Here is a 57671-nt window from a genome sequence, read left to right as displayed (position 1 = left end):
GGTTTGCGGTGCCTCGGGGTGGCTGAGGTCGTGCTGGATCTGCGGCAGGTGCGTCATGAACTCGCCGTTGCTGTCGTCGATGCAATAGCCACCTTCGGTGATGGTCAGCGAGACGATACGGATCTCTGCCGAGGCGAGTTTGTCGATCAGCGCCTGGCGGTTGTCCTCGGCCAGCAGCATATCGCTGATGGCGCCGATCACCCGGACCTCAGTGTCGTCGCCGTCGCCCAGCTCAAACAAGGTGAAGAGGTAGTCCTGGCCGGCCAGGTCATCCCGGGCGCGACGGTCTTCGTTACGCAGACCGACCCCGCAAATGGCCCAGTCCAGGCCCTCGCCGGTGTTCATCAGGGCGTCGGTGTAATAAGCCTGGTGGGCGCGGTGGAAGCCGCCGACGCCGATATGGGCGATGCCCTGGCGGATATCGGCCAGGCTGTAGAGGGGCAGGCGGACTTCCGGCGCCAGCCGGTGCAGATTCTGTTTGTTCAGGTTCATGGCTAGGGCTCTCGACAATCAGGCGGCAGCGCGCAGCGGACGGGCGACGGCCAGACCGTTGGCATCGAACAAATGGCAGTGGCTGCTATCCAGGTGCAGATTGAGGGTTTCACCGTACTGGCTGGCCATATCGCCGCGGATGCGCATGGTCAAGGCTTCGCCGGAGGCGGTGCGCACGTGGCAGAAGGTATCGCTGCCCAGGCGCTCACCGACGTCAGCGGTGACTTTCAAGGTGCAGTCGCCGGGTTTGGCGAGCTCCAGGTGTTCCGGGCGAATGCCCAGGGTCACCGGACTGCCGACCCGGAGGCCGGCATCGCTCAGCGGCAGGCTGACACGGGTGCCGGCATCCAGTTCAACTTCACAGCCCTGGCCGTCCAGACGGCTGACCTTGCCCTTGAGAAAGCCCATTTTCGGCGTGCCGAGAAAGCCGGCAACGAACAGGTTGGCCGGCGCATGATAGAGCTCCAGAGGCGAGCCCACCTGCTCGACGCGCCCGCCGTTGAGTACCACCACCTTGTCGGCCAGGGTCATGGCTTCGACCTGGTCGTGGGTCACGTAGATCATGGTGGCCTGCAATTCTTTGTGCAGGCGCGCCAGTTCCAGGCGCATCTGTACCCGCAGGGCGGCGTCGAGGTTGGACAGCGGTTCGTCGAACAGGAAGATCTTCGGATTACGCACAATGGCGCGGCCGATGGCGACCCGCTGGCGCTGACCACCGGACAACTGCTTGGGCTTGCGCTCCAGCAGCGGGCCGAGTTCGAGGATCCGCGCGGCTTCATTGACCTTGCGCTCCACCTCGGTCTTGGCCTCGCCGGCCAGGTCGAGGGCAAAGGACATGTTCTTGCGTACGCTCATGTGCGGGTACAGGGCGTAGGTCTGGAAGACCATGGCCAGGTCGCGCTTGGCCGGGCTGACTTCGGTGATATCGCGACCATCCAGCTCGATGGTGCCGGAGCTGACCTCCTCGAGGCCCGCGATCAGTCGCAGCAGGGTCGATTTACCGCAGCCGGACGGACCGACGAAGACCACGAACTCGCGGTCGTTCACTTGCAGGTCGATGCCCTTGATGATGGACAGGCCTTCGAAACCTTTTTGCAGATTCTTGATTTTCAGGTTAGCCATGGTGAGGCTCCTTTTGAAGTTCGCTGAGAACCCTGTGGGAGCCGGCTTGCCGGCGATGGCGTCCGGATGGGCGCCGCAAGGCTCGAGGGCCTCATCGCCGGCAAGCCGGCTCCTACAGGTTCTGTTGTGTTCAAAAAATCGCTGATCTATTTCACGGCGCCGAAGGACAGGCCGCGTACCAACTGCTTCTGGCTGATCCAGCCGAAGATCAGGATCGGTGCACAGGCCAGGGTCGAGACGGCCGACAACTTGGCCCAGAACAGACCCTCGGGGCTGGAGTAGGAAGCGATCAGCGCGGTCAGCGGCGCGGCATGCGAGGAGGTCAGGTTCAACGACCAGAAAGCCTCGTTCCAGCACAGGATCAGTGACAGCAGCAGAGTCGAAGCCAGCCCGCCCTTGCTGATCGGCAGCAGCACCCGGACCATTTCCTGCCACAGGGTCGCGCCGTCGAGGCGGGCCGCTTCGAGGATGTCCTTGGGGATGTCCTTGAAGTAGGTGTAAATCATCCAGACCACGATCGGCAGGTTGATCAGGGTGTAGATCACGATCAGCGCCAGGCGTGTATCGAGCAGTCCGAAGGACTTGGCCAGCAGGTAGATCGGCATCAGCACGCCCACCGGCGGCAGCATCTTGGTGGAGAGCATCCACAGCAGGGTGCGCTTGGTCCGTTGGGTTTCATAGAACGCCATGGAGTAGGCCGCCGGCACCGCGATCAGCATGCACAGCAAGGTGGCGCTGAAGGAGATCACCACTGAGTTCCAGGCGAAGTGGAAGTAATCGCTGCGCTCCTGGATATGCAGGTAGTTCTCCAGCGTCGGGGTGAAGAAGAACTGCGGCGGCGTGGCGAACGCGTCGATCTCGGTCTTGAAGCTGGTCAGCACCATCCAGAAGATCGGGAAGAAGATCAGGATCGCAATGGCCCAGGCCAGGATGCCGAGCAGGACGCTTTGCAGGCGTCGGGATTGTTTGAGTGTGAGGGTCATGGCGCGGGCCTCAAGGCTTGTCTGTCAGGTTTTTGCCGATCATCCGCACCAGGATGATCGCGGCGATATTGGCGATGACCACGGCGATCAAGCCGCCGGCCGACGCCATGCCGACATCGAACTGCACCAGGGCCTGGTTGTAGATCAGGTAGGCCAGGTTGGTCGAGGCGTAGCCCGGACCACCGTTGGTGGTGGTGAAGATTTCCGCGAACACCGAAAGCAGGAAGATGGTCTCGATCATTACCACCACGGCAATCGGCCGGGCCAGGTGCGGCAGGGTCAGGTGCCAGAAGATCGCCACCGGACCGGCACCGTCCAGGCGCGCGGCTTCCTTCTGTTCCTGGTCGAGGGACTGCATGGCGGTCATCAGGATCAGGATGGCGAAGGGCAGCCACTGCCAGGAGACAATGATGATGATCGACAGCAGTGGGTAGTGGGCCAGCCAGTCCACCGGCTGTGCTCCGAACACTCGCCATAGTGCGGCGAGAATCCCCGAGACCGGGTGGAAAATCAGGTTTTTCCAGATCAGCGCACCGACGGTGGGCATGATGAAGAAGGGCGAGATCAACAGGACCCGGACGATGCCACGACCGAAGAACTCACTGGCTTCCAGCAGCGCCGAGATCAGCACGCCGAACACCACGCTGATCAGCAACACGCTGCCGACCAGCAACAGGGTGTTGGTGGCGCCGGGGAGAAAGCCCGAATCGGTCAGGAAGTAGGTGAAGTTTTCCAGGCCGACGAACTGGTTTTCGCCCGGGTAGAGCAGGTTGTAGCGGATCAGCGAAAAGTAGACGGTCATGCCCAGGGGCACGATCATCCACAGCAGTAGCAGGCCGACCGATGGTGAGACCAGAAACCAGCCGGGGTTGCGCAGACGGCTTTTGCGCAACGGCTGGGGTATATCCATATGGACTTTGGCAGTGGAGGTATTCATGGTGATCGGAACCAATTGGGAACAGGAGCAGACACGACTTGGCCTCTGTAGGAGCGAGCTTGCTCGCGATGGTCGTTAACGATGACGGGTGTTCAGCAGGTAAACACGGCGCTCTTGAGTCCATCGCCGGCAAGCCGGCTCCTACAGGGATTCGAGGTTACTTGGGGTAACCCGCGCGTTTCATTTCCCGTTCGGTGAAGGTCTGCGCATCGGCCAGGGCCTTGTCGACCGTGGTCTGGCCGGTCAGCGCGGCGGAGAACTGCTTGCCGACCTGGGTGCCGACCGCCTGGAACTCAGGAATGGTCACCAACTGGATCCCGACATAAGGCACGGGCTTGGCGCTCGGGTCTTTCGGGTTGGCGGCCTTGAGCGATTCCAGGGTGATCTTGGCGAACGGCGCGGCCTTCATGTAGGCGTCGCTATAGGTCGAGGCGCGAGTGCCTGGCGGTACATTGGCAATGCCGTCTTCCTTGGCGACCAGGGCTCCATACTCCTTGGAGGTGGCCCAGCTGCTGAAGACTTTCGCCGCGTCCTTGGCCTTGGAACTGGTCGGGATCGCCAGCGCCCAGGAGTAGAGCCAGGCCGAGCCTTTCTCGGTGACCTGGTGCGGTGCGTAGGTAAAGCCGACGTGGTCGCTGACCTTGCTCTGGGTCTTGTCGGTGACAAAGGAGCCGGCCACGCTGGCATCGACCCACATGGCACACTTGCCGCTGTTGAACAGCGCCAGGTTTTCGTTGAAGCCGTTACTCGAGGCGCCCGGCGGGCCAGCCTTCTTCATGGTCTCGACGTAGAAGTTCAGGGCGTTCTTCCACTCGGGGCCGGTGAATTCCGGCTGCCACTTTTCATCGAACCAGCGCGCGCCGTAGGCATTGGCCACGGTGGTGATCAGGGCCATGTTCTCGCCCCAACCGGCCTTGCCCCGCAGGCAGATACCGTATTGCTCCTTGTCGGGATGGTTGAGTTTGCTGGCGAATTCGCCGATCTGCTCCCAGGTCGGGCGCTCGGGCATGCTCAGACCGGCGTCCTTGAACAGGTCGGTGCGGTAGTAGGTCATGGAGCTTTCGGCGTAGAACGGCAGGGCGAACAGGGTGCCCTTGACGGAAAGGCCGTCGCGCACCGACGGGAATACATCGTCGATATCGTAGGCGGCGGGCAGGTTGTTCATCGGTTCCAGCCAGCCTTTGGCGCCCCACAGTGCAGCTTCGTACATGCCGATGGTCAGCACGTCGAACTGGCCGCCCTGGGTGGCAATGTCAGTGGTCAGGCGTTGGCGCAGGACGTTTTCTTCCAGTACCACCCAGTTCAGTTTGATGTCCGGGTGCTCGGCTTCGAAGGTTTTCGACAGCTTCTGCATGCGGATCATGTCGCTGTTGTTGACGGTGGCGATGGTCAGGGTCTGGGCGGCAAGGCTGACGCCGCTGAGGGTGAGGCCGGTGGTGACAAGCAGTGCGCTGGCAATGGCTTTCATCGAACACTCCTCTTCATTACGCACTGAGGCGCTGAAGGTCAGTTTATTGTTGTTGTGTCTTCCGGTGCCCTGGAAGAATCTGGCATTGATTACAGCCTTCAAACGCCGTCCTGACAAATCCTTGACGACACTTTGTTCGGTACTTTTTTGCACTGGGGCAGAATGTCGCAGGTCGGCGAAATGGCTGATCGAGATAGGGAGGGGTGGATTGGCAGGGCGATGAGGGGGTGAATCCGTACAGATTTGGCGCGCCACGGTCTTGCTGCGGGGCGTGGTGATGGTGGTGCACGTTAGGCCGCCATCGCTGGCAAGCCAGCTCCTACAGGTCGGTGTTCCAACACAAAAATATCGCCGAGCCGGTCTTCTGTGGGAGTCGGCTTGCCGGCGATGACGTCGGCAAGATCAATACAAGACTTACTGAACTCATTGCTGGCAGGGCTATTGGGGGGAGCCTAGCTCTTTCATCGCCGCTTCGGTTTCAGCCAGTTTAAGCTCAAGCGCTTGAACCAACCCCTGCCGATCAGCCGCCGCAAGCCTGAGCGCCTCGGCATCCTCCTGCGCCACCCGCAGGCGCTCCTGAAGCAGGGTGCCGGCATTCTCCAGTGCTCGTGCCTGTTGGAGCTGCTGCTCCATGCGCTGCTGCTCTTTATCCAACTGCTCCTGCGCCAGTTTGAGCGCCTTCGCGCTTCCCCGGCTTTCCGCCAACAGCCGTTCATTATCACGGTGCAACTGGGTGATTTCGTCCTGGCGTACCAGCGCACTCTGCTGGGCCTGGCGTAACTCCATCTGCACTTGCTGGATCTGCGTCTCATGTCGACGCTGTTCCTGGTCGCGCTGGTCGCGGGCGGCACTGCGGAAGTGCTCCAGTGCTTCACGGGCGTGCTGATGCTTGTCCTCCAGCGAACTAATCTGCTGATCCTTGTCCTTGAGGCGCAATTCGTAGTCGCTGCAGGCCTGGCTCAGCCCGGCGTTGCGGGTCTGTTCGGTTTGCAGCATCGAGCGGGTGGTTTGCAGGTTGCGCGATTCATCGGCCAGGGCCACGGCCTGGATCTCGAACTGCCGCTGCTGTTGTTCCAACTGCTGGACTATCTCGGTCAATTGCGCCTGCCATTCGGCTTTTTCCGTCACCAGTTGTGCCCGCGCCTGCTCGACAGGTTCCCGAGCCTGTTCCTGGAGACGTTGCGCCAGCCGCGAAACCAGTTCGCCCAGCTCTTCGTCGAGTGACTCCACGGGCGCCATACGGCGTAGATCACCGTCATCCAGTTCCTTGAGATAGCGGTGGATGGTGGTCTTGGAGCCGGTATTGCCCATTTCGATACGTACCGCATCGATGCTTGGGTGCTCGCCGCGGGCGAGGATCGCCAAGCGTGCCGTTTGTACTACCGCCTTGTTTACGCCGCCGCGAGCCATGTTCTCTCCTACGATTTCGTACCGTGGTACGTACCATGTATTTACATAGCATATAGATAAAAGAAAGAAGCTGATATTTGAAATTTTTAACACGGGATATACTGGTATTACCCCGTGTGATGAGTCGTTTTGGCGTTTTGCCCCGGGGGAGTCAGTACGGATGCCGGGAATCGAGGCCATGAACGAGCTGGACCGCTACCTGCAAGCGGCGACGCGGGAGAACACCCGTCGCAGCTATCAGGCCGCCATAGAACATTTCGAAGTGAGTTGGGGCGGTTTCCTGCCGGCCACCAGCGATAGCGTGGTGCGCTACCTGATGGCCCATGCCGGCGTGTTGTCGATCAATACGCTGAAGCTGCGGCTATCGGCCCTGGCGCAATGGCATAACAGCCAGGGTTTTGCCGATCCGACCAAGGCACCACTGGTACGCAAGGTGTTCAAGGGCATTCGAGCCTTGCACCCGGCGCGGGAGAAGCAGGCCGAGCCGCTGCAGTTGCAGCACCTTGAGCAGGTTGTCGTCAGTCTTGATGCGCAGGCGACCCTGGCCTTGGCCGCCGATGATCGGCCGACGCTGCTACGTGCCCGGCGTGACAAGGCGCTGATCCTGCTGGGCTTCTGGCGAGGCTTTCGCAGTGACGAGCTCTGTCGCCTGGAGATCAAGCATGTCCGTGCCGTCGCAGGCTCCGGCATGACACTGTATTTACCGCGCAGCAAAAGTGACCGCGACAACCTCGGTCAGACCTACCAGGCTCCGGCCTTGCAGCGCCTGTGTCCGGTGCAAGCCTATATCGACTGGATCAACAGCGCCGCACTGGCACGTGGCCCGGTATTTCGCGCCATTGATCGCTGGGGGCATCTGCGGGAGGAGGGCTTGCACGCTAGCAGCATCATCCCCTTGCTGCGCCAGGCCCTGGAGCGCGCCGGGATTGCCGCCGAGCACTACACCAGCCATTCCTTGCGCCGCGGCTTCGCCACCTGGGCTCATCGCAGTGGTTGGGATCTGAAGTCGCTGATGAGTTATGTCGGCTGGAAGGACATGAAGTCGGCCATGCGCTATATAGAAGCCAGCCCGTTTCCAGGCATGGGACTGATCGTCGAAAAGCCAGTGGGTCAGGGAGCATAAGATTTCTTCTATTAATAGTGTCTGCTCATAGCGAAAACCAATCGCGAGCATCAGCTTTGCCAATGAGCCAGAACGCAAAAGAATGGCTAGGATTCTCCCCATCAACTTCTTAACCCCTGACGGAGAGTCAACGATGCCTATCATCAACAGCCAAGTTAAACCGTTCAAAGCAACCGCTTTCAAAAACGGCGCATTCGTCGAAGTCTCGGACGCTGACCTGAAAGGCAAATGGTCGGTGGTGTTCTTCTACCCAGCTGACTTCACCTTCGTTTGCCCAACCGAACTGGAAGACCTGGCCGACAACTACGCTGAGTTCCAGAAACTAGGCGTGGAAATCTACAGCGTGTCGACTGACACCCACTTTGCCCACGCGGCCTGGCACAACACTTCGCCAGCCATCGGCAAAATCCAGTACACCATGATCGGCGACCCGACCCTGACCATCTCCCGCAACTTCGACGTCCTGATCGAAGAAGCTGGCTTGGCCGACCGCGGTACTTTCGTGATCAACCCGCAAGGCCAGATCAAGATCGTTGAACTCAACGATGGCGGTGTAGGCCGTGACGCTTCCGAGCTGCTGCGCAAGATCAAGGCCGCTCAGTACGTTGCTTCCCACCCAGGCGAAGTTTGCCCAGCCAAGTGGAAAGAAGGCGAGGCTACTCTGGCTCCGTCCCTGGACCTGGTCGGCAAGATCTAAGTCCGTGAGTGATTCAAGGGCGGTCATCCGCACCTCATAAGTCAGCCGCACCGCCCCATAACGCCCGGGTGGTAATCACCTGGGCGTTGTTATTTCTACAGTACTGAAAAAGGGAAATCGCCCGCATGTTGGACGCCAATCTTAAAGCCCAGTTGAAGTCGTACCTGGAACGGGTTACACAACCGATCGAGATCGTCGCCTCCCTTGATGACGGCGCGAAATCTCAGGAAATGCTCGCACTGCTCAAAGAAGTCGCCAGTCTTTCTACCCAGATCACCTTGTTGGACAATGGTAGCGATGCGCGCAAGCCATCGTTCTCGTTGAATCGCCCGGGAGCCGATATCAGCCTGCGCTTCGCCGGTATCCCCATGGGCCACGAATTCACTTCGTTGGTGCTGGCCCTGCTGCAAGTCGGCGGCCACCCTTCGAAAGCCAGTGTCGAAGTTATCGAACAGATCCGCTCGCTCAAGGGTGAGTTCAACTTCGAGACTTATTTCTCGCTGTCTTGCCAGAACTGCCCGGACGTGGTCCAGGCACTGAACCTGATGGCGGTACTGAATCCGAACATCCGCCACGTCGCCATCGACGGCGCGCTGTTCCAGGACGAAGTCAACGATCGCAAGATCATGGCCGTACCGAGCGTCTATCTCAATGGCGTGAACTTCGGCCAGGGCCGCATGGGCCTCGAGGAAATCCTCGGCAAGCTCGATACCGGCGCCATCGAGAAACAAGCGGAAAAAATCAGCGCCAAGGACGCCTTCGATGTCCTGGTGGTCGGCGGCGGCCCCGCCGGTGCGGCGGCGGCGATCTATGCGGCACGCAAAGGCATTCGTACCGGTGTTGCGGCGGAGCGTTTTGGTGGCCAGGTGCTGGACACCATGGCGATCGAGAATTTTATCTCGGTCCAGGAAACCGAAGGGCCGAAACTGGCCAGCGCCCTGGAAGAGCATGTTCGCCAGTACGACGTCGATATCATGAACCTGCAGCGCGCCAGCGCCCTGGTGCCGGCCAAGACTGTCGGCGGGCTGCACGAAGTGCGTTTTGAAAGCGGTGCCAGCCTCAAGGCCAAGACCGTGATCCTCGCCACTGGCGCGCGCTGGCGTGAAATGGGTGTGCCGGGCGAGCAGGAATACAAGGCCAAGGGTGTGTGCTTCTGCCCGCACTGTGACGGCCCACTGTTCAAGGGCAAGCGTGTCGCGGTGATCGGTGGTGGTAACTCCGGTGTCGAGGCGGCCATCGACCTGGCCGGTATCGTCAGCCACGTGACACTGCTGGAGTTCGACAGCAAGCTGCGCGCCGATGCCGTGCTGCAACGCAAGCTGTACAGCCTACCGAACGTCAAGGTCGTGACCAGCGCGCTGACCAGCGAGGTCAAGGGTGACGGGCAGAAGGTCACCGGCCTGGTCTACAAGGACCGCGATTCGGGTGAATTCCATACCGTCGACCTGGAGGGCATCTTTGTGCAGATCGGTTTGTTGCCCAACACCGACTGGCTCAAGGGCAGCGTCGAACTGTCGCCGCGCGGCGAGATCATCGTCGATGCCCGTGGCGAGACCTCGTTGCCCGGCATTTTCGCCGCCGGTGACGTCACTACGGTACCGTACAAGCAGATCGTGATCGCGGTGGGCGAGGGCGCCAAGGCTTCTCTGAGTGCCTTTGACCATCTGATCCGCACTTCTGCACCGGCCTGAAATGTGGGAGCGGTGCTTGCCCGCGAAGCTTTTAGCGGCCTCAAGGGCCTCTTCGCGGGCAAGCTCCGCTCCCACAGGTTCGGTAGTGCCTGAAGTTTGTATGGAAAAAAGCCCCATGAATCGAGGATTCATGGGGCTTTTTCTTTACCCGGCGTTATCAGGCATCTTGCAGCGGCGTTGGCTGGATGATTTCAACCCAGTAGGCGTCTGGATCCTTGACGAAGGCCAGGCTTTTCATGCGACCGTCGCTCAGACGTTTCTGAAATTCGACGCCCAGGGCTTCGAAACGCGCGCAGGCCGCACGAATATCCGGCACCGAGATGCAGATGTGGCCGAAGCCCCGTGGGTCGGTGTTGCCGTTGTGGTAGGCAAAATCCGGGTCGTTTTCAGTACCGTGGTTGTGGGTCAGTTCCAGGATGCCGGGAATCGACTTCATCCACTGGGTCCGCTCGGCGGCGTCAGCCGGGATCTGCGCCTTGTCCACCAGGGCAAGGAAATACAGACTGAATTCGGCTTCCGGGAAATCACGCTTCTCCACCAGGGAGAAACCCAGTACGCGGGTGTAGAAGTCCAGGGACCGAGTGGCATCCTTGACCCGCAGCATAGTGTGGTTGAACACGAAGCCCTGGGTGGCGGTGTCGGGTTGGGCGGTAACGCCGGGGAAGGTGTTCAGGTCTTGCAGGCTCATGGGCTCTCCGCACGGCAGATAAAAAAAGCGGGCAATCATGGACGCGGCAGGCTGACTCGCCGGTTCCGATCCTGTGGGGCTGGATCATACTGAAGCGGGGCGCAGGCGCCAAATTCGGACGGATGGATTTTAGCCCCGAGCACAGCTGCGCCGGGTAATAGCGGGCTATATCGGTTTTGTCAGGAAGTTATAGCGAAGTGTATAAAACTTGCCGAAGAGGCATAAAGAAGCCCGCCGAAGCGGGCATTGGGGCGCTAATCCTTTAGCAGCCTTCATCCTGTAAGAATGCATGTGAAAAATGTGTGAAGCGCGTGAGCAGATTGTTTTTCATCCGACAGACGTAATAGACATGACGCATTCTCTCGGGCGACTGTGAGAAATTTTTTACATGCAACAAAAACCGTCGAGACGCCCGGGTTACGGTTAGTAACGGGTACTGTGTCGTTTTTGAGTTCTATATTCCCGACGCTCGTCGCCGGGCGGGAACTCTTGTCTGAAAAACTTGTCGTCGATATGCGCGTTATTATCACCGTCGAGACGCCGGTCAGTATGATCCTGGGCGACAAAAAAAGCCCTGCTTGGGCAGGGCTTTTGCGTTCAAGCGTTAAAGTCAGCCGCGCAACCAGGAGTCGACGGTCGCGGCACCGTATTGTTCTTTCCAGGCTTTCAGGCCGCGGTGATTGCCGCCCTTGGTCTCGATCAGCTCACCGGTGTGAGGGTTCTGGTAAACCTTGACCACGCGGGCACGTCGCTGCTTGGGCGCGGCGGTGCCGAGTCGGCTCGGGTTTGGATCGAGGATCGCGATGATGTCGCGCAGGCTCTTGTCGTAGGCCCGCATCAGGCTCTTGAGTTTTTCTTCAAACTCGATCTCCTTTTTGAGTCCAGCGTCGTTCTTCAAGGCTTCCAGCTGGGCGAGTTGCTCTTTAAGGGCTATTTCTGCGGCACGAAATTGGGCGAGTTTTGACAAGGTATTTATCTCCACGAGTTGTATTCGGCTGCCATCTACCTAAAACAAAACGACAAGCCAATGCTTGCAACGGCTTTCGTTACGCGTGTGCACCTGGGTGTGGCAGTGCGGAAAGTTACTTAATAAGCCTGAGGGCGTCCTATCAATTTACTGCTGGCAAGAAAAAGTGTAGTAGTTATCAGGCCAAGAGTAAATAACGCGCGTTAGACGTTGAAGCAATACCGATAGGCAAGTGTCGCTGACTTATTCTGACAGCGCGACTTTATCTTCATGCACGCTGAGCTGCCGTTTGAAATTGTTAAGAAAATTCTCCGCCAGCAGTGGTTTGCCAAACAAGTAGCCCTGGAGAAAGCCCACACCCCGGGATGCCAGCTAGTCGCGCGGTACTGGCGTTTAGACACCCTCGGCGACGATGCCCAGTTCCAGCTTGCTGCTCAGTTCGATAACGCTGTCCAGAATATGCCCGGACAAGGCGTCGGCGCCGATCATGGCGAAGAAACTCTGGCCGATTTTCAGGTAATCGACATTGAACTGGCGTAAAAAGCCGAGCCTTGAATGCCCGGTGCCGAAGTCGTCAATGGCAATCATCACACCCATGTCGCACAACTGGGCGAACAGGCCAAGTCGATAAAGGCCTGGGTCGCCGGGGAGACCTGGCGCCGGTCGAGCACGGCGAGAGCGATCTGGCGCTTGACCCGTGGCGACAACGGTCGACTGACATAACCCGGGGCCGGGTGGTCCGGCAGGGATTGCTCGGCCACTATCGTGACGCCTTCGCCACGGGCCACGGTGGCCAGGGTGCTGAGCAGTTGCGCGGTGCGGTAGCGGATGTCCGGGACCAGTCGCTGGGCGGCGAACAGTTGGGCGACCAACTCCCCGGAACCGGCGCCGGTGAGGATGAACGGGTCTTGGCACAACGCCTTGAGTTCAATCGCCGACTGCTCGCACAACGGGTGGCCGACAGGGAGCAGGGCGACCATCTGGTCTTCCACCAGGGCAAAGGTGTCGAGGCGCTCCTGCGGCAGCACCACGAAACCCACGTCGATCCGCCGCTCCTCCAGCCATTGCAGCACCTGGCGATCAGGGCCTTCGTCGACTTGCACCTGGATACCCGGGTGTGCCAGCCGGTAACGGGCCAGGAGCGCCGGCAACAGTTTGGTCGAGGAGGTGGGGCCAAAGGAGCCGATGCGCAGAGTCCCGCGTTTCATGCCTCGGGCATCGGCGGCTTCCTGGCGCAAGGTGTCCGCCAGGCCGAGCATGGCCCGCGCCCGTTGCAGCAATTGCGCGCCGATATCCGTCAGCTCCACCTGGCCCTGGTGCCGGCGCAGCAACTCGACACCCAATTCCTGCTCCAGCCCCTTGAGGGCATGGGAAACCGCCGACTGGCTGATCCCCAGGCGCAGGGCCGCACTGGTAAAGCCGCGCAGTTCGGCGACCTGGGAAAATACTTCTAGTTGAGTCAGGGTCATGAGCTTTTACTCATTTTACGATGAGTCGACATAAATAAAATAATGCGGACAGTTTGACAACCGTCCGTTTCGATCCGCAGGAAAAAACATGCACACACAGGTATCCACCTTCACCGCCGGCAGCGACCTGCGGGTCTACTTCAAACTCGCCGGGGTCTCGATGATCTGGGGCGGGACCTTTGTCGCCGGGCGCTTTCTGTCCAGCGATATCGCGCCATTGCTGTTGGCCAGCCTGCGCTTCCTGCTGGCCAGCGTAATCCTGCTGGTGTTTATCGGGATGATGCGCGTGCCGCTGGTACTGCCGGACAAGAAGCAATTCGTGCAATTGCTGCTGTTGGGCTTTTTCGGCATCTTTTTCTATAACCTCTGCTTCTTTTACGGCCTGCACTACATCAATGCCTCGCGGGCTTCGTTGATCGTCGTGCTGAACCCGGCGGTGTTCGGGCTGGCATCGTGGCTGTTCTTCAAGGAACGTCTGAGCACCGCGAAAGTCCTCGGTATCCTGGTCTGTATGGGCGGTGCCGGGCTGGTGATCATCAGCGGCAACCGGAGCTTGTTCGAAGGCAGCGCCCAGACCTGGGTCGGCGACCTGTTGATTTTTGGCTGCGTACTGTCCTGGGCGGTCTACTCGCTGTTTTCCCGCAACCTGACGCGAGCGCTGGGCCCGCTGACCACCGTGACCTATTCCATTTGGCTCGGTACGGCCATGCTCTGGCTGGCGACCTGGCTGCGCGGGGAGGTGAGCCTCGCGGTGATCGACGCCTTGAGTCCGCCGCAGTTATTGAGCCTGGTCTACCTCGGCGGGCTGGGCTCGGCGCTGGCCTATATCTGGTATTACGATGGTATCCAGCGTATCGGCGCGACGCGGGCGGGGGTGTTTATCGGCCTCAACCCGCTGACCGCGGTGATCCTCGGCGCGCTATTGCTGGGCGAGCAGTTGACACTGATCATGTGCCTGGGCGGCGGGCTGATCCTGGCGGGGATCTACCTGTGTAACCGGCCGGCCTTTCAGTTGCCCGGGAGGAAATGAAAAGGGATACGGACAAAACGGGTTACGCCATGTAGAATCTGGTTACGCATATAAGAATAACGTCTTCTGGCAGCAGAAGCCTCGCCCTGAGAGACTGGGTCGACATGAAGATACTTGGGTTCCAACTGATCTACGGCGATTTCCTTGCCCGCAGCGTGCGGGGCATCTCCTGCGCGCCACCCGCCAACGTCCGCATTGATAGCAACTAACTGACCGTTACTTGATAAAAATGATGAGGCGTCACCATGACCGATATCTTCGAAAACCCGATGGGCCTGATGGGCTTCGAGTTCATTGAATTCGCATCGCCGACCCCGAACACCCTGGAGCCGATCTTCGAGATCATGGGCTTCAGCAAGGTTGCGACCCACCGTTCCAAGAACGTGCACCTGTATCGCCAGGGCGCGATCAACCTGATCCTCAACAACGAACCCCACAGCGTGGCGTCGTACTTTGCCGCCGAGCACGGTCCGTCGGTGTGTGGCATGGCCTTCCGCGTGAAAAACGCCCAGCAAGCCTATGCCCGTGCCCTGGAACTGGGTGCCCAGCCGATCCATATCGCCACCGGCCCGATGGAACTGAACCTGCCGGCGATCAAGGGCATCGGCGGTGCGCCGCTGTACCTGATCGACCGTTACGGCGAAGGCAGCTCGATCTATGACATCGACTTCGTCTTCCTCGACGGCGTTGACCGCAATCCGCCGGGCGCGGGCTTGAAGATCATCGATCACCTGACCCACAACGTGTATCGCGGGCGCATGGCCTACTGGGCGAATTTCTACGAGAAGCTGTTCAACTTCCGCGAGATCCGTTACTTCGATATCAAGGGCGAATACACCGGCCTGACCTCCAAGGCCATGACCGCGCCGGACGGCATGATTCGCATCCCGTTGAACGAAGAGTCGTCCAAGGGCGCGGGACAGATCGAAGAGTTCCTGATGCAGTTCAACGGCGAGGGCATCCAGCACGTGGCCTTCCTCACCGACGATCTGGTCAAGACCTGGGACCAGTTGAAGAAGATCGGCATGCGTTTCATGACGGCGCCGCCGGAGACTTACTACGAGATGCTCGAAGGCCGTCTGCCGAACCATGGCGAGCCGGTCAACGAACTGCAATCGCGCGGGATCCTGCTGGATGGTTCTTCGCAGGACGGCGACAAGCGCCTGCTGCTGCAGATCTTCTCGGAAACCCTGATGGGGCCGGTGTTCTTCGAATTCATCCAGCGCAAGGGCGACGATGGTTTCGGCGAGGGCAACTTCAAGGCGCTGTTCGAGTCGATCGAGCGTGACCAGGTTCGTCGTGGCGTGCTCGCGACCGAGTAACCACAAGGCCGTCTCCCACAGGGCTACGCAACCCCTGTAGGCGCTGGCTTGCCAGCGATGAGGCCCGTCAGTCTTGCATCGACTGTACGGCCGTCATCGCCGGCAAGCCAGCTCCTAGAGTTCGGTGTTCCCCCACAAAGATATCGTCGCCCCCCTCAGCCAAACAACCCCGCCGCAATATTGATCGAAAACCCCAGAATCGCCGTATTGAACACAAAACCGATCAACGATTGCGCCAGCACCACCTTGCGCAATGCCTTGGTGGCTACGCCCACGTCCGAAGTTTGTACCGCCACGCTGATGGTGAAAGAGAAGTACAGGAAGTCCCAATAGTCCGGATGTTTCTCGCCATCGGCAAAGCGCAGGGGCGACTCTTCAGGTTCGCCCAGATAAAACTGCCGCGCATAGTGCACGCTGAAAATCACCCCGATCAGCAGCCATGAGCCCATCACCGTCAGCCCGGTAAAACCGTAATGCAGCAGGCGCGTGTGCATGTCCAGGTCCTTGCTGCCCGCCAGTTCGACGGTGATCGCGGCGAGGCTGGCAATCGCGGCGATCGACACCATCAGCAGTACCGTTCCGGCATTTTCGTCTTCGCGCTCGACGAAGCGTTGCACGTCTTCGGGGCGCGAGCGCATGGTCAGCCAGAGCATCATGGCCAGGTAGGACCAGACACCGATATTCCAGCCGACGAGGATCTTGGTCAGTGCCGGACTGACCGGAGCCAGCGCTCCGACGGCCAGGCCGAGGAGGGCGGCGATGGTCAGGCGTGGATGGGTTCGGGCGAGATGGGGCATTGGTGCTCTCTATTTTCAAGTATCCGTGCACCTTAACATGGACCTCGTCTTGCAGAATCGCCGCGCCCCCGCAGGGTGAGTTCGAAGAACTCGGGTTCCTCGTTCTGTCATATCCCGACGACCCCGTCGCATGTCTCGCCGCCTGCAGCGCAAGGCTCTTTGCCACTCCCGTAAAAGCGCTGTCATTACGCGGCGAAAGTGCCACGAACACCCGAGAATTTATTTAAAAATCAATAAGATTCACCCGAGGTTTTTTCCTTTATCTGTCACCGGAACTTGAGAAGTTCTCATGCATGGCCTCACCCCACAAGTCGTCTGGAACCAAGGCGACGCATCGAGCGCCATGGCGTCATGAACGAGCAAGTCACTCAACGTACGAACACGACGAAAGGAGATTCTTCATGTTTAAGCGCAACGTTCTCGCGGTATCCCTGACCCTCGCTGCCCTGTGCTCCGCACAAGCGGCCATGGCCGCTGTCAACGGCGGTGGCGGTACCCTCGCGGCTCCGTTCTATAACACTTCTGGCGTTCTGCCTTCCGGTTTTGCTGCTTACATCGGCGTTGGCAGCGGCGCGGGTAAACTCGCGTTTCTGAACAACGATGCAACCCAGTTCAAACTGCCAGCCACCACCAACGTGCATTGGGCCGGTAGCGACTCGAAACTCGCGACTACCGATATCTCCACTTACAACACCAATCATGGCGCCGCTTGGGGCCCACTGATTCAGTTGCCTGCGATGGCGACTGCAGTGGCTCTGCCGTTCAACAAAGCCGGTGGTAACTTGAACCTGACTACTGATCAGGTCTGCGGTATTTTCTCTGGTCGTTATGCGACTTGGGACGCCATCACCGGTTCTGGCCGCACAGGTCCTATCACCGTGACCTATCGCAGTGACAGCAGCGGTACCACCGAACTCTTCACCCGCTTCCTGAGCGCCAAGTGCACCGGTGAAACCGGCACCTTCGCTGTGACCACCAGCTTCGGTTCCAGCTACTCGGGTGGCGTTCCTACCGGTGCGGTAAGTGCTATTGGTAGCTCGGCAGTCATGACCGCGCTGAACGCCGCTGATGGTCGTATCACCTACATGAGCCCGGACTGGGCTGTGACCACCACGGCCGGTCTGGATGACGCCACCAAAGTGGCTACTGTCAACAGTTCCGCACCTAACCTTGCCAACGTCGGCACCGCCGTCTCCGGCGTTACCCCGCCTGCTACTGGCAACCGTTCCAATCCAAACCTGTGGGTACCGGTCTTCGCTGCATCGACCAGCCCTACTGACCCAAGCGTTTTCCCTTTCCCTTCGACCGGCTACCCAATCATTGGCTTCACTAACATGATCTTCAGCCAATGCTACGCCGATGCAACCCAGACGGGCTTGGTGCGCTCGTTCCTGACCCAGCAATATGGCGCTGGCACCACTAGCCCGAACGACGCGGCAGTGACAGCCAACCGTTTTGTCCCGCTCTCAGCTACCTTCAAGGCTGCTGTGCGTAGCAGCTTCCTGACCGCCACCAGCGCTCAGTACGTCGGTAACACCAGCGTTTGCAACGCCATCGGTCGTCCGCTGTAACCCTCGCTTCAACGTAACGCAAGATCCGATCAGCAACGGCGTAAGCCGTTGCTGATTTTTGCGTATGCCTACAACTCGATATCGCCCAGATGAATATTCGATGACAAAGGTTCGGTCCCGACCTTCGGTACCTGCCTTAGTCATATAAGCGACACCAGCCTGCGACAGGCTGGCGTGGCAGCCCACTGTGCAACAGACAAGGAAGGGTAGTGATGCTCCGCTGCAAACCTCCGGCAAGACTCAATGCTCAAGCGCGTCATGGCGATTTATCGATATGGGTGCTCAAGCCTGTGGCCCAGGCGATTGCCCTGTTGCTGGTGGCCGGCAGCGCCCAGGCGCAGACTGCATTCAGTTCCGGCTGGTTTGCCGATAAGGGCGCCGCCCAGGCCGCGAGTGCCGGTCAGCCGGGTGTGCAGTTACCGGGCATGCCACCGCCGTTGGCGCAACAGCAGCAGGCCAATCAGCAGTTGCAGCGGTCATTGGCGAACTTCAATAATAGTGTCGCCGCCATTGCTGCACAGCAGGCGGCACAAGCAGCCGGGCGTCAAGTCGCGCTGGCTCGGTTACCAACGGTGCCGGACGGCTTGGGCGAGGGCGGCCTGAAGGTCGACACCGGCTTGACCCAGGGCTGGCTCAATGCCAAGGCGCCGGTGCAAACCCAGGCCGATGGCAAGACCACCGTTACCATCACCCAGACCGCCGACAAGGCCATTCTCAACTGGGAAACCTTCAACGTCGGGCGCAATACCACTGTCGATTTCGCCCAGCAATCGAACTGGGCCGTGCTCAACCGCATCAACGATCCCCAGGCCCGACCGAGCCAGATCCAGGGCCAGATACAGGGCAATGGCACGGTTATGCTGGTCAACCGCAACGGGGTGATCTTCAGCGGCACCAGTCAGGTCAACGTGCGTAACCTGGTGGCCGCCGCCGCAAACATCAGCGACGCCCAGTTCAACAAGGGGCTGTATGTCGACAGCACCGGCACACAACCGACCTTTACCGATGCCGTAGGGCAGATCCAAGTCGAGCGTGGGGCGCTGATCCAGACCTTGAATCCCGCCACATCCACCGACTCGGGCGGTTATGCCTTGTTGCTGGGCAGCGAAGTGATCAACGATGGTCGTCTGAGTACCGCCAACGGCCAGGTCACCCTGGCGGCGGGCGACAACTTCTATATCCGACAGGGGCAGTCCACCACCGGCAACCCACGTTCGACCACCCGAGGCAACGAAGTGGTCAGCACCCTGAACAGCGGCAGCGGCGCCGGCACCGTGATCAACAGCGGCTTGATCACCGCATCCACCGGCGACATCACCCTGACCGGCCACCAGATACTGCAAAACGGTGTCATCGCCAGCAGCACCTCGACCAACACCCGGGGCACGGTGCATTTGCTCAACTCGGCGGGCGACAATACCGGCAGTATCACCCTGGGGGCGGGCAGCACCACCACGATCCTGCTCGATGCCAGCACAACCGGGCTGGACAGTCAGCGCGCCGCCGCACTGGCCGCTCTCAACGGCACTCCAGGCAATCTGATCGCTGGAAAATTCGATAACCTGAGTCGTGTGGTCGACCGTATCGAGCAGTCGCGGATCGAGATCGTCAGCGGCGGTACCGTGGACTTCCAGAGCGGTTCGCTGACCCTCGCCAGCGGTGGCCAGGTCGCGGTCAGCGCCGGACAACGCAGCCTGGTACGCGATGGTTCGATCATCGATGTGTCCGGTGCGGTCGGGGTCAAGGTGGCGATGGAGGCCAACTCGATCAAGGTCAACGTGCAGGGCAACGAGCTACGTGACGCATCGGGCAACCGTGATGCGGGCAAACTGAGCAGCAGCGATGTCTGGGTCGATGTGCGTGATCTGGTCTACGTACCGGCCGGCACCAACGGTTACCCCACGGCACGCTGGTACACCGCCGGCGGCTTGTTGGAAGTCAGCGGTTACCTGGGCACGCAGGGGCATGGCGTCGGTGAGTGGATGGCCCAGGGCGGCACCCTGACATTTACCGGCAAGGACGTGGTCACCCAGCAGGGCGCCCAGATCAATCTGTCCGGCGGCACCCTGGATGTGCAGAGCGGCTATATCAAACAGACCTGGCTGATGGGGAGCGACGGGCGTCTGTATGAACTCTCCAGTGCGCCAGGCGACCTGCTTTACACTGGGATTTACAAGGGTTATGCCGACACAAGCGTGCGCTGGGGCCAGACCGACTATTACTACAATCCGTTGATCGCCCCACGCCAGCGTTACGAGCTGGGTTACACCGTGGGCCGCGACGCCGGCAACCTGGTGATCTCGACTAGCAGCGCGGTACTTGAAGGCCAGGTGATCGGCGACGTGTATCGCGGGCCGCAACAGAACCAGGCCGCGAGCCCGACCCTCGACGGTTATCAGCAATCGCAGGCGGCAGTGGCTCGTCGCGCGCAATTGATCGCCGGCACCTACACACCGATCTACGACCCGATAGCGGGCGTGGTCAATTACAACCTCGGCGCCAGCCTGAATCAGGTCAACTTCGCGGCCAGCCCGAGCGCCGTCGCCGTGGGCGTGGACCTTGGCTCAGTGGTCCCGGCAAGCCGACAGGGCACGCTGGTGCTGGACACCAACCTGCTCAACGGTTTTCAACTGGGCGCAATCAAGGTCGCCGCCAAACAACAGATCGAGGTGGATAGCAACCTGAGCGTTGCCAATGGCGGCACCATCACCCTTTATGGCCCGCAGGTCACGGTGAATGCCGACCTGACGGCCCGTGGCGGTACGCTGCAACTGGGCAACGTATTGAATCAGATCGACCCCAACCAGTCATTCAAACTGCAGGATACGGTGATTACGCCGCCCAGCGGTTCACAGCCCGGCATCAACGTGGCCGGGGGTGTGACACTCAGTACAGCGGGTCTGTGGACCAATCAATTGTTGGCACCGTCTGATAATCAGAACCTGCCCTATGTCAACGCGGGTCAGGTGTCCCTGCGCAGTAGCGGTGATGTGATCTTGCAGCTGGGAAGCCTGATCGATGTGTCGTCTGGCGCGGCGTTGTTGGCCAATGGCAAGACCCTGGGCGGCAGGGGCGGCAGCCTGACCCTGGCCGCCAATGCCGGCGGTATCGGTGTGGGCGGGCAGTTGAACCTGGGCGGCGATATTCGTGCCGTGGGCGTCAACGGCGGTGGCACCTTGACCCTGCAAAGCAGCCAAGTGCTGATCGGTACGCCGACAACACCGGTAAGTGGCGCCCTCGAACTGGACGCCGGCTTCTTCAAGCAAGGTTTCTCTGCTTACGACATCACGGGCAACGAGGGGCTGACCGTCGCCGACGGTACCCAGGTGGACGTGACCCAGCCGGTCTATCGCCTGGGCGACAATGCCACCACCGTGGCTTCTGGCAGCGACCCGGTGCAGGCGCTGCAAGTCTGGACACCTGGCCTCTATCAGCAAGATCCGCTCAGGGGCGTGCTGACTCAACGGCGCGGCGCCAGCTTGAGTCTGAAGGCCGGATCGCTTAATCCCACGGATGCACAGCGGGCGACCACGGTACTGACCGTGGACAGTGGCGCGGTGATCAGTGTCGATCCGGGTCAGGCCATCAGTTTGGGCAGCATCGGCCAATTGACCGTGAACGGCACGCTGAATGCCTGGGGCGGGACAGTCAGCCTCAACAACATCGGCGCCGTGGATCCCAAGATGCCCGTGAACGGCACGGGTAACAGCCGCTCCATCTTGCTCGGCGATAAGGCGGTGATCGATGTCGCGGCAAGGGCTGTGACCGCAGTGGACATGCGCGGCCAGCTTTACGGCCAGGTCGCCGGCGGTGGCTCCATTGTCATTGGCGGTGGCGCAATCGATTCGGTAGCTGGTACGGCCTCGGCCGCCGATCTTTTTATCGTGGTGAGCAAAGGGGCACACCTGGATGCCTCGGGGACCCAGGCCAGCCTGGATATCGCCGGTCAGGGCCGCACGCTGGTGACCAGCAATGGCGGTAGCATTTCCATGGGGTCCAACAATGGCCTCTATCTAATGGGTAGCTTCGCCGCCCGCGCCGGTGGTGAGGGCGCGGCAGGTGGCAGTTTGTCGGTGGCGTTGCAGACGCCGCTGTACTCGACCCAAGGCGACTCGCCGGCGACTGACCGGGTGATGCAAGTTCGAGAGATGGTGTTGCAACAAACCGCTGACACCGCTCCGGCACTGGACCTCAATGCCCTGACCTACGGTCATGGGCAATTGGCCGCCGATCAGGTCCAGGCCGGTGGGTTTGGCAATCTGGCGGTCTACAGTAACGGTTTGCTGTCTTTCAATGGCAACTTGAACCTCAGTCTAAGCCAAAGCTTGCAGCTCTATGCGGGCGCCTTCGGTGTGTCGCAAAATGTGCCGGACACCATCCATATCAATGTCTGCGCACCTTCCTTGCTGCTGGCTGGTGCCAGCCCTCCGCTTCTCAGCACGACTTATGTTTCCCCCATATCGACTGCGTCTCCTTTCAGTTCGTTGTTGCCTAGTCAGGCCGAGTTTTCTGCCGGGGGGGCAGTGATCGATGTGCGCAACAATGTGGTGTTCGGATCCAAGGGCGCCTTTACCAATGTAAATGGCAGCCAGACCTCGGTCGAGCGACGCGGTTTCGACCAGGTGAATCTGACCAGCCAGGGTGACTTGCGCTTTCTGGCGGGCGTACCAAACGGCATTGGCTCCAGCAATCCAACGACGCAACTGATTACGGCTGGCGATTTGCATTTGAACGCCGCGCAGTTGTATCCGGAAACGGGCAGTGTCGCGGCGGTGACAGCGGGGGCAGGGGATACGCTGGGCAGGCGCCTCCTGACCATCGGTCGCACCACCCAGGCCATTCCCCAACTGCCGTATTCGGCGTTTGGCAGCCTGACCCTGCTCGCCCCGACTATCGAGCAGGGCGGCGTGGTGCGCGCGCCGTTGGGGCTGATTCAGCTTGGCAATGGCAGTACCAAGCTCGTGGGGTTGCTGCCCGACAGTCTGACTTCCGTCAGCGGTAACGGCCTGATCATGCCTTACGGCGGCACCTCGGACGGCCAGACTTATCTGTACAACGGCCAGAAAGTCACTTTATACGGTCAGACCGGCTTGAATAACGGTCGTGGGATCGGCGTGATCATGGGCGGTCAGTCTATCGTGGTATCGGCCGGCGCCACCTTGGACCTCTCCGGTGGCGGCGACCTGCTTGGCGCCGGATTCGTTTCCGGCCGTGGTGGCTCCACCGACGCGCGCTACAACCCGCTGGTGCAAGTCAATCCCACCGGTACCTTCACCTTGCCGGGCCTGGCGACCAACCCGGTGTATGCCATTGTGCCAGGCGTGCAGCAGGTCTATGCGCCATCGGCAGGCAAATCTGGCGCCCAAGACCCGGTACTCGGCCAGCAAATCACCATTGGCGCCGGGGTACCGGGGTTGGCGCCGGGTACCTATACGCTGTTGCCTTCCACCTATGCACTGCTGCCCGGCGCTTTCCGGGTCGAATTGAACGGTCTGGCGGGTGTCGGTATGGGCGGCGGCGCTCTGGCCATGCGCAACGGTTCCTGGAGCACCGCCGGGCAACTGTCGATCGCCAATACCGGTATACGTAACAGCGTTGCCAGCCAGGTTATCCTGACATCGGCCAACGTATTGCGCACCTATTCGCAATACAACGAAACCAGCTATGACCAGTTTGCTATCGCCGATGCCGCCAGATTGGGCGTACCGCGCCCGATGATCGAAGCCGATGCGAAAAGCCTGCAACTGAACCTGGTGCCAGGCGCAACCGGCAGCGCCTTTTCGTTCGACGGCATCGGTCGCTTCGGGGCCGCGCAAGGCGGTCATGCAGGGACGGTCGGCGTGATCAGTAATGGCGCGATCGAGGTGGTATCCGCAGGAGCGCCGGCTTCGGCAGCCTTTGTCGGTGTCACGGTAGATGATCGCAGCCTGAATGCCCTGGGCGCCGCGAGCCTGATGATTGGCGGCATGCCGACCATTGCCTATGGACAGGGAGGAAATTACATCGGTTTGGGCTCCAACCTCAGCAGCAGCGTGGTGTTGCGTAGCGGCGCGAAACTGGCGGCTCCAGAGGTGCTGTTGGTGTCCAGCGGCGGAGCAATCACGGTCGAGCAGGGCGCCTCGATCAACACTCTCGGTATGGGGCCTACGGCCTATGATGCCAGCCAGGGTTATATCTACAACCTGACGACCCCGGCCAGCCCCCCCAGCCCCACCCGTTACAATTTCCTCGGGATTTCCAATGGCTTGCTCCAGGTTCTGGCACCTTCGTTGCCAGGTGACGCGGGCATCCATGTCGGAGTCTGCAACTCGGCACCTTGTACGGGCCAGACCGAGCTGTATTCCTCGGGCTCTATCGTCGTGGGTACGGGCAATGACTTCGTGCTAGCTGATAACGTTCGTTATGGCACCAGCCACCTGACCCTGGCCCTGAGTGCGATCAACCTCGGTAGCGACCAGGCCTTGGCCGATGCCGCCAGCCATAACTTGTTACCGGCTGGCCTGAGCTTGAACCAGAGCGTGCTGACGCGCTTGCTCAAGGGCGATACCCAATACGGTGCTCCGGCCCTGGAAACCCTTGAACTGGCTGCTCACGACAGCGTGAATGTGTATGGCAGCACGACTCTCGATACCTATGACCTGTTGACTGGCAAATCGCTGCTGAGCCATCTGATCCTCAGTACCCCGGCCATCTACGGCGCCGGCGGTGCCGCTGATGTGGCGACCATCCACACCGCCGACCTGATCTGGAACGGCGCGGCCAACCCGGCCGGCAATGTGGTCGCTGGAGGTGCCGGCACTGGTAGCGGACGGCTTAAACTGCAGACCGAAACCCTGGAGTTCGGCTACGGCCCGTACGCCCAGCCCAATTCGATCGCCAGCCTGGACCGACTGCTCCTTGGCTTTTCACAGGTCGATATCAGCGCCAGCCAACGGGTGACCGCCAACCACAAGGGCAGTCTGTCGGTGTACCAGAGCCAGGGCGCTTATCAGGCGGGCTCGGGCTTTGCCTACAGTGGTGGCAATCTGAATGTCTCCACCCCCTTGCTGACGGGCGAAGCCGGCTCGGTGAACACTATCACCGTCGGTGGCGCGCTCAATGTCACGGCACTGTCCGGCACCCAGATCCGCACCGGAGGCCAAGGCGCAAAACTTTCGTTGAACGCCAACAGTTTGGCCCTGGACACCGCCGTGGTGTTGTCCAGTGGTCAATTGAACCTGAGTGCCACGCAAGACCTGACACTGGGCGATGGCGCGCAGATCGATATGGCCGGCCGTGCGATCAAATTCAACGATGTGACGCAATACAGCTGGGGTGGTGACGTCACCCTGAAAAGTACCACGGGTAATATTTACCAAGCTGTGGGGTCACGTATCGATCTGTCGGCGCTGAACAACCGGGCCGGTCAATTCACCGCCCAGGCCGTGGACCCGACCGAAGGGCTGGTGGACCTGCAGGGCAGCATCCTGGGTAGCAGCAGTGGCTCCTACGATGCCGGCGGCACTTACCTGCCTTACCTGGGCGGTTTTGCCAATATCCAGGCTCAGCGTCTGGGGGCCAGCGGTGCCGAAGACGCCTCATTCGCCGCCCTCAACCAACGCCTGAACGCAGGGCAGGTCTATGGCGCCCGTACCTTCCAGATCAAACAGGGCAACCTGACCATCGGCAACGACCTCAAGGCCAACACCCTTGTGGTTTCACTGGATAACGGCAGCCTGCTGGTCAACGGCAAGGTCGATGCCAGCGGCGTACAGGTGGGCAGTATCAACCTGTCGGCCAGCCAGGGCCTGACCCTGGCCGGTGGTGCGATGCTGGATGCCCACGGCAGCGGTCTGCAAGTCGACAGCCAAGGCAAGATCATCGACTCGCCAAACCGCGCGATGGTCGAGCTGAACTCCGGTCAGGGCCTGTTGACCTTGGCCAGTGGCGCCACCATCGATCTACGGGCCGGCACTGGCGTAGCGTTAGGTAGCGGGCCGGGCCAGAACGATGGCCGAGCGCGCGGCACCCTGGAGCTCGATGCGCCTCGTCTGGGCGGGGTCTCGGCCGGCGATATCGCCATCGATGCCAGCGGCAACCTGGCGATTCGCGGGGCTCGCTCCATCGCGGTCAATGGCACTTGGCAGTACAGCGATGCGCCGTTGGGCACCGATCCTGCGGCCAGTGGCCGGCCTTACCAGGTGATTACCCAGGCTTACCTGGATGCGATCAACCTGCAAAGCGGCGCGTTCGTCGATGCGGCGCTGCTTAACGGCAACCTGCTGCAGAACAAACTCACGGGTTTGTATAACGCCACCTATGGCGATGTCCTGCACCTGCGTCCTGGGGTGGAGATCGTCAGTGCCACGCCAAATGGCGACCTGGTGGTTCAGGGCGATGTCGACCTGTCCGGTTATCGCTACGCCAGCCTCAACCCTTTCACCCAGAAAACAGGGGTGTACGGCTCTGGCGAAGTGGGCAAGCTGGCCTTGCGTGCTGGCGGTGACCTGAATGTCTACGGCAGCATCACCGACGGCTTTGCGCCGCCACCGAAGACCGATGACGACACAGGCTGGCTGTTGTTGTCCGGGATCGACTTCTCGGGTGGCAATATCGTGGTGCCCGGAGCGGGTGTGACCCTGGCCGATGGCACTCGTTTCCCGGCCGGCTCGACCCTGAACTACGATGTGCCACTTAGGGCCGTGACCCTGGTATCGGGCACACGTCTGCCTGTCAGCGCTACGTTGGACCAGCCACTGTTACTACCTGCCGGCACCGTGCTGGCCGCCGCCGTGCACGACAGCAACGGCAACCTGCTGTTCGCCGCCGGTACGCTGTTGACCCAGGCCCAAAGCCTGCCTGCCGGCACGCAGCTGGATGCTGGCACGCTGTTGAGCACCGATACGGCGCTACGCGCATTCAGTTGGCCCAAGGGCGTGGCGCTGCCAAGCATCGCCGGTAGCTCCCAGCTGTCAACCAATGTACTCGCACTCAATGGTGATCTGGCCCTGGCCCGTGGCGCGTTGATCCCGTCGGGGACCAATGTGCTGCTGCCGGGCGGGGTGGACTCGGTGCAACTGCGCCCTGAAGTAAGTGGGCGCCAGGGCGAGCTTTGGGGCATCGCGCCAATGCTCGCCGAGGGTTCCCAGTCATGGTCATTGCGCTTGGTGGCAGGCGCGGACACCACTGCGGCGGACAATCGTGTTGTGCAAGTCAGTCCTGTCCATGGCGATATGCACCTAGCCGACAGCCATTATGGGATGTATCGCGTTGGGGCTCCGGTCTACACCGCACAAGGATCTCTTGATGCTTGGGGTGACCTCAGCATGGTTGGCCAACCTGTTGATTTCGTTGCCATAAACTGGCCAACGTTCTGCACTGATATTCCCGGGGATTGCGGAATAGATCCAAATGGACCTTACACAGTCAAGGCGGGTAGCTCGCGCTTCAGTGTCATCCGCACGGGGGCCGCCGATCTTGAACTGGTGTCCGGCGGCAATCTGAGCATGGATTCGTTGTTTGGTGTCTACACAGCGGGCACGTCCTCCAGCGTGACTTCGGTCAATGACCCTTATAACCAGCCTAGGGCTCCGGGTCCTGATGGGACCGTACTCAGTAATGGCGTCGACAACCTGGTAAACGGTGGCAGCGATAGTGTGTATCGCGCTTGGTATCCCGAGGGCGGCGGTAACCTGACGCTTAAGGTCGGCGGTGATTTGAGCGGAAATATTGTCTTGCCCACCATTAATGGGATAACCAAGCCCAATGGTGATACCGACCATGATTCGGCGAATACCTCCAACTGGCTCTGGCGCCAGGGCAGCGGCAATGTCAATACAGGAGGCTCACCACAGCCGACTGCATGGTGGATAAATTTCGGTACCTACGCCGCATCGCTGAGCGCTCCTCCCGGTGCCGATCAGATGCTCGGTTTCACCGGGTTCGGTACCCTCGGCGGCGGCAACCTGAACGTGCAGGTCACCGGCAGTGCGGGGGTATTGGAAAGCTTGTCCGGTCATGCCATCGGCGCCGACAGTGTCAACCCGCGCACCCAGGGGCTGGTATTGGCCGTGGGTAGCACGGGACGAGTCGCCGCCGACGGCAGTGTGCAGGTGACCGGGGGCGGCAACCTGACCTTGCGGGTGGGCGGGGATCTGAACCCAGCAGTGACTGTCGCCGTCGACAATCAGGCCGCCGATGATCAGAACGGGGTAGTCACCAATTTGCGCGGTCACGCCGTATTGGGTAGCACCACCGTTGGCGCGTTGACACTCTTGTATGGCGGTAACGACAGACAGCAAGCGCCGGGAGAAGCCCGTGGCTACACCGCCTTCACTTCAACGCGAAGCCTTGCGGGCGGGGGCCTGACGCTGGTACCGGGAGACGCGACCTTTGACCTGTCGACGTTGGGCGATCTGGTCGTACAAACGGTCAGCGACCCAGGGCGCGTCGCTGCGCTGAATGCGTCGTCTTACCTGGCCAGCGATGGCAGCCATGGCAATGGCCTGAGCTGGTTCTCGCTGTGGACCGACCACACGGCCATCAACCTGTTTTCAGCAGGCGGCAATCTGACGCCACTGTTCCAGGGAGCGTTGTCCGACAATGCTTTGATCTATCCTTCTATCCTGAATGCCATTGCCGCAAACGGCAGTCTTTATTACGGTGACGCGGCCAACAGCAACTCTGCTGCTGCCGTTGCCGCCGCGCTGACCCTGGCGCCCTCGGCCAAAGGGCAATTGCAGCTCCTGGCCGCCAATTCAATCTACGGTGGTAATCTGACCATCAGCCAATCCAGCGCCAACCCTGAGGCGTTGGCCACGCCTGAGCGGCCTGCATTCGTGGCAATGTCCAACGGTATTCAAATTAATGGCAGTAGCAATCTATCGGCGGACGCTAACAGACCCTTCATCAGTGGCAGCGTCGGTCCTCTGTTCGCTTTCGGCCCCGATAGCGCTTCCGGACAGTGGAACACAGATGCCGAGCCTGCACGCTTCTATGCGCTGACCGGAGATCTGATCGGGGTAAGAAGTGGTCGTACCGTTACCTATACCAATCAGGTCGACTCTCGTAACGGTCAAACCTGGTATGAAGGGGGCGGGCCGGTCTGGATGCAGGCGGGGCGAGATATTGTCAGCAGTGGCAGTTCCCCTGCTGGGGAAGCACAACAACCTTTCAATGGTGACTACTTGACTGTAGGCAACCTCTTCATCCAGAACAACCCCACCGATATCTCCCTGGTCTCAGCCGGTCGCGACATCCTCTACAGCAACTTCAATGTCGCCGGTCCCGGCACCCTGGTGGTCAGTGCGGGTCGCAATATCTTGATGGCGGACAAGACCAGTATCACCAGCCTCGGCGCCGTAGTATCCGGCGATTCCCGCCCAGGCGCCAGTATCGTCATGCAGGCCGGCGTCGGCCCCAACGGCCCTGACTACCAGGCCTTTATCGCCCCCTACCTGGACCCGTCGAACCAGGCCCAGGCCGGAGCGCCGCTGGTCAGCCAACCGGGGAAGGTGGCCAAGACCTACGACACTGAACTGGTGGCCTGGCTCGGCGAGCGTTATGGCTTCACCGGCAGCGTCGACGAGGCACGGGCCTATTACGCCGCGCTACCGACCCAGCAGCAGGACATCTTTGCTCGTACCGTCTACTTCACCGAACTCAAGGCCGCCGGCCGCGAGTACAACCTGGTCGGCGGTGTCCGCCAGGGCAGCTACCTGCGCGGTCGCGACGCGGTTGCCGCGCTGTTCCCGGAGAAAGACGTCGCCGGTAATCCGATCCTGTACACCGGGGCTATCACTCTCTACGGCCCGTCCGGCGTGCACACCAACTTCGGCGGTGATATCCAGATGCTTGCCCCCGGTGGTGGCCTGGTATTCGGTATCGAAGGCGCCGCACCGCCGTCCACGGCGGGGATCATCACCCAGGGCCAGGGCGATATCCAACTCTTTGCCCAGGACAGCATCCTGCTGGGCCAGAGCCGGGTCATGACCACTTTCGGCGGTTCGATCACCGCCTGGTCGGCCGAAGGCGATATCAACGCCGGTCGCGGTTCCAAGACCACCGTGGTCTACACACCGCCCAAGCGGGTCTATGACTCGTGGGGCAACGTGAGCCTGTCGCCGGCGGTGCCAAGCACCGGCGCCGGTATTGCCACGCTGAACCCGATTCCGGAGGTCCTGCCGGGGGATATCGACCTGATCGCGCCGCTGGGCACCATCGATGCGGGGGAGGCGGGCATCCGGGTCTCGGGTAACGTCAATATCGCCGCCTTGCAGGTGGTGAACGCGGCGAATATCCAGGTGCAGGGCAAGTCTTCGGGCGTGCCGGTGGTGGCATCAGTCAACACCGGGGCGATCACTTCGGCCAGCGCGGCGGCAACGTCAGCGGCCCAGGCTGCCGACAACGTCTCACGCCAGCAGCAGGCCAGCGCGCGACAAAACCAGCCGTCGGTGTTCAGCGTGCAGGTCCTGAGCTTCGGCCAGGAACGTCTGGAGCCTTCGCGTGACGGCGCCAGCCGCGGCACGCCGAACTACAACCCCGACAGCCCGGTGCAAGTGCTGGGTGCCGGGCCGTTGAGCGAGCAGGCCAGGGCTCGGCTGACCGAGGAGGAGCGGGGCAACCTGACCTTGTAATCAGCGGATGTTTCTCCTCAGGGGCGGCCGTAATGGCCGCCTTTTTTTTTACCCGCGAAATCGTTCCTTGTGGGGGGCGGCTGCCTGCGATGGGGCCAGCGAGCCTTGCATCGCCTGATCGGCCGCCATCGCCAGCAAGCTGGCTCCTACAGGTCGGTGGTTCACCGCGCATTGTCGCTGTTGTCACGCCCCTTGTAGGCGCTGGCTTGCCAGCGATGAGGCTATTGAGCCTTGCCGGCCGCCATCGCCAGCAAGCTGGCTCCTACAGCGCACGTCGCGGAATGAAGCTTTTATGACAAAAGTTCGGTAGCACAAGGCCAGCCCGGTCATGGATATGTGAAGCGGTCAAGGGCACGCAAGGGGACATGTCCCCACGCCCATGGCAAGGCTGGGAGAGAGGCGAGGAGAACTATGGAACGTTACTCGAAAGTGGGCATGCAGGAACTGGATCAGCGTTTGTCGAAGATCGTCGAGGCGGCCCGCAAGAAGCCCGTCTCGGTCTATCGCTACGGCGCGCCCTGGGTCTGGATTGTGTCCCAGGACGATTGGCAGGGCGCTTTGAAGGAAGTCTCCAGCTACATCCCGCCCGGCCATTCGCTGGTGTTGCTGCGTCCGCAGATCGATGACCTGCTCGACGACGATCGCGAATTCCTGCGCTCGCTGAATACCGACTCCGGCATGCAGATCGCACCCCAGACCGTCATGCATATCCTCTTGCTGCAACTGCTCTATTCAGTACCTAGCGAGCAGCAACTCTATGAGCAGCTCAATTACAACCTGCTGTTCCGCTGGTTCGTCGGCCTCGATCTGAACCAGAAGGTCTGGAGCTTCAGCGTGCTGAGCAAGGACATCGCCACGCTGCTGGACCACCCGCAGGCAGTACTGCTGATCCAGAAAATCATCGGTGAAGTGTTCTGCGGCGCCTTGCTACAGATGCCGGAGTTCTCCCTGAATTTCGCCCAGTTGCATACCTGGCTGGCCCGGCACCCGTCGATCTCGACCGTGAACAACTAAAAGCGTCCGGGTTCTGACCCGGGCCTGTGCGGCCTCGACTGCGTTCGAGGCCATTTTGAATCAAGGGGGCGGTGTGGAGCATTTGTTCTTCAAAAGAGCGCGACCGAGGTTGGCCGGGCACTGGCTGCCGCTATGCGGCGGGCTGGTCCTGGCAGCGCTGGGGCGCCCGCTGCTGGCCGATGACGCGCCGACCAAGTGGGTCGACGTCAACGAATACGTTGTGCGTGGCAACACCGTGCTGCAGGCGCGGGATATCGAGGAAGCGGTGTACCCGTTCCTCGGTCCGCAAAAGGCCCTGAGCGATATCGAGGGTGCCCGTGAGGCCTTGCAGAAAAGCTACCAGGCCAAGGGTTACCAGTCGGTTTACGTCGAGTTGCCGGAGCAGAAGGTCGAGGCCGGCGTCGTTTACCTGCAGGTCAGCGAAACCAAGGTTGGTCGGGTCCGTGTGGTCGGTGCCCAGCACTATTCGCCGGTGCAGATCCGTGACGATGTCCCGGCCCTGAAGGAAGGCGATGTGCCGAACTTCGCCCATGTCCAGAGTGAACTGGCGGCACTGAACAAGAGCCCGGGCCGCCAGGTCATGCCGCTGGTCCGTGAAGGCCAGCGTCCGGGGACCATGGACGTCGACCTGCAAGTCGACGACAAGAATCCCTGGCACGGTAGCGTCGGCCTGAACAACGACCACAGCGCCGACACCAAGGACCTGCGTGCCGTCACCTCGATCGGCTACGACAACCTCTGGCAGTTGGGCCACAGCATCTCCCTGACCTATTTCACCGCACCCGAGGACCAGAGCAACGCCAAGGTCTGGTCCGGCTCCTACAGCGCACCGCTGAACGAGCGCTGGGCCGTGCAGTTTTCCGGTTACCAGTCCGACAGTAACGTCGCCACCATCGGCGGCAGCAATGTGCTGGGCAAGGGCCACTCTTATGGCGTCTCGGCCATCTACACCGTACCAGGGGGCGGTATCTGGTCCAACTCGCTGTCGTTGGGAGTGGACTTCAAGGACTTCGAAGAGCAGCTCAAGCTCGGCGGCAGCAGCGACACGGTGCCGATCAAGTACGCGCCGCTGACCTTCGGCTACAACGGCTACCGCTACACCGAGAAATCCCAGCTGGGCCTGGGCCTGAGCCTGGTGGTTGGCACCCGGGCGTTTTTCGGCTACGGCAGCAACGACCAGGAATTCGACAGCAAGCGCTATCGCGCCAGCCCCAGTTTTGCCCTGCTCAAGGGTGACCTGAGTTACACCCAGGACATTTTCGGTGAGTGGCAGAGCGCGTCCAAGACCTCGTTCCAACTGGCCTCCGGCCCACTGATTTCCAACGAGCAGATGTCCGCTGGCGGCGCCACCTCGGTACGCGGCTACCTGGCCGCCGAAAGCACCGGCGATCAGGGCGTGCTGTTTTCCCAGGAGCTGCGCACGCCGTCCCTGGCCAAGTACCTGGGCAGCTATGTCCAGGAGTGGCGTTTGTATGCCTTCGCCGAGGGCGCCCAGTTATACCTGCGCGAGCCGCTGCCTGAACAGAAGGCCGACTACAGCCTGGCCAGTGTCGGTCTTGGCACTCGGGCCAGCCTGAGCAAGTGGCTGTCCGGCAGCCTCGACTGGGGCTATCCGCTGGTCAATGGACCGAACACGCAGAAACAGGACTCGCGCTTGCACTTCAGCCTGCAAGCGACTTTCTGAACCTTATTACGGAGCAATTTTCATGCAGCGCCTGATGATATCCCTGTTGATCTGCCTGGGCCTCGTGCTCCCGGCGACCGCCAATGCCTGGTGGCAGGACGACTGGCACTACCGCAAGCAGATTACCGTCGACACCACCGCGCAAGGCGCGGCGATCAATGACGCCCCCGGTCGCAGCAGCCTGCTGGTACGGCTGCACACCGGCAACTTCAGCTTCGACGGGGTCAGGGAGGACGGCTCGGACCTGCGCTTCGTCGCGGCGGACGACAAGACCCTGCTCAACTACCAGATCGAAAGCTTCGATCCGCTGATGGGCATGGCGCTGATCTGGGTCGATGTGCCCAAGATCGAAGGTGCCCAGCGCCAGGACCTGTGGATGTATTACGGCAATGCGAAGGCGCCGGCGGTGAGCAACGGCCAACTGGCGTTCGACCCCAACTACACCGCGGTCTATCACTTCGATGGCGTAGCGGGTACGCCGCCCAAGGACGCCACGGCTTTTGCCAACAATGCCCAGAATGCCACCGGCAGTCGTATCGACGGCGTGGTCGGCGCGGCCTTGCAGTTGGGCGGTCAGGCCTTATCGCTGCCGGCCAGCCCGTCGCTGCAATACAGTGCCGGCGGCGCCCTGACCCTGAGCGCCTGGGTGCGCTTGGACCAGGCCACGGGCGAGCAGTCGCTGCTGGCCCGACGCGAAGGCGGCCATGCCTTTGTACTCGGCGTCAGCCAGGGCACGCCGTTCGTGGAGGTCAATGGTCAGCGCGGGGTTTCGACCCAGGCGCTGAACCCGGGGCAATGGCAACACCTGGCCGTGACCGTGCAGGGCAGCAAGGTGACGCTGTTCGTCAACGGTCGCGAAACCGCGAGCCTGGCCCAGGAAGTCCCGGCGTTCAACTCGCCGATCGCCGTGGGCGCCGAGCTGCCGGTTGCGGTCGCAGAGCCAGCGGCTCCGGCTGTGGCGCTTTACCAGCCGTTCCAGGGCGCTATCGACGAACTGCGCCTGTCCAAGGTCGTGCGTCCCGCCGCCGCACTGCTGGCCGATGCCATGTCCCAGGGCGCCGAATCGAAGCTGGTGGTCTACGGCGCCGACGAAGAGCAGTCCGGCTTCGGCTTCGGCAGCCTGGGTTTCCTGCTCAAGGCGGTGCCGGCGGACGCCTGGGTGATCATCGCCATCCTGGTGCTGATGATGGTCCAGTCGTGGTTCATCATGATCCGCAAGAACAGCGCCCTGGGCCGCGTCAGCCGGGCCAACGAAATCTTCCGCGAACAGTTCGCCCAAATCGGCACGCGCCTGGAAATGTTCGCCGACGACCAGGACCTGGCCCGACGCCTGGAGCATTCCTCGCTGTGGCGCCTGTACCTGGTGGCGGTCAAGGAAATCCGCACCCGGCGTGCCCAGGGTGCCGACACCTCGTCGGTCTCGGCGGCGACCATCGAAGCCATCCGTTGCTCCATGGACGGCGTGCGTACCCGGGAAAACCAGCAACTGAGTTCGAAGCTCTCGACCCTGTCCAACGCCATCGCCGGCGGCCCGTATATCGGCCTGCTCGGCACCGTGCTGGGGATCATGGTGGTGTTCCTCGGCACCGCCATGGCCGGTGACGTCAATATCAACGCCATTGCCCCCGGTATGGCGGCGGCCTTGCTGGCCACGGCCATGGGCCTGTTCGTCGCGATCCCGGCGCTGTTCGGCTACAACCGCCTGATTACCCGCAACAAGGAAGTCAGCGCCGACATGCGGGTGTTCGTCGACGAGTTCATCACCCGCCTGGCCGAAATGCACGGTGAAAGCCAATCCCACGAAAACGCCCCGCGCCGTGGCCAGCATGCCGATCCACACACCACGTCGATTCCGGCCTGAGGGGAACAGCCATGGCTAGCGTAAATGCCTCCCACGACGATGACGATGATGCCCCAGTCGACAGCATCAACATCACGCCCCTGGTGGACGTGCTGATGGTGGTGCTGGTGATGTTCATCCTCACCGCCACCGCCCAGGTTTCGGGTATCCAGATTCACCTGCCCAAGGCCAGCGCCTCGGTGTCGTTGTCCCAGGCCAAGACCAAGGCCATTTCAGTCAACGACGGCGGCCAAGTGTTTCTCGACGCCTATCCGGTGACGCTGCCGGAGCTGGAAGAGCGCCTGCGCATCGAGAAGGCCCAGAGTCCGGACTTTCCGATCATCGTGCGCGGTGACGCCACGGTGCAGTACCAGAAAGTCATCGAAGTGCTCGACCTGCTGCGGCGCCTGGAGTTGTCCCAGGTCGGGCTGGTCACCGGCAAACCGACCCAGGGCTGACCATGACCGCGAAATTACCGATCAGCCCCGATCCCGTGAAGAAGTCGTCGTTGCGCCCGTTGAAATGGGCCGCGGGGCTGCTGCTGGGGGCCGTTGCGGCCTGGTTTCTGTGGCAATGGGCCCATGACATGAGCGGCGTGCGCCGGGAAGCGCCGAAGGTGCCGATGCTGATTCCGTTGCCGCCGCCACCACCGCCACCCGAGCCGGAAAAACCCAAGGAGCCGGAAACCCCGGTGGAAGCGAAGATCCCCGAACCGACCCCGGAGCCGGAACAGGTCAAGCCCCAGGACGAAGCGCCGCCGTCGCCGGTCAACGACCTGGAAAACCCGATGCAGATCGACGGCGACGCCCAGGCTGGCGGCGATGCCTTCAACATCGGCGCGGGCAAGGGCGGCGGCATGGCCGGAGCCGGCGGAGGGCGCCTGGGTAACGGCACCTACAGCCAGTTCCTGGCGTATTCCTTCCAGCGTTTGCTCAAGGAAGACCCGCAGCTGCGCAACCTGGCTTTTTCGCTGCAGACCGATATCTGGCTGAGCGCGGCGGGAGAGATCACTCGGGTCGAGTTGGTCAAATCCAGCGGTGATCCGAAGCTCGATGCCCAGGTATTGGCCGCTCTGCGCGCCGTGCCGCGTTTGAGCGAACGACCGCCGGCGTCGATCACCCTGCCGGTCCGTATTGCCTTGCAAGGCCGGCGTCCCGGCTAGTTCAACCCATTCGCAGTCTTGTCATAGGAGTTGTGTGCAAATGATTTCCAATGTGAATCGATTGAGCCTGGCGATCGGCCTGGTCATCGCGACCCTGGTGGGCCAGGCGGTAGCGGCGACGCCCGCGGCACCGTCGGAAAACGCCACGATCAACCTGATCCGCCTGCTGGTGCAGCAGGGTGTGCTCAAGCAGGAGCAGGCCGACGGCTTGATTGCCCAGGCCGAGAAAGAAGCGCTCCAGGCGCGCCAGGCCAGCGCGGTTGCCGCCAGCGGGCCGCCCGCGACGCCGGGTGAGGTGCGGGTGCAGTACGTCCCGGCCATTGTCCGCGAGCAGATCCGCGACCAGGTCAAGGCCGAAGTCATGGCCACCGCCAAGCAGGAAAACTGGGCCCAGCCCAATACCTTCCCGGATTGGGTCTCGCGCATCAGTTTTGACGGTGACCTGCGCCTGCGCGACGAGTCGCGCTACTACTCCAGCGGCAACAGCAACCAGATCGTCGACTTCGCCAAGCTCAATGCCAGCGGTCCCTACGACGTCAACCCGAGAAGCAGCACCAGCCTGCCGCCGTTGCTCAACACCCGTGAAGACCGAGCGGACTCCCTGCGCATTCGCGCCCGGCTGGGCATGAAGGCGGTCATCGCCCCGGACTGGACGGCGGGTATCCGCATCGGCACCGGCACCGACAACAACCCGGTCTCGACCACCCAGGTCCTCGGCGGTGGTTTCGCCAAGAAGGATCTCTGGCTCGACCAGGGTTACCTGACCTGGAAATACTCGGATCGCCTGAGCATGACTGGCGGGCGTATCGCCAACCCGTTCTTCTCCACCGACATGCTCTATTCCCCCGACCTGAACTTCGACGGCGTGGCGGCGATCTTCAACCAGAAACTCAACGCCGACTGGGGCGTGTTCGGCACCGTCGGTGCTTTCCCCATCGAGTACAGTTCCGACACCGCCAGCAGCAATGGCTTCGACAAGCAGAAAAGCGCCGACAAATGGTTGTATGGCCTGCAGGGCGGGGCGACCTGGCAGCTCAGCCAACACAACAAGCTCAAGGGTGCACTGGCTTATTATCGTTTCGACAGCATCGAAGGCCAGCGCTCCGACGTCTGTCAGCCCTGGGCCGGGGACCCGGGTTGCAGCTCCGACGGCACCCGCGCCTCGTTCATGCAGAAGGGCAACACGGTGTTCCTGCTGCGTAACATTGCTCCCAACCCCGCGGCGCCGACCACCACGCCACAACCACAGTTTGTCGGCCTGGCCTCGCAGTTCAACCTGCTGGACCTGAACCTGGTGCTCGACAGCGACCTGCCGGAAGACTTCAAGCTGCGCAGCCAGGCCGACTTCGTCCACAACCTGGGCTACAACGAAGCTGAAATGAACCGGCGTGCCGAAGGCCAGATCGTCAACAACCTGGACAACAACGGCAATATCCAGAGCGGCGCCAACGCCATGATGGTCCAGTTCACCCTCGGCAACGCCCTGGAGCTCAAGCGCCAGGGCGACTGGAACGTGTTCGGCGGCTACAAGTACATCCAGCCGGATGCCTTGCCCGACGGTTTCAACGACTCTTCTTTCCACCTTGGCGGGACCAATGCCAAGGGCTACTTCCTCGGCGCCAACTACGGCCTGGACAAGAACGTGATCGCCACCGCGCGCTGGCTCAACTCGGAGGCGGTGTATGGCGCGCCGTTCGATATCGATGTCATGCAGCTTGAAATCAACACGCGCTTCTAAGCGCGAGGGAGACCCCATGAACATGCGAGCCCAGGTGCGTTGGTCGACGCTGTTGCTGCTGGTTGGTGTGGCGCTGGCCAATGGCGCGTCCGCCGAGGGTATGGAAGAGCGCCTGCGCACCCAGTTGCGTAGCACCACCCAGCAACTGCAAGCGTTGCAGAGCGAACAGGCCCAGGCCGGCGCGGCACGGATCGCCGCCGAGAACCAGGCCAAGGCGGCCCTGGCGCAGGTCAAACAACTCGAAGCGGAACTGGCCAAGGCCAAGGGCTTGAGCGAGCAGTTGGCCGGCCAGCAACAGAACCTGCAAAGCCAGGCCCAGGCATTTGCCGCGGCCAGCAACGAACAGTTGGGCAAGTTCAAGAAAGCCTATGACGACCTGCTGGTGCTGGCCAAGGCCAAGGAAACCGAGCGCGCGCGTTTACAGGTGCAATTGACCGAGCGTGACACACAAGTGCAGCAATGTTCGGTCAAGAATCAACAGATGTACGCGGTCGCCAAGGAGATCCTTGCCGCCTACGAAAAAATCGATGTGGCCGAGGTGATGAAAATCCGCCAGCCGTTTGCTGGCGGTGCCCGGGTCAAGTTCGAGGAAATGGCCCAGGTGTTCGGCGACAACCTCTACAAGAACCAGTTCGATGCGGCTCACGCAACCCTCAATCAATGACCCACAAGGAAGAACAACTCATGAGCGAACAACTGATCGAGCACGTGACCCCGGACAGCCTGACTGAACTGCTGCAAGGCGCCGGCTACCGGGTCAATCGCACCGAGCAGAACGCTATCGTGCAACTGCTCAGCGCCAGCCAGGGCATCGGTTATGCCGTGCGTTTCGGCAATCCGGCGGCAGACGCGGGCGGCTATGTCGACTTCACCTACAGCTGCGCCCTGCGCGTGCAAGGTGAACTGCCGGCCGGCCTGGCCGAGTTGTGGAATGCCTCGCGACGTTTTGCCCGGTTGTCGATACAGGGCGAGTTCCTGGTGATGGAAATGGACGTGGTGGTGGCCGCCGGTGTCAGCGCGAATTACCTGCGTGGCAACCTGGAACTCTGGGATCGTCTGCTACAGGAGTTCATTGTCTATCTGCGTGATTACAGCCAGCAGGCCGCGCAGTTGAACGCGGCGTCCCCGACGGCGACCCCGGCCATTGCAAGCACGGAGGAGGCGGCCCTGTGAAAAAGAGCACTTTTCTGGCCAGCGCCGGGGCGCTGGCCTTGCTGGCCGGGACGGTCACCCTGGTCATGCGTCCGGGTAACGATCCGGTGGCTGCCGTGCAGCCGGCGCCGGTCGTGCTGCAAGCGACGTCGAACGCACCAGCGGTGGCCCGCCTGGGCAACCAGCAAATCGACGCCCTGGAACTGAAAGCTGTGTTTGCCGCCTTGCCGGCGGATTCCCGCGAGCAACTGCGGGGTAATCGTGGCGCCCTGGAAAGCTGGATTCGTACTCGCCTGGCGGAAAAGGCACTGATCGAACAGGCCGATGCCCAGGGCTGGCCGCAGCGCCCGGATATCGAGCAGCAAACCCGCGCCGCCGCCGAGCAGATTGTCTTTCGCAGCTACCTGGCGTCGGTCAGTCAGGTACCGGCGGACTACCCCAGCACCGAGGAGCTGCAACAGGCCTATGACAGCGGAAAGTCCGCGTGGCAGACGCCGCCCTTGTATCGGGTCAGCCAGATTTTCCTTGCCGTGCCGGATCAGCAGTCGCTGGAAAGCGTGCGTAAACAGGCGGTGGAACTGAGTCGCCGGGCCCAGGCCGCACCGGGCGAGTTCGCTGCCCTGGCGGGGCAGTATTCCCAGGATCGCGACGGCGCCAAGCGCGGTGGCGATGCCGGCCTGCAACCGCTGCAGCAACTGCTGCCGGAGGTCCGTGGCGCGGTGTCCCGGCTCAAGACCGGTGCGGTGGCGGACCCGGTCCAGAGTCCGGCGGGCTTTCATATCGTCAAACTCAACGAAATGCAGCCGGCGCGTACCGCGACCCTGGACGAACTACGTGACCGTCTGCGCGAGGCCTTGCGCAGCCAGCGTCAGGAACAGATTGCCAAGGCCTACCTGGCGGGCATGCTCAACACCGCGACCTTGAGTATCGACGGTGCCGCCTTGAACCAGGTGCTGGAAGAAAAACCCTAACAAGAAATTGCCATTGGATGGTTGGGTGTCCCCGGATACCGACAGGGAGTCAGTATTATGTCGTTGAATGAACACGCTCCGCGTGCGGGCGTCATGGAGTACCGCAGTCCGAGTGAGCCGAACGAAGCCTGGCTGGCGTTGGCCAGGCTGATCGAGCCGCAGACGGCCCAGGTTTTTCTCGCCAGTGCCCGCTGCGGCTGCTTTATGCAGGCGGCGCGCAGTCTGAATATCAAGGCAACCCAACTGCGCAAGCTGTTGGCGTTGCTTGAAGAGCGTGTCAATCGCCCCTTGTTCGTGTACCAGGGCAGCGCACTGATTCTCAGCCGCGACGGTCAGCAGTTGCAGGCGCAACTGATCGCCCTGGCCCATGAGCGGCGCCTGCCGATCATGGAGCAACCGCTGGTACGCCTGGCGATTGCCGAGTCGATCCTGCACGACATCCTCGGCCGTGACCTGATCGCGTTGCTGCGCCGCAATGCCAGCATCCGCCTGGAAATCATCCCGGTGGACAGTGTGATGTCCTTGCAGGCCCTGAGTGCCGACGTGGTGGTCTGGCTATGCGGCCCGGACACACCGATCACGGCTCCGAGCTTCGCCATCAGCCCGCCGCGACCTCTGGCGCGACTGGATTACCTGCCGCATATCGCCAAGCGCTATTCGCGAGTAGCGGCGCGCCCGGACGTGATCGCCGACCTTGAAGACTACATGCTGGTGCAATGGCAGCAGGATCGGCAGATCGACGACTTCCAGCCGTGGAACCACCTGGTGGAGCAGCGCCTGGCGGGGGTGGTGCAGGTGCACGCCTATGAACTGATGTTGGAGATGATTCGTTGCAGCGCCTGCATCGGCTTGTTGCCTTGTTATATCACTCGTTTTGACAGGGGGGTGGCGGCACTGCCGGGGCTGTTCGACGAGCCCATGCAGCGTCGCGCCTGGCTGGCGACCCGCCGTGAAGCCGAGGGCAGGGAAGAGGTGCAGTTGATCGTCGATCTGGTGCTGGGCACGTTCAGGGAGCGGCGGGAGTGGTTTGAGTAGCGAAAAGTAAGTGATGCCCATGCTACCGGCTGACCGCGCCGGCAGCCTGGGCGATCAAAGGGAAATAACCTTTGAAAGCGGGGAGACTGGCTCCTCGTGGGGACCTTGGAAAGGCTAAAGCCAAAATATTGGCTATTTTTTGGAATGTATCCGAGAGGATAAATAATACGACATATTGTTGACGGTTTAGCTTTGATATCCCACTATGGCGACCTTGAGTGATTGACTTTTCTCATGTTTTTTTGACGCCAGCGTTCTGAAGGCTCTCCATAAAAAGGCGACACAGCCCTTAAAAAGAGCGCGGGTACCGCAGGTGCCAGCTTCAGGCGATGAAGATTGCTATGCTTTTTTCTTTTGGGATGATTTATGTCTGCCGAACGGATACTGGTAACAGGGGGCGCTGGGTTCATTGGCTCTCATCTTGTGGATGCGTTATTGGCCAAAGGCCATGCCGTTCGGGTCCTGGACGATCTTTCCAGCGGCAAGGTGAGCAACTTGCCGATGAACAATCCTGACCTGAAGCTGGTGATCGGTGATGTCGCCGATGCCGCCACCCTGGCTGAAGCCATGCGGGGCTGCGGTGCGGTGGTGCACCTGGCCGCAGTGGCCTCGGTCCAGGCCTCGGTCGAAGACCCGGTGCGCACCCACCAGAGCAATTTCATCGGTACCCTGCGGGTTTGCGAAGCAATGATCGCCGCCGGTATCCGGCGTGTGGTGTTCGCCTCCAGCGCGGCGGTGTATGGCAATAACGGGGAGGGCACCGCGATTGATGAAGACACGCCCAAATCCCCCCTGACACCCTATGCGGCGGACAAACTCGCCAGCGAGTACTACCTGGATTTCTATGGTCGCCAACATGGACTGGAACCGGTGATCCTGCGCTTCTTCAATATCTTCGGGCCTCGTCAGGACCCGTCATCGCCGTACTCCGGGGTGATCAGCATTTTCAGCGAGCGGGCGAAAACCGCGCGGCCGATCACGGTGTTCGGTGACGGTGAACAAACCCGTGATTTCGTCTATGTCGAAGACCTGGTGAAGATCCTTGTCCAGGCTCTCGAACGGGTGCAACCTACGGCCGATGCCACTAATGTCGGGCTCGGCGGCGTGACCACCCTTAATGACCTGATTGCCGCCCTGGAACAGATCAGCGGCAAGCCCCTGAACCTGAGCCATGCCTCGGCCCGCGCTGGAGACATCAGGCATTCCAAGGCGGACAACCGCCGTTTGTGCGAGCGCTTTGAGCTAGGGGCGCCGACCACCATGGCCGAAGGTTTGGCACGACTCTATCGCAGTCTTTAGTTATATCGCCTTGCACGCGCCTGATTGCGCGGCGCCGGTAGTCTGATGTTGCGCGGATTGATCTACTAAAGAGTGAGTTATGGATATCGAGTTTCCCCGAGCGCGCGTCTGCAAAGTGGTGCGGCGTCTGTTTACCGCGTTGGCATTGTGTGTAACGAATTCAGTGGTACAGGCCGCCCCGGCGGCTCCCGCCAGTGTCGGCTTCTGGTACGCAGAGCGGCCGCCGCTGGCGGAGTTGGCGCAGTTCGAATGGACGGTGGTCGAACCCGGCCATATGTCCAGCGCCGATGTCGCCACCCTGCGCAAGCTTGGCAGCCAGCCATTTGCCTACCTGTCGGTGGGCGAGTTCGACGGCGACCGGGCCGCTCTGGACAAGGAAGCGCTGACACAGGGCGCGAGCGCCACCCGTAACAAAGCCTGGGACAGCCAGGTCATGGACATTGCCACGCCGGCCTGGCGGGAACATCTGTTCAAGCGTGCCCAGGCGTTGCAGGAACAAGGGTATGCCGGTCTGTTCCTCGATACCCTCGACAGTTTTCAGTTGCTGCCCGAAGTCAACCGCGAACCGCAGCGCCAGGCGCTGGCGTCGTTCCTGCGCGAGCTGCACCGTCGTCAGCCTAGCCTTAAGCTGTTTTTCAACCGCGGCTTCGAGGTGCTGGGCGAACTCGATGGCGTCGCCTCGGCCGTGGCCGTCGAATCTATCCATGCCGGTTGGGATGCCTCGGCCAAGCGTTATCGCCCGGTGTCCGAAGCCGACCGCAGCTGGCTTGAAGGTGAACTCAAACCCCTGCGGGCCCGGAATATCCCCTTGGTTGCCATCGACTACCTGCCAGCCACGCGGCGTGAAGAAGCCCGCAAACTGGTCCGTCAGTTGAGCCAGGAAGGCTTTATCCCGGTGGTCACGACCCCGGACCTCAATGCCATCAGCATGAGTACCGTGGAAGTCCAGCCACGGCGCATCGCCATGCTCTATGACCCGCGCGAAGGTGAACTCTACGATCACGCCGGCCACCGGATGCTCGGTGGCCTGCTGGAATACCTGGGTTATCGGGTGGATTACCTGCCGGTCGACGACAGCTTGCCGTCCTACAGCTTCGCCGGCTTGTATGCCGGGGTGGTGGTGTGGATGACCAGCGGCCCGCCGCAAGACAGCCGTGCCTTTTATAGCTGGATCGGCAAGCGCCTGGACGAACAGGTCCCCCTGGCGATTATGGCCGGCCTGCCGATCGAAGACCACGCGCTGCTCAAACGCCTGGGCCTGAACCTCGCCGCGCCGGGGGCTCGCGATACCTTGCAGGTGCTCAGCCAGGACAAGGCGCTGCTCGGTGCCTTTGAAGCGCCAGTGGTCCCACGCAGCCGCGAGTTGACCCGGGTGACGCTGCTGCCCGGCGGACCGCAACCGGCCTTGTTGCTGGGTGACGGCAAGGGCGGCAAGTTCGCCCCCGTGGTCACTGGCGACTGGGGCGGCATGGCCCTGGCACCCTATGTTGTGGAAGCCAACATCGAACGGACCCGCTGGATTCTCGATCCGTTCGCGTTCATCCAGAAAGCCCTGCGCCTACCGGCCCAGCCACGCCCGGACAGCACCACCGAGAACGGCCGGCGAATCGCCACGGTGCATATTGATGGCGACGGTTTCCCGTCCCACGCCGAAGTACGCGGCACACCGTATTCCGGGCGCCAGGTGCTGGCCGACTACATTCGTCCCAATCCGTTCCTGACCTCGGTGTCGATCATTGAAGGCGAGGTCGGGCCCAAGGGTATGTCGCCCTTCCTGGCCCGGGAACTGGAACCGATCGCCCAGGAGATCTTTGCCGATCCCAAGGTCGAAGTGGCTACCCACACCTACAGCCATCCGTTCTATATGCAGCCGGACAAGGCCAGGCAGGATGAAGATTTCCATGCCGAATACGGCCTGCGGCTGAATATCCCGGGCTACAAGACCCTTGACTACCAGCGCGAGATCGTTGGCTCGCGGGACTACATCAATAGCCGCCTGACCACGGCAAAAAAGCCGGTGAAGATGATCTTCTGGCCGGGTGATGCGTTGCCAAGCGCGGAAACCATCAAGCTGGCCTATGACGCCGGGCTGAAGAACGTCAACGGTGGTCAGACCATCCTGACCAAGGCCAATCCGTCGCTGACCGGCCTGTATCCGTTGTTGCGGCCCACCGCCGGCGGCTTGCAGTACTACGCGCCGGTGATCAACGAGAATATGTACACCAACCTGTGGAAGGGCCCGTATTACGGCTTTCGCGATGTGATCGATACGTTCGAGTTGACCGACAGCCCACGGCGCCTGCGCGGCATTCATTTGTATTACCACTTCTATTCGGGGACCAAGCAGGCATCGATCAAGGCCATGACCGACATCTACCAGTTCATGCGCGGCCAGCAGCCGATGTCGTTATGGATGAGTGATTACCTGGATCGGCTTCACGGTCTGTACCAGGCCAGCCTGGCCCGCACCGGCGAGGGCGACTGGCAAGTGCGCGGGATGGATGGCTTACGCACCCTGCGCCTGGATCCGGCACTCGGCTGGCCGGACCTCGGCCGCTCCCAGGGCGTGGCCGGTGTCCGGGACCTGCCCCAGGGCCGCTATGTGGCGCTGAGTAGCGACCGCGCGCTGTTGGCCCTGCGCCCGGAGCGTGATCCGCGCCCGGCGCTGGAGCTGGCGAATATTCCCTTGCTTGACTGGCGGTATGTGAATGACCAGCAGGTGACCTTCGCCTTCGCCGGCGAATTCAACCTGGAGTTTTCGGTACGCTCGGCCGGCGCCTGCCGGGTCGAGGTTCACGGGCAACGTTACGTGGGCCGGGCCGAACAAGGCCTGTGGCATTTCCAACTTCCGCTGAAGCAGGTGAGTGATGCCCAACTCCTCTGCAACTAAGGCTAAAAGCACGCGGCTGCTCAATCCCTGGGCGCTGCTGCTGGTGGCGATCGCCGTCGGCGTGCTGCTGTGGGCGACCTTTCATAATGAAGATGCATTTCGTCCCAAGGGTGGCGCGCCGGACGAGGTCTCGGCCAGCTACGCCGAGGTGTTGCTGGCGGCGCACCCGGAGAATAGCGAGCTGCGCACCCAGTTGCTCGACCTGCTGATCCAGCTGGGTGAATACCCACGCGCGGAAAAGCATCTGGCTGATTGGCCGCAAGCCGATTCGACGCTGAAAGCCTATTATCGGCTGCAACTCGATGCCCTGGCATTGAACAGCAGCAGCGATAGCCCGGCATTGCAGGCGCTGGCCGAACGCTTCAAGGCTTTCGACTACAAGTCGTTGCCAACGCCCCAACTCGAACACTTGGCGCCGTTGGCCCTGAGCGCCCAGGCGCCGGGTCTGGCCGCGGATAGCTATGCTGAACTGGCGCGCCGCGATCCACAGCGGCGTGACCAATGGCTGGCCGAAGCGGCGAAATGGTACCTGGCCAGCGAACAACCTGGGCGGGCGGCGGACCTCTATATACAGTTGCTCGATAACAGCCAGAAGCCGCAACAGCGTCGCCAGTTCCTCCAGGAAGCTTTCAAGGGCCTGGTGGAGGCGGACCGTGGCGATCAGGCAGTCGAGTTGCTCGCCAGGCAACTGGCCGCGCAACCTGAGGCCAGAGCCACCCAGGGATGGCTCGATCCGAGCCTGCTTGACCAAGGTGTCGATGTCGCGGTGGCCCATGACCGCGTGGACCTGGCCGAGCAGTTTTTTACCGAATGGCGCAAGTTGCAGCCTGACAGCCCGCAAGTGCTGGCCAAGGAGTTCAAGCAGCGCCTGGCCTTCGGCGACCTGCCGGGGGCGCATACGGTAGGCCTGCAGCTGCTCGAGCAGCAGCCGGACGATCCGCTGTTGCTGGAGCAGATGGCGCATATCGCCGAATGGCAGGCCGACTCGGCTGCGGCGCTGGGCTACTGGATCAGCCTGAGCGAGCTGCGTGACAACCCGGCTGAACTCGAACACACCTGGCGCCTGGCGATGCAGACCTACGATTTCGATCGCGGCATACCGGTGCTGGCGGGGATCATGCACAAGCGAGCGCTGAGCAACGTCGAGCTCGATGCCCTGGTCTACGCCGAAGAGTCGCGCGGTACGCCGGAGCAGGCTGAAACGTGGTTGCGCGCTTACGTCAGCCAGTATCCGAAACACCGCCTGGCCTGGGTCCGCCTGTTGCAGAACCTGGAAAACACCGAGCAGTATCCGGCACGCCTGGCGGTCTGGCGGAACTTCGCCAAAGGTTTCCCGCTGAGCAGTACCGAGCGCGTGGACTGGGCCAACAACCACCTCAAGCTGTTTGACAGCCAGTCGGCCTGGAAGGTGATCACGGCGGTCGATGGCAACAAGATCAATGATCTCGGCTATTGGCAATCCCGCGCGGCGCTGGCCTGGGACCTGGAACTGGACGACGAGCTGCGGCTCGCGCTGGAGAAGATGCTCGCCATCAAGGGCTCGCTCAATAGCGGTGACGAGAGTGAGCTGATTGCCCTCTATCGAACCCGGGATCCACGCAAGGCCTTGCAGTTGACCGTCGACAGCTGGAAGCAGGGCCACGCCCCGCAGCGCCTGGTGGCCGCCTTGCAACTGGCCCAGGAACTTCAGGACTGGCCGCTGGTGATCGATCTGCTCAAGGATGCCGAGCAGTATCCGGACGCATCCGAACGCTCCCAGGTGCTGGCGGCCCGTGGCGCGCTGGCCGTGCAACAAGGGCAGAGCGAGGAGGCCTTGCGTTTGTATCGCCTGGGGTTGAGCCGTTTCCCGGATGACAATACCTTCCGTGAGCGCCTGCTGTGGCTGTACGTCGACCTGGGCCGTAGCGACGAAATCAAACCGTTGTTGCAGCAATGGCGCGCCCTGGCCCGCAGCGACAGCAGCTTGTGGCTGCCGTTTGCCGCCGCCAGCCAGTTGGTCGGACGCAACACCGAGGCCCTGGCCTGGTATCGCCTCTATCTGCAAACCAACGCCGGCGACTGGATGGTCCAGGCGGCCTATGCCGATGCGCTGGAAGGCGCCGGTTATGCCGAGTCGGCCCAGCGCTTGCGGCTCAAGCTCAACCGCGAGGTGACGCCGGAGCAGATTCGCGCCACCCCACAGGGCTACAGCACCTGGTTACGCCTGCTGGCCAGCAGCTATTCGTCGCGCAAGGCACAGAACCAGGCAATGCAATGGCGGGATGGCTCCAAACCGATGCTGCAACTGTGGTTCGACCAGTTGCTGGCACGGCTGGATAACCTCAATCAGTCGGCGCAGAAAGACGACTGGCTGGCCTGGGCCCGTAGCCGTGGTCTGAAGATCAATGGCTACGAGCAGATCCAGGAAGCCCTGCGTGGCAGCAATCGTGCCGCATTGGAACACCTGGTGAGCAGCGGCGAGTTGGATCCGGCGCAGCAGGTCGAGGCGCTCAATAGCCTGGGACGCGGCGCCGAAGCCCTGGCCGTGGACCTGTCGACACTGGGCGACGATCAGCCGCCGGCGATCCGTGAGCAGTTGCGCCGCCAGGCCATTGAAATGACCGAGCGTACCCCGCAGGGCGTGCTGATGGCCTGGGAGCGGCAGGACTACGGTGGACTGGTATTCAACGGTCCACGGCTGACCACCGCGCGTTATCTGAACGACAACTGGTACGCCAAGCTGGTGCTGGAGCAGGGGCAATACAGTGGCGACAGCGTGGATCCGTCGCACCTGGGCACCGAGACCAATACCGAACTGACCCTGCAGCGGCAACTGGAGAGTGGCCATTACAAGCTGATCTTCGACAGCAGCCTGCGCCAGGACGATGACCGCAACGGTCTGGGTGTCAGCCGGACCTGGCAGGTGGACAGCGGCAACGAACTGGATGCTGGCGCCGACTGGCACCGCAAGAACGAGGACAGCGGGCTGATGCGTGCGTTCGGTCGCCAGGATGATCTCTGGGCGGGTGGGCGGCATCGCTACTCGGCCCGAGACCAGCTGTCCTGGAACCTGGCCCAGCGCTGGTTCGCGACCCGCGGCGGCGATGACCTGGGCAACGGCCAGGCACTGAAGATCGAGTTCGACCACACTTTGCAATTCGAAGGGCCGAACTGGGAACTGCGCAGCGGCATCGATTATCAGCAGAACAGCTTGAACAACCACTCGCTGGCCAATCTGGCCAATACTCTGGGCGGGGGCATCGACCTGGCCGGGCTCGAACTTGATGATCCGAGCCAGATCACCAGCCAGACCCTGCTGCAGAAACAGTACGGCCAGTGGTTCTTCGGCAGTTCCTGGCGGCGCGGTTTCCCCGGCGCACTGAACCGCACACGGGGGCAGTACACCTGGCTGGTGGATCTCAGTACGGGGTGGCAGTGGACCGATAACACCATCAACTACGCCATCAGTACCGGTGTCGGCACCGAGGTATTGGGCAATGACGAATTGGCAGTGACCTTCGGCTACCAGTCGGCGCCACAAGGCGGCACAGGCAAGTCCGGCGGTACCGCGGGTGTCAGTTACAGCGTGCGTTTCGGACGCTGATCATGGAATTCAAAGAGGAGTTAACCTTATGCAATCGATTCGTTGCGTGAGTCTGGCGATGGCCACCGTGTTGATGGCCGGCTGCAGCAGCTTTACCGGCCAAAGCAGTCCGGAACTGTCGAGCAAGGCCCGTTGGGGGGTATTGCCCCTGGCCAACTATTCCCAGACGCCACAAGCCGGTGAGCGCGGCGAGCAGATCCTGCTCAGCGTGCTGAGCAGCCGTGGCCTGCAACCGCAGGTCTATGCCGGCGCGCCAGGGCAGGGTGAGCAGGCCCTGCTCGACGATAACGAACGCCTTGCCGGGGCGATGGACTGGGCCCGTGAGCAGAAGCTCGACTATGTGCTGTCCGGCAGCGTCGAGGAGTGGCAGTACAAGAACGGCCTGGATGGCGAACCGGCGGTGGGCATCAGCCTGCGGGTGGTCGAAGCCGGCACCGGCAAGGTCCTCTGGAGCAATAGCGGTGCTCGCGCCGGCTGGTCCCGCGAAAGCCTGGCCGGTGCGGCCCAGAAGGTCCTCGACAAGCTTGTCGGCGGCCTGCGGATCGAGTGACGGCGATGAACTCTCCACACATGGACTACGCGCTGGCACCGCGCGCCAGCGGTCCGGCGTCATGGCTGGAATCCTTCCTGGTGACCGCGCTGGTCATCGGCTTCGGTCTCTGGCTGACGCCCGAAGACCCGTTGCAGGTACATGGCGGGTTTCCCTGGTCGCTATTGGCGCCGCTGTTGCTGGGGGTCCGCTATGGCTTTGTCCGTGGCCTGATCAGTGCCAGCCTGTTAGTGGCGACGTTCTTCGTTCTGCGCCAGTCGGGACTGCAAGGCTACGCGCAGATCGCGCCGTCCTACATTGTCGGCGTGCTGGTCTGCGGGATGCTGGTGGGCGAGGTGCGAGATTTGTGGGAGCGGCGCCTGTTGCGCTTGCAGATGGCCAACGAGTATCGCCAGTACCGGCTCGACGATTTCACCCGGGCGCACCAGATACTGCGAGTCTCCCACGATCGCCTGGAACAGCGCCTGGCGGGCAGCGACCAGAGCCTGCGCAGCTCGTTGCTGGGCTTGCGTGAGCGCCTGCGCGCCGCGCCCAATGGCGAAGATTCGCTGTCGTTGCTGGCCGAACCGGTGCTGACCTTGCTCGGCCAGTACGGTTCGTTGCGGGTGGCCGGGCTGTACCGTCTGGAACTGCCGCGCAACGCCGCACCGAGCTTGACCCTGTTGGCCGCCACCGGGGTCATGGGGCCATTGGACAACCAGGACCTGCTGGTCAGGTTGTGCCTGGAGCGCGGAGAGCTGGTGAGCGTGCGCGAAGAGCTGATCGACGCCGGCGGCCAAGCCTCAGTGTCGTCGCTGCAGGCGTGTATACCGCTGGTGGATACCGAGGGCCGGATGCTGGCGATCCTCGCGGTCCGGCAGATGCCGTTCTTTGCCTTCCAGGAACGGACCCTCAGTCTGCTGGCCTTGCTCGCCGGGCATATTGCCGATCTGCTGGAACACGATCCGCAGGTGCTGCAACTGGCGGACGCCGACGCCCAGCACTTCACCCGTCAGCTCAAGCGTTCGTTGGTGGATGTCGAGCGGCACGGTTTGTCCGGCAATCTCTATGCCTTCGAGCTGAGCCGGAGCAACGATGAGCTGGCCCGGCTGTTCGAACGCAGCCAGCGTGGACTGGACCTGCACCTGACCCTGACCAACAACCGCGGGCATGCGTTGTTGCTGGTGCTGTTGCCGCTGACCAGCGCCGAAGGCGCCCAAGGTTATCTGATGCGCCTGGGCAAGCTGATCCACGAACACTTCGGCATGAGCGTGGAGTTGTCCGGCCTTGGGGTCAATGTCTTGCCTTACGATCTGGAGTCGGCCCGGCAACGGGACGGGCTGCGTAACTTCCTGCATAACGAGTGTGGCCTGAATGTTCAGCAAGTGGCTGTTTAGCGGGGCGCTGTTTTTCGAAGCCGGGAGCTGGGCCAGTCTCACGACACGCCTGCCCGACCCGCAGATCGCGCTCCTGTACACCATGACCCATGGCATCGCCTGCGGCCTGTTGACCGCGGCGGTGTGGCTATTGCTGCCGGCGCGTTACCGCGCGCCGCTGCCATGGAGCCCGTTGTTTATCTTCAGCCTGGCGTTTTTTGTGCCGCTGATCGGTGCCGTGGGGGTGATCGCGGCGATCTTTCCGGCGCTGTACCTGCCACGCCAGCGCGAGACGCAGATGTGGCAGGCGGTGGGTATTCCCGAGCTGCCGTTTCGGGCGCAGACCCAGCTGCATTCGCCGACCTTCGGCGACAGTGGCCTGCAGGATGTGTTGCGCCATGCGTCGGACCCGGACCAGCGTCTGGCGGCACTACTCGCCACTCGACGGATGCCGGGCAAGGAAGCGGTGCCGATTCTCAAGCTGGCCCTGGGCGATCCGAGCGACGATGTCCGTCTGCTGGCGTATTCGATGCTCGACAAGCAGGAAAGCGACATCAACCTGCGTATCCAGTCTTCCCTCGCGCAGTTGCCTGGCGCGCCCATACAGAAGGCTGCGGCCTTGCACGCCACGCTGGCCCGCTGGTACTGGGAACTGGCCTACCTGGGCCTGGCCCAGGGCAGTGTCCAGCAGCACGTCCTCGGCCAAGCCGGCGAGCATGCCGAGCTGGCGCTGAAAGCGGGCGAGGGCGGTGAGTTGCTGCTGCTGACCGGGCGCATTGCCCTTGAACGCGGCGATATCGGCAAGGCGCGGCTGCATATGCGCCAGGCCGAGCAGGCGGGCATGGACCCGGCCAAGGTCCTGCCGTTCAGTGCTGAAATCGCCTTTGAAAGCGGACGCTATAGCGAGATTCCCGGGCTGTTGAAAAGCCTGCCGCCGGAGTTGCAACAACGTCCGCCCTTTGCCGGGCTGGTAAGGACCTGGACATGAAAAAGCCCGTCAACCCGACGCCAATCGCCGATGTCTGCCTGTTGCTCGAAGGTACCTGGCCCTATGTGCGCGGCGGTGTGTCCGGCTGGATTCACCAACTGATCCTCGGACTGCCGCAACTGACCTTTTCGGTGCTGTTCATCGGTGGCCAGCGTGAAGCCTATGGTCAGCGGCGCTATGAGATTCCGGCGAACGTGGTGCATATCGAAGAGGTGTACCTGGAGGAAGCCTGGCGCAATCCGAAGCGCAAGCGGGTCGCGCACAGCGCGTCCCTCGAAGAGCTGAGCAATCTCTACCGCTATCTGCACAACCCCGAGAAACCGGCCGCCGAGCTGGGCTTTGGCGTGCTCAACGCCCTCGCCCAGGGGCGGATTACCCTGGACGACGTGCTCTATAGCCGCCCCAGCTGGGAGGCGCTGACCGAAGGTTACGAGCAACATTGCGCCGATCCGTCCTTCGTCAACTATTTTTGGACCCTGCGCACCATGCAGTCGCCACTGTTGATGTTGGCCGATGCGGCCCGACGGATGCCGCGAGCACGGGTCCTGCACTCGATTTCCACTGGTTACGCCGGGCTTGTGGGCTGCATCCTCAAGCAATTGTGGGGTTGCCAGTTGCTGTTGAGCGAGCATGGAATCTACACCAAGGAACGCAAGATCGACCTGGCCCAAGCCAGTTGGATCGCCGAAAGCAACAACCAGGCGCTCAACGACAGCATGACTACCGGCACCGGTTACATCCGCATGCTCTGGGTACGGTTCTTCGAACGCATCGGCTACCTGGTGTACGAGAGCGCCGACCAGATCATTGCCTTGTACGATGGCAACCGCCAGCGGCAGATCAAGGACGGCGCGCCGCCAGCGCGTACTCAGGTGATCCCCAATGGCATCAACCTGGAACTCTGGACCCAGGCCCTCAACGCCCGTGCCGAAGGGATCGCACCCGTGGTCGGGCTGATCGGCCGGGTGGTGCCGATCAAGGATGTGAAGACCTTCCTGCGCGCCATGCGCGGAGTGGTCAGTGTGATGCCGGGAGTCGAGGGTTGGATCGTCGGACCAGAAGAGGAAGACCTCGAATACGTGGCCGAGTGTCGCAGCCTGGTGGCCAGTCTGGGCCTGGAAAAGCAGGTGCTGTTCCTCGGCTTCCAGAAAATCCAGGAGATCCTGCCGCAACTGGGCCTGATGGTTCTGACCTCGATCAGCGAGGCGCAGCCGCTGGTGATTCTCGAAGCCTGGGCCGCCGGCACGCCGGTGGTGAGCAGTGACGTCGGCTCCTGCCGCGAACTGATCGAGGGCGGCACAGCGGCCGACCGTGATCTCGGCCTGGCCGGGAAGGTGGTGGCGATCGCCGATCCGCAGGCCACGTCCCAGGCGATCACTGACCTGCTGCGCAGCCCCGAGCGTTGGAAGTCGGCCCAGGCCGCCGGCTTGCTGCGGGTTCACCGTTACTACAGCGAGACCTTGATGATCGACCGTTATCGCACGCTTTATCACGCAGCCATGGGGATTGTGTAAATGGCCGGCATCGGTTTTGAACTGCGCAAGATTCTCTCGCGCGACTCTTACACCGCGACACTGCACGCGTATGTCTACGCGGGTCTGATCAGTTCCGGCCCCTGGGTCCTGTCGATTCTCAGCGTGATGCTGGTGGGGGTCATCAGCCTGGGGCTGGTGATCCCGGAGGTGTTGATCCGCGAGTTCCTGATCACGGTGACCTACCTGATGGCCACGTCGCTGATCCTCACCGGCGGTTTGCAGCTGTTTTTCACCCGTTTCGTCTCCGACCGCCTGTTCGAGCGCAAGTACGAGCAGATCCTGCCGAACCTGGTCGGCGTGCTGCTGCTGGTGACCCTGGGCTCCGGGCTGTTGGGCATCATCCTGTTGGCCACGCTGTTCGACCAGCCGCTGGTCTACCGGCTGCTGACGCTGGCCAACTTCGTGGTGCTCTGCAACCTGTGGCTGGTAATCATCTTCCTCTCCGGGATGAAGGCCTATAACCGCATCCTGCTGGTGATGCTGGCGGGTTATGCGCTGATGGTCGGCAGCGCGTTCTTCCTGCGTCACCTGGGGATGGAAGGCTTGCTGCTGGCGTTGTTGCTCGGCCACAGCACACTGCTGTTCCTGTTTCTCTACGACATCCTGCGTGAGTACCGCGCCGAGAAGCTGGTGGCCTTCGACTTCCTCGATCGGCGCCAGGTATTTGTCAGCCTGCTGCTCACCGGGTTTTGCTACAACCTGGGGGTCTGGATCGACAAGTTGATCTTCTGGTTCAACCCGGACACTTCGAGCCAAGTGATCGGACCGATGCGCGCCTCGATTCTCTATGACTTACCGATCTTCCTCGCCTACCTGGCGATCATTCCCGGGATGGCGGTGTTCCTGGTGCGGATCGAGACCGATTTCGCCGAATGGTACGACCGCCTGTTCTGCGCGGTGCGTGATGGCGAGACCTTGCAGCATATCGCTTCGTTGAAGGCCGAAATGACCTTCTCGATTCGCCAGGGCCTGCTGGAAATCTGCAAGGTCCAGGGGCTGACAGTGGTCCTGTTGTTCCTGTTCGGTCCGCGCCTGCTGGAGTGGCTGGGCATGTCCAGCTACTACTTGCCGCTGTTCTACATCGACCTGATCGGGGTGAGCATCCAGGTGGTGTTCATGGCGATTCTCAACGTGTTTTTCTACCTCGACAAACGGGCGATCGTGTTGGAACTGTGCCTGTTGTTCGTCGTGCTCAACGCTGCATTGACTGTGCTCAGCCTGCACTTGGGGCCGAGTTTCTTCGGTTACGGGTTCACCTTTTCGCTGCTGGCCTGTGTGCTGCTGGGGCTGGCCCGGTTGTCGACCGCGTTGGACGACCTGGAGTACGAAACCTTTATGCTGTCGCGCTGAGGAGCAAGACGGTCAGTGAGGATTGTGCTGCTCTCACTGGCCTCTTAGGGGAAAGCCCTGCTTGTACTTAAGCCGGACAATAGTTTTTATGGCTTCCTAAACTGACCGTGCTGATCCGTCGGTTTTCTATTGCGCTCACGATGTACATTGATTGCGAATCCACATTTCAATGCCCATTTCATAGCCTCCTCTTGGGTGTGGCATTCAAACAGGAGACTTTCTGTTCTTTCTTCTTCCACCGCATGATGCTGGTTTGGTGCCCAGCCTGATGGACTCTTAACCTTAACGACATCTACTTTTTTCGACATTTTTGTTACCCCTTTATATTTGTAAGGATGGTTGTAGAATTCTGAGGTTCGTCCACTTCCCCACCAGATCACTCTCGATCGGCACTAGCTTTCACGTTCATCAGAACGTTTGCTGTGAATGCTGTCAGTCTAATAATGACGATGCCGGCAGAGATGGATACGATTGGAGCTATAGCTGTATGACCGGTGAGCACCAAGCCTAGACCGAGCATAAAAAATAGCAAGCCGATGTTGTGCAACCAGAAATTAATTCGCGCGAGCAGCGTCAGCGCTGCTTTCGGGTTAAGGTGACAAATCAAACCGGCAAGCGCGAGCGCAGCTCCGCTTAGCAAAGCGATATACGCATGGACTGGAGTCAAAAAATTTCGGTCACCCCATATCGCCACCAAATAACGCGCCGACGAATAGATAGATCACCACGACCTTGAGAAATCGAATGCCCATTGCCCCCCCTGTGAAAAAAACTGATAGTTGACGTTCTCAGCTAAGTCAATCAGTTGGTCATCGGCCAAGCCCGTCATTGCAGAGAATCGATAGCTCGACTGCCTTCGCAGGATCGCGAATTACCGCGACGATGCTTGATGCGGATTCCGTGCGTAGAAGCGCCTCAATTACCAGGCGACCGAGCTGTCCTGTGGCTCCCGTAACAACTATCGTGACAGTTTTTTGATTTGGTTGAGCAAGGCACTCAAAGTAAATTATCACCTTACTTTCCGTAAGTATGCGCCGAAAGGTTAGTATCGCGATGGCAACGCCAAGCAAACTGATCGCAGTTTAGTTCTTTTCCGCACAAGTCCCGCGCGGAGGGCTCGCATCAACTGATTGCCCTTGTCGTGAGGTGCTTAAACTCATCACGCCGCCCCAGGGGTGTATTGCTGCTTTTCGCGCTGATGGGCGACGTTCGGCGTTTAAGTGAGCTGCGCCGAATGGTCAGCGGCGTGAGCGAAAAAATGTTGTCGCAAACCCTGAAGCGCCTGGAAGCAGACGGGTTGGTTCATCGGAAGGCTTATGGGACTGTACTGCCCCACGTGGAATACTCCTTGACACCTACGGGACGAACGGAAGGCAAGAGAGTTGAGGCATTGGTCGACTGTGTCCAGGCCATCCTTCCCGACATCTTGGATAGGCAGCGTTCGTCCCCTTCGCCCAACCTCGCCTATCCTGATCTTGTATGCACCGATGATCCTGTTACTCGAATTTGATGGCGTTTTCCATTCAGAGCCTTGAGGAAGGTGGCCTTGGGGACGGCGAAAGTCTGGCTGCCGGAGCAGGCTTTGCCAGCTTGCCGCGAATCACTCTACACTGGCCGGCCTGGTTATTTTTATGGATGAAAAAACGATGCCTGCCAACACTCCCGCTATCGTCATCGAGCGTTTCCGCGAAGCCCACGTCGACGGTATAACCGCGCTCTACAACGAGCCTGCCGTCTGTCGCCAGGTGCTGCAAATGCCCTTTCAGTCTGCCGAGGTCTGGCGCCAGCGACTGATCCAGCGCCAGGACAACGAACGCTTGGTTTCATTGGTAGCGCTGCATCAGGGCGTAGTAATCGGCAGTTGCTCACTGGAGCAATACACACGGGTACGCCGCAGCCATGCGGGCACCATCGGCATGGGCGTGGCGACGGCCTGGCAGGGCAAAGGCGTCGGTTCGAAACTGCTGGCCGCGGTGTTGGACGTGGCAGACAACTGGATGAACCTGCAACGCCTCGAGTTGACGGTGTATGTCGACAACGCCGCCGCCCAGGGGCTGTATCGCAAGTTCGGTTTCGAGGAGGAGGGCGTGATGCGCGACTACGCGATTCGCGACGGTGCTCTGGTGAATACCCTGAACATGGCGCGGTTCCGTCGCCCGACCTGAACATCGGACCTGCGCCGAACCTTTGGCGGCAGCGGCGCTTGGTCATGAGTTAATCGCACGCCCCGCAGTGCGATCTGCCATGATCAAGTCTTCGATTCAGGTTCACCCGAGGAGCGCTCCAATGAATGGTGTACAGCAACTGGGGGAAATGCTTCGGCACTACGCCGATACTGAAACACACAAGAAACAACTGTTCGAAAAGCAATCGGCGCACTGGACGGCGCGCATCGCCGAATTGTTCGACCGCATGGAACAGTGGCTGGAACCGGTAAAGAGCCCGAACCTGCTGGAGACGCAGCGCGAAGCCTATGTCGCCTTCGGTCCCAACCTGGCGGTGGAGGCCTCGACCTTCAAGACCCAGAAACTGACGATCCACATCGCCGGGAAAATGATGGAGTTCGTCCCGGAAGTGATGGGCAGCGGCGGCGCGATTTCCCTGGCGGTCATGGGGCACATGGCGGCGCGGCATGGCAGCGTTTCGCTGGTGGCCGTGCCGGGTACCAGCGATTGGCAGTGGCGCAAGACCAATGGCCTCAAGGACCCGGACATCAATGTGTTCGATGCCGACTTCCTGGCCTTGCAGTTGCAGAGTTTGATTCCCCGCGAATATCACTGAAACGTCCGGCATGGACACGCTCGGATTCCCACGACAAAAAAATCCCGGGAGGGGTTTGCCGGGTCGCAAATCCTGTGACACTTTGTCTACCCCATAGGTCGGGTGGCATTCTCGTGTTTAACTCCGGCCTTTTCAGCGCAACCATTTAGAAGGATTCAGCTCATGGCTCAAGTCACCCTCAAAGGCAACCCGGTTACGGTCAACGGTCAACTGCCGCAGGCCGGTACCCAGGCTCCTGCGTTCTCCCTGGTAGGCGCGGGTCTGGCTGATGTCACGCTGGGCAGTTATGCCGGCAAGCGCAAAGTGCTGAACATTTTCCCAAGCGTCGACACCCCGACCTGCGCGACCTCGGTGCGCAAGTTC

41 protein-coding genes and 2 pseudogenes (2 of these 43 running past the window's edge) are annotated in these 57671 nt (G+C 61.4%); 29 read left to right on the top strand and 14 right to left on the bottom strand.

Features of this window, described 5'->3' with window-relative positions; all coding sequences use genetic code 11:
• The 6 genes from AC07VG_RS00680 to AC07VG_RS00655 form a co-directional block, all read right to left on the bottom strand.
• Positions 1-492, bottom strand: the beginning of a protein-coding gene (locus AC07VG_RS00680) for a mannitol dehydrogenase family protein (RefSeq protein ID WP_495000905.1). Its footprint begins 999 nt before the window's first position; the window shows 492 of its 1491 coding nt (coding positions 1-492); its start codon is at positions 490-492; the stop codon falls past the left edge of the window.
• Positions 493-510: 18 nt separating this feature from the next.
• The gene (locus tag AC07VG_RS00675) at positions 511-1614 is read right to left on the bottom strand and encodes an ABC transporter ATP-binding protein (protein ID WP_495000904.1); all 1104 of its coding nucleotides are present in this window, start codon (positions 1612-1614) and stop codon (positions 511-513) included.
• A gap of 146 nt (positions 1615-1760) precedes the next feature.
• Complete coding sequence (locus AC07VG_RS00670) at positions 1761-2597, bottom strand: carbohydrate ABC transporter permease (RefSeq protein ID WP_495000903.1); 837 nt, start codon at positions 2595-2597, stop codon at positions 1761-1763.
• A 10-nt stretch (positions 2598-2607) separates the two neighbouring features.
• Positions 2608-3534: a carbohydrate ABC transporter permease gene (locus tag AC07VG_RS00665; protein ID WP_495020266.1), complete on the bottom strand. Its 927-nt coding sequence runs from the start codon at positions 3532-3534 to the stop codon at positions 2608-2610.
• 157 nt (positions 3535-3691) lie between these two features.
• Positions 3692-5002, bottom strand: a complete 1311-nt coding sequence (locus AC07VG_RS00660; protein WP_495000901.1) for an ABC transporter substrate-binding protein — start codon at positions 5000-5002, stop codon at positions 3692-3694.
• Positions 5003-5440: 438 nt separating this feature from the next.
• Positions 5441-6412, bottom strand: a complete 972-nt coding sequence (locus AC07VG_RS00655; protein ID WP_495000900.1) for a DNA-binding protein — start codon at positions 6410-6412, stop codon at positions 5441-5443.
• 178 nt (positions 6413-6590) lie between these two features.
• Here AC07VG_RS00655 and AC07VG_RS00650 point away from each other — a divergent pair, with 178 nt between their 5' ends.
• From AC07VG_RS00650 to ahpF, 3 genes are all read left to right on the top strand, one after another.
• Positions 6591-7535, top strand: a complete 945-nt coding sequence (locus tag AC07VG_RS00650; RefSeq protein ID WP_495000899.1) for a site-specific integrase — start codon at positions 6591-6593, stop codon at positions 7533-7535.
• Positions 7536-7668: 133 nt separating this feature from the next.
• Positions 7669-8232, top strand: a complete 564-nt coding sequence (gene ahpC / locus AC07VG_RS00645) for an alkyl hydroperoxide reductase subunit C (RefSeq protein ID WP_495000898.1) — start codon at positions 7669-7671, stop codon at positions 8230-8232.
• Between the two features lie 125 nt (positions 8233-8357).
• Positions 8358-9923, top strand: a complete 1566-nt coding sequence (gene ahpF / locus AC07VG_RS00640; RefSeq protein WP_495000897.1) for an alkyl hydroperoxide reductase subunit F — start codon at positions 8358-8360, stop codon at positions 9921-9923.
• A gap of 157 nt (positions 9924-10080) precedes the next feature.
• Here ahpF and gloA read toward each other — a convergent pair whose 3' ends face one another.
• The 4 genes and pseudogenes from gloA to AC07VG_RS00620 all read right to left on the bottom strand — a co-directional run bounded on the left by gloA (position 10081) and on the right by AC07VG_RS00620 (position 13047).
• Positions 10081-10611 carry a lactoylglutathione lyase gene (gloA, locus tag AC07VG_RS00635; protein ID WP_495020265.1) on the bottom strand — a complete coding sequence of 177 codons (531 nt, stop codon included), beginning with the start codon at positions 10609-10611 and terminating at the stop codon, positions 10081-10083.
• Between the two features lie 610 nt (positions 10612-11221).
• Positions 11222-11578 carry a histone-like nucleoid-structuring protein, MvaT/MvaU family gene (locus AC07VG_RS00630; protein ID WP_495000895.1) on the bottom strand — a complete coding sequence of 119 codons (357 nt, stop codon included), beginning with the start codon at positions 11576-11578 and terminating at the stop codon, positions 11222-11224.
• Positions 11579-11821: 243 nt separating this feature from the next.
• A pseudogene (locus AC07VG_RS00625) lies at positions 11822-12196 on the bottom strand (EAL domain-containing protein); the annotation flags it as partial.
• Positions 12166-13047: a LysR family transcriptional regulator gene (locus AC07VG_RS00620; protein WP_495000894.1), complete on the bottom strand. Its 882-nt coding sequence runs from the start codon at positions 13045-13047 to the stop codon at positions 12166-12168. The pseudogene AC07VG_RS00625 and the gene AC07VG_RS00620, both read right to left, overlap by 31 nt.
• Before the next feature lie 88 nt (positions 13048-13135).
• On the opposite strand from AC07VG_RS00620, the gene AC07VG_RS00615 reads away from it, so the two are divergent.
• Together AC07VG_RS00615 and hppD are read left to right on the top strand one after the other, a co-directional pair.
• The gene (locus tag AC07VG_RS00615; RefSeq protein WP_495000893.1) at positions 13136-14077 is read left to right on the top strand and encodes a DMT family transporter; all 942 of its coding nucleotides are present in this window, start codon (positions 13136-13138) and stop codon (positions 14075-14077) included.
• A gap of 245 nt (positions 14078-14322) precedes the next feature.
• Positions 14323-15399 carry a 4-hydroxyphenylpyruvate dioxygenase gene (hppD, locus tag AC07VG_RS00610; RefSeq protein ID WP_495000892.1) on the top strand — a complete coding sequence of 359 codons (1077 nt, stop codon included), beginning with the start codon at positions 14323-14325 and terminating at the stop codon, positions 15397-15399.
• Between the two features lie 155 nt (positions 15400-15554).
• Here hppD and AC07VG_RS00605 read toward each other — a convergent pair whose 3' ends face one another.
• Positions 15555-16196: a DUF1345 domain-containing protein gene (locus tag AC07VG_RS00605; protein ID WP_495000891.1), complete on the bottom strand. Its 642-nt coding sequence runs from the start codon at positions 16194-16196 to the stop codon at positions 15555-15557.
• Between the two features lie 401 nt (positions 16197-16597).
• Here AC07VG_RS00605 and AC07VG_RS00600 point away from each other — a divergent pair, with 401 nt between their 5' ends.
• The 20 genes from AC07VG_RS00600 (at position 16598) to pelG (ending at position 54527) form a co-directional block, all read left to right on the top strand.
• Positions 16598-17767, top strand: coding sequence for a substrate-binding domain-containing protein (locus AC07VG_RS00600; RefSeq protein WP_495000890.1), 1170 nt, complete (start codon positions 16598-16600; stop codon positions 17765-17767).
• 212 nt (positions 17768-17979) lie between these two features.
• Positions 17980-30381 (top strand): filamentous hemagglutinin family protein, encoded by a 12402-nt coding sequence (locus AC07VG_RS00595; RefSeq protein WP_495020264.1) that lies wholly within the window; start codon positions 17980-17982, stop codon positions 30379-30381.
• 411 nt (positions 30382-30792) lie between these two features.
• Positions 30793-31395, top strand: coding sequence for a transposase (locus AC07VG_RS00590; protein WP_495000888.1), 603 nt, complete (start codon positions 30793-30795; stop codon positions 31393-31395).
• A gap of 73 nt (positions 31396-31468) precedes the next feature.
• A complete protein-coding gene (locus AC07VG_RS00585; RefSeq protein WP_495000887.1) occupies positions 31469-33079 on the top strand; it encodes a ShlB/FhaC/HecB family hemolysin secretion/activation protein in 1611 nt (536 codons plus the stop codon).
• Positions 33080-33101: 22 nt separating this feature from the next.
• Complete coding sequence (locus AC07VG_RS00580; RefSeq protein ID WP_495020263.1) at positions 33102-34940, top strand: DUF2341 domain-containing protein; 1839 nt, start codon at positions 33102-33104, stop codon at positions 34938-34940.
• Between the two features lie 11 nt (positions 34941-34951).
• Complete coding sequence (locus AC07VG_RS00575; RefSeq protein WP_103495630.1) at positions 34952-35377, top strand: ExbD/TolR family protein; 426 nt, start codon at positions 34952-34954, stop codon at positions 35375-35377.
• Positions 35378-35379: 2 nt separating this feature from the next.
• On the top strand, positions 35380-36081 hold the full coding sequence (locus AC07VG_RS00570; protein WP_495000885.1) for an energy transducer TonB family protein: 702 nt from the start codon (positions 35380-35382) through the stop codon (positions 36079-36081).
• A gap of 40 nt (positions 36082-36121) precedes the next feature.
• Positions 36122-37819: a putative porin gene (locus AC07VG_RS00565; RefSeq protein WP_495020262.1), complete on the top strand. Its 1698-nt coding sequence runs from the start codon at positions 36122-36124 to the stop codon at positions 37817-37819.
• A gap of 16 nt (positions 37820-37835) precedes the next feature.
• Positions 37836-38483 (top strand): DNA repair protein, encoded by a 648-nt coding sequence (locus AC07VG_RS00560; protein ID WP_495000883.1) that lies wholly within the window; start codon positions 37836-37838, stop codon positions 38481-38483.
• A gap of 20 nt (positions 38484-38503) precedes the next feature.
• Positions 38504-38992, top strand: a complete 489-nt coding sequence (locus AC07VG_RS00555; protein ID WP_495000882.1) for a YbjN domain-containing protein — start codon at positions 38504-38506, stop codon at positions 38990-38992.
• Between the two features lie 65 nt (positions 38993-39057).
• A complete protein-coding gene (locus AC07VG_RS00550; RefSeq protein ID WP_495001025.1) occupies positions 39058-39942 on the top strand; it encodes a peptidylprolyl isomerase in 885 nt (294 codons plus the stop codon).
• A gap of 57 nt (positions 39943-39999) precedes the next feature.
• A complete protein-coding gene (locus AC07VG_RS00545; RefSeq protein ID WP_495020261.1) occupies positions 40000-40977 on the top strand; it encodes a LysR family transcriptional regulator in 978 nt (325 codons plus the stop codon).
• A 366-nt stretch (positions 40978-41343) separates the two neighbouring features.
• The gene (locus tag AC07VG_RS00540) at positions 41344-42276 is read left to right on the top strand and encodes an NAD-dependent epimerase/dehydratase family protein (RefSeq protein ID WP_495000880.1); all 933 of its coding nucleotides are present in this window, start codon (positions 41344-41346) and stop codon (positions 42274-42276) included.
• Between the two features lie 79 nt (positions 42277-42355).
• Positions 42356-45166 (top strand): bifunctional glycoside hydrolase/polysaccharide deacetylase family protein, encoded by a 2811-nt coding sequence (locus tag AC07VG_RS00535; RefSeq protein ID WP_495020260.1) that lies wholly within the window; start codon positions 42356-42358, stop codon positions 45164-45166.
• A complete protein-coding gene (locus AC07VG_RS00530) occupies positions 45144-48749 on the top strand; it encodes a tetratricopeptide repeat protein (RefSeq protein ID WP_495020259.1) in 3606 nt (1201 codons plus the stop codon). The genes AC07VG_RS00535 and AC07VG_RS00530 overlap by 23 nt, the downstream gene beginning before the upstream one ends.
• Before the next feature lie 28 nt (positions 48750-48777).
• The gene (locus tag AC07VG_RS00525) at positions 48778-49299 is read left to right on the top strand and encodes a penicillin-binding protein activator LpoB (RefSeq protein ID WP_495020258.1); all 522 of its coding nucleotides are present in this window, start codon (positions 48778-48780) and stop codon (positions 49297-49299) included.
• A gap of 5 nt (positions 49300-49304) precedes the next feature.
• A complete protein-coding gene (locus AC07VG_RS00520; RefSeq protein WP_495000876.1) occupies positions 49305-50675 on the top strand; it encodes a PelD GGDEF domain-containing protein in 1371 nt (456 codons plus the stop codon).
• Entirely contained in the window at positions 50653-51642 is a 990-nt protein-coding gene (locus AC07VG_RS00515) for a HEAT repeat domain-containing protein (RefSeq protein ID WP_495000875.1), read from the top strand. Before AC07VG_RS00520 ends, AC07VG_RS00515 begins: the two co-directional genes overlap by 23 nt.
• On the top strand, positions 51639-53156 hold the full coding sequence (pelF, locus tag AC07VG_RS00510; RefSeq protein WP_495000874.1) for a GT4 family glycosyltransferase PelF: 1518 nt from the start codon (positions 51639-51641) through the stop codon (positions 53154-53156). Before AC07VG_RS00515 ends, pelF begins: the two co-directional genes overlap by 4 nt.
• Positions 53157-54527, top strand: coding sequence for an exopolysaccharide Pel transporter PelG (gene pelG, locus AC07VG_RS00505; protein WP_495000873.1), 1371 nt, complete (start codon positions 53157-53159; stop codon positions 54525-54527).
• A gap of 86 nt (positions 54528-54613) precedes the next feature.
• Here pelG and AC07VG_RS00500 read toward each other — a convergent pair whose 3' ends face one another.
• The 3 genes and pseudogenes from AC07VG_RS00500 to AC07VG_RS00490 all read right to left on the bottom strand — a co-directional run.
• Positions 54614-54835, bottom strand: a complete 222-nt coding sequence (locus AC07VG_RS00500; RefSeq protein ID WP_495020257.1) for a hypothetical protein — start codon at positions 54833-54835, stop codon at positions 54614-54616.
• Between the two features lie 68 nt (positions 54836-54903).
• A complete protein-coding gene (locus tag AC07VG_RS00495; RefSeq protein ID WP_495020256.1) occupies positions 54904-55194 on the bottom strand; it encodes a hypothetical protein in 291 nt (96 codons plus the stop codon).
• 172 nt (positions 55195-55366) lie between these two features.
• Positions 55367-55489, bottom strand: a pseudogene (locus tag AC07VG_RS00490) (SDR family oxidoreductase); the annotation flags it as partial.
• A 236-nt stretch (positions 55490-55725) separates the two neighbouring features.
• Between AC07VG_RS00490 and AC07VG_RS00485 the strand changes: the two are divergent.
• The 4 genes from AC07VG_RS00485 to tpx form a co-directional block, all read left to right on the top strand.
• Complete coding sequence (locus AC07VG_RS00485; protein WP_495020457.1) at positions 55726-56037, top strand: winged helix-turn-helix transcriptional regulator; 312 nt, start codon at positions 55726-55728, stop codon at positions 56035-56037.
• A 136-nt stretch (positions 56038-56173) separates the two neighbouring features.
• The gene (locus AC07VG_RS00480) at positions 56174-56692 is read left to right on the top strand and encodes a GNAT family N-acetyltransferase (protein WP_495000872.1); all 519 of its coding nucleotides are present in this window, start codon (positions 56174-56176) and stop codon (positions 56690-56692) included.
• Between the two features lie 121 nt (positions 56693-56813).
• Positions 56814-57308, top strand: coding sequence for a hypothetical protein (locus AC07VG_RS00475; protein WP_495020255.1), 495 nt, complete (start codon positions 56814-56816; stop codon positions 57306-57308).
• A 162-nt stretch (positions 57309-57470) separates the two neighbouring features.
• Positions 57471-57671, top strand: partial view of a thiol peroxidase gene (tpx, locus tag AC07VG_RS00470; RefSeq protein ID WP_495000870.1) — the 5' end (the start) only. The gene runs 300 nt beyond the window's last position; the window shows 201 of its 501 coding nt (coding positions 1-201); the start codon lies at positions 57471-57473; the stop codon falls past the right edge of the window.

Source organism: Pseudomonas sp. GW821-FHT03C07 (assembly GCF_059420925.1).
This window is presented reverse-complemented; position numbering and strand designations above follow the sequence as displayed.

Bases quoted from the DNA above. Each gene is read 5' to 3' on its own strand.
- AC07VG_RS00675 (WP_495000904.1), bottom strand. From the start codon at position 1,614: ATGGCTAACCTGAAAATCAAGAATCTGCAAAAAGGTTTCGAAGGCCTG.
- AC07VG_RS00670 (WP_495000903.1), bottom strand. From the start codon at position 2,597: ATGACCCTCACACTCAAACAATCCCGACGCCTGCAAAGCGTCCTGCTC.
- AC07VG_RS00665 (WP_495020266.1), bottom strand. From the start codon at position 3,534: ATGAATACCTCCACTGCCAAAGTCCATATGGATATACCCCAGCCGTTG.
- AC07VG_RS00660 (WP_495000901.1), bottom strand. From the start codon at position 5,002: ATGAAAGCCATTGCCAGCGCACTGCTTGTCACCACCGGCCTCACCCTC.
- AC07VG_RS00655 (WP_495000900.1), bottom strand. From the start codon at position 6,412: ATGGCTCGCGGCGGCGTAAACAAGGCGGTAGTACAAACGGCACGCTTG.
- AC07VG_RS00650 (WP_495000899.1), top strand. From the start codon at position 6,591: ATGAACGAGCTGGACCGCTACCTGCAAGCGGCGACGCGGGAGAACACC.
- ahpC (WP_495000898.1), top strand. From the start codon at position 7,669: ATGCCTATCATCAACAGCCAAGTTAAACCGTTCAAAGCAACCGCTTTC.
- ahpF (WP_495000897.1), top strand. From the start codon at position 8,358: ATGTTGGACGCCAATCTTAAAGCCCAGTTGAAGTCGTACCTGGAACGG.
- gloA (WP_495020265.1), bottom strand. From the start codon at position 10,611: ATGAGCCTGCAAGACCTGAACACCTTCCCCGGCGTTACCGCCCAACCC.
- AC07VG_RS00620 (WP_495000894.1), bottom strand. From the start codon at position 13,047: ATGACCCTGACTCAACTAGAAGTATTTTCCCAGGTCGCCGAACTGCGC.
- AC07VG_RS00615 (WP_495000893.1), top strand. From the start codon at position 13,136: ATGCACACACAGGTATCCACCTTCACCGCCGGCAGCGACCTGCGGGTC.
- hppD (WP_495000892.1), top strand. From the start codon at position 14,323: ATGACCGATATCTTCGAAAACCCGATGGGCCTGATGGGCTTCGAGTTC.
- AC07VG_RS00605 (WP_495000891.1), bottom strand. From the start codon at position 16,196: ATGCCCCATCTCGCCCGAACCCATCCACGCCTGACCATCGCCGCCCTC.
- AC07VG_RS00600 (WP_495000890.1), top strand. From the start codon at position 16,598: ATGTTTAAGCGCAACGTTCTCGCGGTATCCCTGACCCTCGCTGCCCTG.
- AC07VG_RS00595 (WP_495020264.1), top strand. From the start codon at position 17,980: ATGCTCCGCTGCAAACCTCCGGCAAGACTCAATGCTCAAGCGCGTCAT.
- AC07VG_RS00590 (WP_495000888.1), top strand. From the start codon at position 30,793: ATGGAACGTTACTCGAAAGTGGGCATGCAGGAACTGGATCAGCGTTTG.
- AC07VG_RS00580 (WP_495020263.1), top strand. From the start codon at position 33,102: ATGCAGCGCCTGATGATATCCCTGTTGATCTGCCTGGGCCTCGTGCTC.
- AC07VG_RS00575 (WP_103495630.1), top strand. From the start codon at position 34,952: ATGGCTAGCGTAAATGCCTCCCACGACGATGACGATGATGCCCCAGTC.
- AC07VG_RS00570 (WP_495000885.1), top strand. From the start codon at position 35,380: ATGACCGCGAAATTACCGATCAGCCCCGATCCCGTGAAGAAGTCGTCG.
- AC07VG_RS00565 (WP_495020262.1), top strand. From the start codon at position 36,122: ATGATTTCCAATGTGAATCGATTGAGCCTGGCGATCGGCCTGGTCATC.
- AC07VG_RS00560 (WP_495000883.1), top strand. From the start codon at position 37,836: ATGAACATGCGAGCCCAGGTGCGTTGGTCGACGCTGTTGCTGCTGGTT.
- AC07VG_RS00555 (WP_495000882.1), top strand. From the start codon at position 38,504: ATGAGCGAACAACTGATCGAGCACGTGACCCCGGACAGCCTGACTGAA.
- AC07VG_RS00550 (WP_495001025.1), top strand. From the start codon at position 39,058: ATGCGTCCGGGTAACGATCCGGTGGCTGCCGTGCAGCCGGCGCCGGTC.
- AC07VG_RS00545 (WP_495020261.1), top strand. From the start codon at position 40,000: ATGTCGTTGAATGAACACGCTCCGCGTGCGGGCGTCATGGAGTACCGC.
- AC07VG_RS00540 (WP_495000880.1), top strand. From the start codon at position 41,344: ATGTCTGCCGAACGGATACTGGTAACAGGGGGCGCTGGGTTCATTGGC.
- AC07VG_RS00535 (WP_495020260.1), top strand. From the start codon at position 42,356: ATGGATATCGAGTTTCCCCGAGCGCGCGTCTGCAAAGTGGTGCGGCGT.
- AC07VG_RS00530 (WP_495020259.1), top strand. From the start codon at position 45,144: ATGCCCAACTCCTCTGCAACTAAGGCTAAAAGCACGCGGCTGCTCAAT.
- AC07VG_RS00525 (WP_495020258.1), top strand. From the start codon at position 48,778: ATGCAATCGATTCGTTGCGTGAGTCTGGCGATGGCCACCGTGTTGATG.
- AC07VG_RS00520 (WP_495000876.1), top strand. From the start codon at position 49,305: ATGAACTCTCCACACATGGACTACGCGCTGGCACCGCGCGCCAGCGGT.
- AC07VG_RS00515 (WP_495000875.1), top strand. From the start codon at position 50,653: ATGTTCAGCAAGTGGCTGTTTAGCGGGGCGCTGTTTTTCGAAGCCGGG.
- pelF (WP_495000874.1), top strand. From the start codon at position 51,639: ATGAAAAAGCCCGTCAACCCGACGCCAATCGCCGATGTCTGCCTGTTG.
- pelG (WP_495000873.1), top strand. From the start codon at position 53,157: ATGGCCGGCATCGGTTTTGAACTGCGCAAGATTCTCTCGCGCGACTCT.
- AC07VG_RS00500 (WP_495020257.1), bottom strand. From the start codon at position 54,835: ATGTCGAAAAAAGTAGATGTCGTTAAGGTTAAGAGTCCATCAGGCTGG.
- AC07VG_RS00485 (WP_495020457.1), top strand. From the start codon at position 55,726: ATGGGCGACGTTCGGCGTTTAAGTGAGCTGCGCCGAATGGTCAGCGGC.
- AC07VG_RS00480 (WP_495000872.1), top strand. From the start codon at position 56,174: ATGCCTGCCAACACTCCCGCTATCGTCATCGAGCGTTTCCGCGAAGCC.
- AC07VG_RS00475 (WP_495020255.1), top strand. From the start codon at position 56,814: ATGAATGGTGTACAGCAACTGGGGGAAATGCTTCGGCACTACGCCGAT.